We start from the raw sequence: 57,247 nt of genomic DNA, 5'->3' as shown, positions 1-57,247 counted from the left end.
CACCCTTGCGGCGCTTCTTGTCCGGGTAGCTGTAGCTGAAGAAGTAGCTGTGCGGCCCGACCTGCATGCGCAGGAACAGTGCATAAAGCAGAATCATCGCGCCGATGGTGAAAGCCGAATACAGCTTCCACTTCCCTTCGGGAATGAATTCAGGCACCACCATCGACACCGCCATGGCAGTCAGAATCATCACGCTGTAAGACCGCGCGGAGTCATCGTTGTAGGACTGTTCACCGTGCTTGAGGCCGCCCATCAATGCGGCGAGACCCAGAATCCCGTTGATGTCGAGCATCACAGCCGAGTAGATGGTGTCCCGCACTAGCGTGGGTGAAGGTTCGTTGCTCATCATGATCGCCAGAATCACGACCTCGACCAGCACCGCTGACAGCGTCAGAATCATCGTGCCGTAGGGATCACCGACCTTCTCCGCCAACAGTTCGGCGTGGTGAGCCACCCGCAGCGAGGCGCAGATGATGAAGCCCACCAGAGCGATACCCGCTATCAGCGCGACGGTGTTTCCGTTGCTGAGCAGTTGGTGTTCGTAGAAGTACGCGAAAAAGGTCGCAATGACCGCCAGTAGTAGAAACTTTTCCTGCTTGAGAATCGTGCCCATCGCTGCCTTTTAGCCCCTTGCGACCCTGGCCGCACATCCATGAAGTGAAATTTACTGAAGCGCTTGAGAGTATCGATGTAAACAAAGGTTTCAAGACAGGGTAGCAGCGGGTCGCGACACATCGTCGCGCCACCGCGACAAATTGCCATTTACCGGTCTGTGTTCCGGATATTCAGACGCCGAAAACGCCTGCGACTGCTGGGCCTCGCTGCCAGGACCGGTGGCAATGCAAGCCAAAGCAGCGTGTGAACCGTCCGGTCAGGTTTTATTCAGCCCGCGCGTCTGACTCTGTAGAATGCCCGCCATTGCACCTTACGAGACAAAGCCCATGTACGACTGGTTGAACGCCCTGCCCAAGGCAGAACTGCACCTGCATCTGGAGGGCTCGCTAGAGCCGGAACTGTTGTTCGCTCTGGCTGAGCGCAACAAGATCGCCCTGCCCTGGGCGGACGTCGAAACCCTGCGCAAGGCCTACGCGTTCAATAATCTGCAGGAGTTTCTCGACCTGTATTACCGCGGCGCCGACGTGCTGCGTACCGAGCAGGACTTTTACGACCTGACCTGGGCTTACCTGGAGCGCTGCAAGGCGCAGAACGTCATTCACACCGAACCGTTCTTCGACCCTCAGACCCACACCGACCGCGGTATTCCTTTTGAAGTCGTGCTTAACGGCATCGCCGGCGCCTTGAAAGACGGCAAGGAAAAACTCGGCATCGGCAGTGGCCTGATCCTGAGCTTCCTGCGCCATTTGAGCGAAGACGAAGCGCAGAAGACCCTCGACATGGCCCTGCCCTACCGCGACACCTTCGTCGCCGTCGGCCTGGACAGCTCGGAAATGGGCCATCCGCCGAGCAAGTTCAAGCGCGTCTTCGACCGTGCTCGCGGTGAGGGCTTCCTGACCGTTGCCCACGCAGGTGAAGAAGGTCCGCCGGAGTACATCTGGGAAGCACTGGATTTGCTGAAGATCCAGCGTATCGATCACGGCGTGCGCGCCATCGAGGACGAGCGCCTGATGCAGCGCATCATCGATGAGCAAATCCCCCTGACGGTCTGCCCGCTGTCCAACACCAAGCTCTGCGTTTTCGAGCACATGGGTCAGCACAACATTCTCGACATGCTTGAGCGTGGCGTGAAAGTGACCGTCAACTCCGATGACCCGGCGTACTTCGGTGGCTACGTGACCGAGAACTTCCACGCGCTGCACACCCATCTGGGCATGACCCAGGATCAGGCCAGACGTCTGGCGCAAAACAGCCTCGATGCCCGTCTGATCAAGCCCTGATCACACACGCCCCTTGATCAGCAACAGCGTGTGGATGCTCTGCTCCACACGCCGAGCTCCCTCTCGGAGCATCACGCCGCCGAGGCGATTTTGCTGATTTCTCGCTGACCATTGGATGAGACCTGCAACGTGGAGGCCTCCTCGGTCGTCCGCAGCCAACCCAGCTGCATAAACAACTGCAAAAGCCCGGCCCCCAATGCGCCGCCGAGGTGTGGGCTGCTTTCATGACAGTCAACACAGGCGCACACGGCTTCGCGTCGTCTGTGGGCCAGCGCGGGAATGAAAATCCCCCGTTCGGCAAAGCGCGAGATGCCGACGCTGGTGACTTCCAGCCGGTGTTCGGATTGTTCGATCCAGCCCGCGCCCAGCATCCTCAAATACAGCTCCGCACCCATTTCGCCGCCAAGATGATCCGCGCAGACACTGGCGCGACATAACGGCAGGGGCGGCAATGGTTGCGCCATGCTGCGGCTGATCAGATCCGCGCTGACCATGGACGCACTGACCAGCGCCTGGACCGCAGTCCGGACTTCCGGAGCGGCCAGCCTGAAATACCGTTTGCGGGCGCGGACTTCATGGCGCAGCAATCCGCCAGCGGCAAGGCGCGCCAGGTGTGCGCCGGCAGAAGAAGTGGAAAGACCCACTAGCGAAGCTACCTCATTGGCCGCCCGCGATGTTCCGTCCATCAGTGCCCACACGATCGCGCTGCGTTTGGGGTCGGCGAGCAATGCAGCGATCTGGCTGATGCAAGGTACATATTCCATGTCTTCACTCCCTGTTGAACATTATCTAAGCGGCCCGGCACCGGTGCGCAGGTCGAAGCGTTGGCTTGGCCTAGTGTGGCTTGGCGCGTAATCGCGGGCGTAATCAATTGAAAGCGCCGGGCCGTTGCTGTGGTGAACCATCATCGGTGTTTACGGCGAAAACAGACATTGATTTAAATCACGTCATACAAACTCTGATTACTGGAACTTGCAGGTCATACAGATAGTTTCGCCCGAGCAATACAGATAGATGACAAGAATTAAATCGGATCCATGACGGCGCTTAGTATAAGACCTGCGGCCGATTGGCGGATCAACTTGTCCATTGCTTAGCCCTTTGTTTGTGGGCCGTATTGGCAAATGTTCAGCACAATCCGGCAGACCCCATGCTGCGCAGACTCAGCCGGATAGCCGTAGCCCCTTGAAGGACGGGGATTTGCGCGGACAGGAGTCGTTCGTGAATTCGGCGCCAGGGCGATTGCCTACACTGAAAACTCCTGAGGACTTCAAGAAAATAAGCTGCTCAAGGGACGTGCCAGAAGTGAAGTTCTCTCGATCCAGCACGAGACCAAGTTAAGAGTTTTTAACCGCTGTAAGAAGTTTCCAATTCCGAAGTAGTAAACGGCTGTATATAACACGCTCTTTTCAACAGGCTGAACATGCTTGTACAGGTACGCCTTAAACCCGGTGAATATCGGCAACGCGTTAACGTTGCCGACGTCGATTAGATCCGCACATCCGCGTGGGGAGTAAGCGCATCTCGCTTCTGCTGCGCCCGGCGTGTAACAACCGAAAGCGTCACAGCCAGAACGCCGCACAGCGTAATAACGGTCGCCATTGGCACGGCCGTTCCGTCATGCAGTACGCCCACCAGCGCTGCCGCGCCCGCAGCGACACTGAACTGCAAGCACCCCAACAAGGCCGACGCGCTGCCCGCACGTTTGCCCTGCCCACTCATCGCGCACGCCGAAGCGTTGGGAATGATGCAGCCGAGGCTGGCGATATAGATGAACAGCGGAATCAGCAGCGGCCACAGCTTTTCGGTGTGCAGGGAGGCGATGGTCAGCAGCACAAGGGCGGCAGCGAGATAGATCCAGACAGTCCGCGACAGCAACCATGCCGGACCATAGCGCCCGACGAGTCGAGCGTTCACCTGGGCGATGAGGATGAACCCGGCAGCGTTGATGCCGAACAACCAGCCGTAGTGTTCCGCCGGGACGCCGTAGAGCTTGATGAAAACGAAGGGAGAACCTGCGATGTAGGAAAACATCCCGGCCATCGCGATGCCGCCAGTGAGCGCGTGGCCCAGAAAGATCCGGTCGCCCAGCAGGTTCCAGTACGACCCGAGCGCGCCCGAGAGGGGCAGTCGCGGATGGCCGGCCGGCATGCTTTCCGGCAAGCCCCTGAAAACCGCCACTGCAGTGAGTGCGCTGAACACCGTCAAGGTCAGGAAGATGGCCTGCCAACCCACGACGTTGACCAACAGCCCGCCGAGCATCGGGGCCAGAATCGGCGCCAGGCCCATGACCAGCATCAATTGCGAGAACACCTTGGCCGAGTCAACCGGTGAGCATTTGTCGCTGACGATCGCCCGCGACAGCACCATACCGGCACATCCCCCCAACGCCTGTACAAAGCGGGCAGCAATCAGCCATTCAAGAGAAGGCGCCAGGGCGCACGCCAGCGATGCGAGGGTGAACAAGCCGACGCCAAACAACAGCGGGATCCGACGGCCGAAGCGATCGGCAATCGGGCCGTAGGCGAGTTGGCCGATGCTCAGGCCGAGGAAATAAGAGGCCAGGGTCAGCTGAACGTGTTTCTCGTCCGTGCCGAATGCCAAAGCGATGGCCGGGAAACCTGGCAGGTAAAAGTCGATGGCCAACGGGCCAAAGGCGCTGAGTGCGCCGAGGATCAGAATCGTTCTGAGGTTCATCAATCTTCCTAAACGGTTTTGCGCAGCGCGACAGTTTAACAACCTTGAATCAGCGCGGCCCGCTCATAGAAAAATTACCGGAAGTTTTTTCAATACGTCGTCGCGGGGTGAAAAAGGGGGAACTTATTGCGCGTGACCGAGCATCGGTTAATGGATTTCCTACAGCGTTTTTACCAATAACTCACAGAAGCGCTTCTAAACTTTTCTCAAGCAGTGAGGAAATCAAAATGAATGCGCGATGGGTTGTGCTGTGGTGCGTTGTCGTTGTCGCCGGATGTCAGTCTACCCACGACCAGCTATTGGCCGAAGGTTACCCACCGGCATTCGCTGACGGTTTTCAGGATGGGTGCGGAAGCGGGCGGCAGTCCATCGACGTGATCAAAGGGCAATTCAAAAAGGACGTGCCTCGCTATCTGCGTGACACCTTGTACGCACAAGGCTGGTCAGACGGATTTCGTCAGTGCCAGGCCCAACTTGCCAACAGCAATGTTCAGGATCAGGGCCGCGACAGCATCTGGAATGACCGCGACCGCGACTGGGACCATCAAAGGACCCAGGACGCCGCCAAAGCCTACCGCTCTCATTGAACGCCAGTTGCGTCTGCATAACGGGTGAAACTATCGGGCACCCACCATGCCCCAATGTTACTAAGCCATGAACAGGAGCCCCGCCATGAGTCGCGCCTTCGTCAACGAAGACAACGCCGCCGCGCAAATCGACCCGCCGGTTGAACGGCAGATCAGCGTCCAGACCAATTACGTCACGCAGCGCGGCCTTGATCAATTGCACGATCAGGTTGAGCAACTGCAAGCGCAATACAGCGAACAGAACGCCCAAGGTGATGAGGCAGACAAACAGCGCATGGCCGAAATCGAACGCGACCTGCGTTATTTCAACCAGCGCCTGCAGAGCGCCCAAGTGGTCAGCAGCGCGTCAGATGACAAGGTTCAGATTGGCAGCTGGGTAACTTTTGCCGACGAGGACAATGTCGAACAACGCGTGCAGTTGGTCGGCGAGGATCAGGCCGATGCGGGCAGTCAATTGATCAACTGGGCGTCGCCGCTGGGCAAGGCATTGCTGGGCGCCAAGGTCGGAGACGAAGTCACCTGGCAGCGGCCGGTCGGCGATGCAGTCATTGAGGTCATACGCATTGAGGCCGGGGACTGACTCACTCGACTGACAATCGGCCAGACACAAAAAACGGAGCCCGAAGGCTCCGTTTTTTATGCCACCAACCCGAATCAGGCCAGTTTCTTGTGACGCACGCGGTGCGGCTGAGCGGCTGCATCGCCGAGGCGTTTCTTGCGATCGGCTTCGTATTCGGTGTAGTTGCCTTCGAAGAACACGGCTTGGGAATCGTCTTCGTACGCGAGGATGTGAGTCGCCACGCGGTCAAGGAACCACCGATCGTGAGAGATCACAATGGCGGCGCCCGGGAAGTCCAACAGGGCTTCTTCGAGGGAACGCAGGGTTTCAACGTCGAGATCGTTTGACGGTTCGTCGAGCAGCAGGACGTTGCCACCCTCCTTCAACGTCAGCGCCAGGTGCAGACGACCGCGCTCACCGCCAGACAGGTCCTTCACGAACTTCTGCTGATCGCCGCCCTTGAAGTTGAAACGGCCGACATAGGTGCGCGAAGGGATTTCGTAGTTGCCGATCTTGATCTGATCGGAACCGTCGGAAATCTGCGCGAACACGGTCTTGCTGCCGTCCAGATCGTCGCGGCTCTGATCGACGCACGCCAGTTGCACGGTCTCGCCGACTTCGATGGAGCCAGAGTCGGGTTGCTCCTTACCCATCAGCATGCGGAACAATGTCGACTTACCGGCGCCGTTACCGCCGATCACACCCACGATGGCGCCTTTAGGCATGGAGAACGACAGGTTGTCGATCAGCACGCGATTGCCATAGCCCTTGGTGACGTTTTTGAATTCGATGACCTTGTCGCCCAGACGCGGACCGGCCGGGATGTAGATCTCGTTGGTTTCGCTGCGCTTCTGGAATTCCTGAGACTGAAGCTCTTCGAAGCGTTGCAGACGGGCCTTGGATTTCGACTGGCGCGCCTTGGCACCTTTACGGACCCACTCGAGCTCTTCTTTCATGGCCTTTTCATGGGCCGACTGCTGCTTGGATTCGGCCGCCAGACGGTCGGACTTGGCTTCAAGCCAGCCGGAATAGTTGCCTTCGTACGGAATGCCGGCGCCGCGGTCGAGTTCCAGGATCCAGCCGGCGACGTTGTCGAGGAAGTACCGGTCGTGCGTGATCGCAACCACGGTGCCCGGGAAGTCGTGCAGGAAATGCTCGAGCCAGGCGACGGAATCGGCGTCCAGGTGGTTGGTCGGTTCGTCGAGCAGCAGCATGTCGGGGGCGGACAGCAACAGGCGGCACAGAGCCACGCGGCGTTTCTCACCACCGGACAGGTGTTCGACCTTGGCATCCCAGGCTGGCAGACGCAGCGCATCGGCGGCGACTTCCAGCTGGCGCTCAAGGTTGTGGCCATCGCTGGCCTGCAGGATCGACTCGAGCTTGGCCTGTTCGGCCGCCAGCTTGTCGAAATCAGCGTCCGGCTCGGCGTAAGCGGCATAGACTTCGTCCAGACGCGCTTGAGCGTCCTTGATGACGCTGACCGCTTCTTCGACCACTTCACGTACGGTCTTGGTCGGGTCGAGCTGCGGCTCTTGCGGCAAGTAGCCGATGTTCAGCTCAGGCATCGGGCGCGCTTCGCCGTCAAACTCGGTGTCGACGCCGGCCATGATTTTCAGCAGTGTGGATTTACCCGAACCGTTGAGGCCGAGGACGCCGATCTTGGCGCCGGGGAAAAACGAGAGGGAGATGTTTTTCAGGATTTCCCGCTTCGGCGGAACAACTTTGCTCAGCCGATGCATGGTAAAAACGTATTGAGCCATGGAATGAAAACCTGGAGTGAGACTGTGAATAAAGGCGCGAGCTTGGTGCTGCGTCGGAAAAAATGCGTTTATCTTCGCGCCGCAACTTGCCGTAGCGCGATTCCGGGCCTTGAATTGATCAGAGCCAGACCGGCGCGGCAGGGACAAACTTCCGAGGGCCGGTATTAAAGCTGGAGCAATGCTTGCAGGCCTTTTGAATCATGCAAGCATGCCGTGCAGAAACCGGCGCGTCGCGCGTGGCGCAAAGCTACCCGAATGCACGCAACAGGGCAAACCGTCCGGCCCATTAGCGCTGGCACTTAGCCACAGCTCGGTGGCATGCTAGCCGCCTTTTGCGCACCGGGCTTATAGTGCGTTTCGCACATGTTGATTCAGTCCAGTAGTCAGGATCACAGTTTGCTCAAACCGACCCCCATCTCACCCCTGCGCCCATCCGATAGCGCAACGACCGTGCCTTTGCGAGGCGTGCTCAGAGGTGCGCTCGCGGTCCTGGTCCTGATGATGTTGATGCTGTTGTTATGGCAGATGATCGAACAGTTCCAGCAGTCTCAGGAACGTCAGCACAAGCGCAGCATCGACTACAGCGTGCAGCTCGCCGACCGGTTGAGCCTGAACATGGCCCTCAACGCGCAGGTCGCGCTGAATGTGCTGGACGGAGCACGCGACCCTTCGCAATCCGCAGACGAATCAGCGGCAGTGCTGGCGAGTCTGCGTCAGTCCATGCCAGCAGTGAAAAGCCTGGTCTGGCTCGACAGCGATGGGAATGTCACCGCCGACAGCGATGGCGAGACCCGTGACGTAGGCTTTTTGACCCAGATGCATTCGGTCATTCAGGGCCAAACACACTTTTATGCCAACGACCCGGGCGCCGCGACGTTCTATCTGTTCATCCGTCAGCCCGGCGCCGGCAATGAACGCTACTGGGCGCTGCGGCTTAGGCCTGAACTACTGAAATCCCTGACCCGCCAGAGCGATCTGGATTACCAGCCCGTCTGGCTGTTGGAAGACATCAGCAATCGCCGCCCCCTCTACAAAAACCTGCTTGATGCCGATCAGTCCACCGAGCGTCAATTGCAGACAGTGCTGCTGCAACCCCTGGCCCACAGCGACTGGCAACTGCGCGGCTTGTTCGACCCGCAGAAAGCCCGCCAGACGCTGCTCTTCCCGCTGATCGGGAAATGCCTGCTCGCCCTGTTCTGTTCGATCATTCCGTTGTTTGCGCTGCGCAGCCTGCGCCGCCGCCAACTTCAGTTGCATCAAAGCCGTCGCCGCTACAAAGACATATTTGAAGGCACCGGCGTTGCGCTATGCGTACTGGACCTCTCCGGTCTGCCGGCTCATCTCAGGCACCTGCAAGTGAACAGCGGCGAAGAACTGAACGCGCGCCTGATCAGCCAGCCCGAGCAAATCAGCGGCCTGCTTCAGCAGTTGCGCATCACCGAGGTCAATCAGGTCGCCGCTCAACTGTTGCGCGCAGAATCGGCACAGCATGTCTGGCAGCAACTGATCGAAGGTTGCCCTCGCGCTCGAAACGGCATCGGTCTGCAGATACTCCAGGCCGTCCTCGACGGGCAACGTCAGCTGGAGCTCGAAATTCTGCTCCCTGGTGCGCAGGGCGGTGACCAACACGTGTGGCTGGTCATGCGCCTGCCCGAGCAGCTCGAAGACTTGAATGCCGTCATTCTCAGCATCAGCGATTTCACCAACCGCAAGCAGGCCGAGCTGTCGTTGCAGGAGCGGGAGCAGTTCTGGTCGGATGTCGTGCGTACCGTCCCGGATTATCTTTGCGTTCTGGATGCGGTGACGCGGCGGATCATTTACAGCAACCATAACCTGGGCGTCGCCCTGGGCTATGAGGCGGCCGAGCTGGATGAGATGGGCGAGCACTTCTGGGAAACGCTGCTGCACCCGGACGATATCGGTGCGTATGAACAGTTGCGCCTTGCACGCACTGAACACGGTCGCATAGACCTGATCCAGTGCCAGTTACGGTTTCGCGCCCGGCACGGCGACTGGCGTCGTTTCGAGATCCGTGAACAGGCGCTGGCGGCGGACAATGACGGCCAGATCCGACGCATTGTCGGCGTCGCCAAGGACATCACCGATCAAGTGGACGCCAGCCAGTCCCTGCGCGAAAGCGAGCAGCGTTACCGGATGCTGGCAGAGAGCATCAGCGACGTCATTTTCTCGACCGATCGCCTTTTGCTGGCCAACTACATCAGCCCCTCGGTCAATACGGTGCTGGGTTACAGCGCCGAGTGGATTCTGCAGAATGGCTGGAAGGCGATCATCGCCAACCCGCAGCAGCTCAGCGGCTTTTATGCACTGCTGCAGCGGATCAGTAAAGCGCTGAAAAAGCCCGAAGCGCTGGCGGACCTGCGCAGCGAGATCCCTACGCAATTGTTCCTGTTCGATTGCCTGCGCGCGGATGGCCGCAAGATTCCTGTGGAGCTGCGCCTGGTTCTGGTGTGGGATGAATCCGGAACTTTTGAAGGCGTTCTGGGCGTAGCACGTGATGTCAGTCAGCAGCGGCGCGCCGAAAAAGACCTGCGCATGGCGGCCACGGTATTCGAACACTCGACGTCGGCCATTCTGATCACTGACCCTGCGGGTTATATCGTGCAGGCCAACGACGCCTTTACGCGGGTCAGTGGCTACGCCGTGTCGCAGGTGCTGGATCAACTGCCGATGATGCTGACCGTCGAAAATCAGCAGGCAGCGCACCTGGGTTACATCCTCAAACAGCTGAGCCAGCGCGGCAGTTGGGAGGGTGAATTGTGGCTCAAGCGTCGCGACGGCGAGCACTACCCGGCATGGGTCGGGATTACCGCCGTGCTCGACGATGAAGGTGACCTGGCCAGCTATGTGTGCTTCTTCAGCGATATCAGCGAGCGCAAGGCGAGCGAGCAGCGCATCCATCGGCTGGCTTATTACGACGCACTGACGCATCTACCCAACCGCACGCTATTTCAGGACCGTTTGCACAGCGCGCTGCAACATGCCGAGCGTCAACACACGTGGGTGGTGTTGATGTTCCTCGACCTCGATCGCTTCAAGCCGATCAACGATTCGTTGGGCCACGCCGCCGGCGACCGCATGCTCAAGGAAATGGCCTTGCGCCTGCTTGGATGCGTTGACGAAGACGACACTGTTGCGCGCATGGGCGGCGACGAATTCACCCTACTGCTGCAACCTCGCCCCACCCAACAGGCCGCGCTGAACCGGGCGATTCATGTGGCCGAACAGATTCTTGCCAGCCTGGTGAAACCCTTCGTGCTGGAGGGCCGCGAGTTCTTCGTCACGGCCAGTATCGGCATCGCGCTGAGCCCGCAGGATGGTAACGAACTCAGCCAGTTGATGAAGAACGCCGACACGGCGATGTACCACGCCAAGGAACGCGGCAAGAACAACTTCCAGTTTTATCAGGCCGACATGAACGCCACCGCCCTTGAGCGTCTGGAGCTGGAAAGTGACCTGCGCCATGCCTTGGAGCAGGGCGAGTTCACGCTGTATTACCAACCGCAGTTCAGTGGCGACGGCAAACGTCTGACCGGCGCCGAGGCCTTGCTGCGATGGCGTCACCCGCGTCGCGGCCTGGTGCCACCGGTGGAATTCATCCCGGTGCTCGAGGAGCTCGGGCTGGTGGTCGAAGTCGGCGAGTGGGTGCTCAAGGAGGCGTGCCGCCAGTTGCGCGAGTGGCATCTGGCGCGGGTCCGCGTGCCGAAGGTGTCGGTCAACATTTCTGCACGGCAGTTTTCGGACGGCCAGTTGGGCACGCGCATCGCCAGTATTCTGCAGGAAATCGGCCTGCCGCCCGCCTGTCTCGAGCTGGAACTGACCGAGAGCATCCTGATGCGCGAGGTGAGCGAAGCCATGCAGATTCTGGCCGGGCTCAAGCGGCTGGGCCTGAGCATCGCAGTCGATGACTTCGGCACCGGCTACTCGTCGCTGAATTACCTGAAGCAGTTCCCCATCGACGTGTTGAAGATCGATCGCACGTTCGTCGATGGCCTGCCGTCCGGCGAACAGGACGCGCAAATCGCCCGGGCAATCATCGCCATGGCCCATAGCCTCAATCTGTCGGTGATTGCCGAGGGCGTGGAAACCCACGAGCAGCTGGAGTTTCTGCGTGAACATGGCTGCGACGAAGTTCAGGGCTACCTGTTCGGCCGCCCCATGCCGGCGACGCGGTTCGAAGCGCAGTTCAGCAACGACGCGCTGTTTATGCTTGATTAGCAGCGGCAAGCTACAAGCAAAGCCGCGGCGCATCCAGCTTGAAGCTTGCAGCCAGGCTTTAGCCTTGCACAGCGCTCATCACGCACATGACCCGCTTTCATATGCCAGATAAAACCTGATGGGTTAGAATGCCCCCCTTTTCTACTGCCCGATCCCCGAGGACCGCCATGTTCAGCCGCAATTTGACCATCGCCAAGTACGACGCCGACCTGTACGCCGCCATGGAACAGGAAGCCAAGCGTCAGGAAGATCACATCGAGCTGATCGCCTCGGAGAACTACACCAGCCCGGCGGTCATGGAAGCCCAGGGCTCGGTTCTCACCAACAAATACGCTGAAGGCTACCCAGGCAAGCGTTACTACGGTGGCTGCGAATACGTCGACATCGTCGAGCAACTGGCCATTGATCGCGCCAAACAACTGTTCGGCGCCGATTACGCCAACGTCCAGCCACACGCAGGCTCCCAAGCCAACAGCGCGGTATATCTGGCGCTGCTCAATGCTGGCGACACCATCCTTGGCATGAGCCTGGCCCACGGCGGTCACCTGACCCACGGCGCCAGCGTTTCTTCGTCGGGCAAGCTGTATAACGCCGTTCAGTACGGCATCGACGGCAACGGCCTGATCGATTACGACGAAGTCGAGCGTCTGGCCGTCGAGCACAAGCCGAAGATGATTGTCGCCGGTTTCTCTGCCTACTCGCAGATCCTCGACTTCCCGCGTTTCCGCGCTATCGCTGACAAAGTCGGCGCCTACCTGTTCGTCGACATGGCCCACGTAGCCGGTCTGGTCGCTGCAGGCGTTTACCCAAACCCGGTTCCGTTCGCTGACGTCGTTACCACCACCACCCACAAAACCCTGCGCGGCCCGCGCGGTGGCCTGATCCTGGCGCGCGCCAACGCCGACATCGAGAAGAAGCTGAACTCTGCTGTCTTCCCGGGTGGCCAGGGCGGTCCTCTGGAGCACGTCATCGCCGCCAAGGCGATCTGCTTCAAGGAAGCACTGCAGCCTGAGTTCAAGACCTACCAGGAACAAGTGGTGAAAAATGCCAAGGCCATGGCCGGCGTGTTCATCGAGCGCGGTTTCGACGTGGTCTCCGGCGGTACTGAAAACCACCTGTTCCTGCTGTCGCTGATCAAGCAGGACATCTCCGGCAAAGACGCCGATGCCGCATTGGGCAAAGCGTTTATCACCGTGAACAAGAACTCGGTGCCAAACGATCCACGCTCCCCGTTCGTCACCTCCGGCCTGCGCTTTGGCACTCCGGCCGTGACCACTCGCGGCTTCAAGGAAGCAGAGTGCAAGGAACTGGCCGGCTGGATCTGCGACATCCTGGCAGACCTGAACAACGAAGCGGTGATCAACGCCGTACGTGAGAAGGTCCAGGCCATCTGCGCCAAGCTGCCGGTTTACGGCGCTTGATAGCGGTTGCGTGATGTGAAAAGCCCGGCTTGTTAGCCGGGCTTTTTGTTGGGAGTTGGTCTTCCCATTTACTCCTCTACCGAAGCCTATGGGGTAAGAATCATCGGGAACAGACAGGATGAGGGTTTCGGTGATCTTCAAGAAAGCACTGTCTATGGCCGCCCCATTTTCAGACGCAAGCAAATCAGCCCGAGTGCACCGAAAAGAATTAACGCCGAATAAAAGAAAAACTTTATCCAAAACCGAAAGTGCCGTGGAAGCTTCTGAAGCTTGTACAGGGGAATGACTTCCTGCCTTTTAAAGGCTCCCGGCATAACCAAAATCATGGTTATAAACGACTCACGCATTCTTCGCCCCAGCCTTGTATCACCGTAATAGTCTGCATGCAGACCGATCATTTCGATATCAGAAAGATAATCTTCAATGCGCTCCATGTATTTCAGGAAAAAGATATAAGACGAGACCAGGTGAATTAAGGTCAAAACGAAATCAATGAACCCCAACCATACCGCTACGTTGTAAGAGATCAAGGCAGCCATTCGTAGACCACCTCCCCAAACGACTCATCGACTATTTCGCCCAAGGCGCCGCATCCGTAAGCTAAAGCCCCGCCGGCAATAATTCCGCAACCTAATGCAGCCGTATATCCCGGAGCGACATAGATTCGGATGTATGACTGTCAGATTGCGGACTCTTGTGACACTTTTATCAAGTAGCCCAACAGGGCGAGGCAGAAACCATTGATGTAGAGAAAAACATAGATCCCCCATATGCAGCGCTTCAGGCGAAGGGAAATGCGCTTGTGAGCGTCTTTAGTCGTATCGCCTCGCCGGTACATGGCGTTTGGGAAGGTAATAACCATCATTACCATATTGAATCTCATGTGCCTGCCTATAAACCCGCCTTGCCAGATATTTCGGAAGTCCCTGATGCACCTGCAGTCAGATAATTGGTGTTCGAGAGACTCTATGTTTCTGTAGGTAAACCACGCCATTAGTACGATGTTGATCCACATCGAAAAAAATAGAATAAGACTCGATATGCCCAAGGCTATGGAATGCATTACGGAATCCACTCGTAGATTAGCTCTCCCTGATATTTCCCGATGCTTTCACCTATCAGCCCCCCAGCGTATCCCCCTAGTGCGCTGGTTGCGATGCCGCACCCAAGCGCACCGACCCCTCCTGTCAAAGCTCCCATCACGACGATGCAGATTGGAGTGAGTGTTGAGGCTCCTAAGGAGCCACCCACAATCCCTCCGGCAACGCCATAAATAAATTTCCCGCTTTCTGTATATTTGGCTTTTGTGCACGTTTCCGTCCTGCCCACAGAGCAAGCTTCCTTTACCTCAAGGCCCGCTGAAATTGCGTTCAGCCCAATGCCCACTGGCGTCCCATGCTTCAACAACTTCGCCACTTTGGCGATCTTCGCAATTCGCGTGGCGTACCCCTGTATCTCCCCGGTGCGCAGATAACTCTTGGTCGATAGCCCCAGCATCTTTTTCAGTGGGCCTTTTTTAGTCAACCCGGTCCCCCAGCGGGCGATACCTTCCAGCTGAACATCCAGCCTGGCAAATAGCACTCGCCGTTGATTGATGAATTCCTGCCGGGCGATGGGCGTGCCGCGTGCCAGCGACAACTTGTACAGCCGCTCGATTTCTTCGAGGGTTTTCTGCACGCCGTTAAGGTGTTTACTCCAACTGCCTGTGGCGGCGCCGACGCCCAGCGATCCGTAACTGAGCATGTTCTGCATCAGGTCGTAGTTCTTGATCAGTTCGCTGCCCGAGCCTTTAACCTGTCGATGGACGTTCCGCGCCAGGTTCATCAGCTCGGTTTCTTCTGCCGTGAGGCTGCCCATCGAACCGTCGCTGACAATCACCAGCTGGCCCGGCATAACCACCACATTGCGAATGTGCGCATTCAGCACATCAAACTTTGCGCTGCCGCCGACCCGAGCTTTGAGCGTGAAGTAGGTTTGTATGCGGTCATTGATGAACACGTAGGGCTTGGACATGAGGCTGCCCGTCCTTGCTTGACTTCAGATCCAGCAAGGATAGGGACGGGATGTAGGGTTTAGAAGCGTAGGGAGGGGGGTTGAAAGTACGATTCGGAACGGTCCTACGCAGGCGGCATAGCACGTCTTACGGACCATTCCCGCACGCGATATCTAATCTGCAGCAACGCTTGCAAACCCCGCCCGGATCTTCTCTTCCGGCAGTTCATCGGCAATGAACACGATCACGCTTTCGCGCGTTTCGCCATCCGCCCACTCCACATCGAAATCAAACCCGTACAGCTTCAACACCCCCTGAAACACCAGCTTGCGGTCTTCGCCGGCGATATTCAGCACGCCTTTGTAGCGCAGCAGTTGTTTGCCGTGCTCTTCCAGCAGCTCGTTCATGAAGGTGCTGAGCTTGTCGATATCCAGCGGCTGGTCACTGCGCAGGACCAGGCTGCTGATGCGGTCGATGGAGCGGCCTGCCGGAGCCGCCGGGCGCAGTGTCATCCCCCCGATGTCAGCGTTCAGGTTGAAGCCGCGCACATCCAGCAGTTCGGCGAGGTCGATCTTGCCGTGCTCGACCACACGGATCGGCGCACGTCGGTTGATGCGGGTTAGTCGCTCGCTTAGTGCGTTGAAGGCCGCCTCATCCACCAGATCGGTCTTGCTCACCAGCAGACGATCTGCAAAGCCGATCTGCGCCTGGGCGATGGTCTGCTCCAGGTGCGTGTCGGCGTGGGCCGCGTCAACCAGCGTGATGATGCCGTCGAGGATGTAGCGCTCGCGCAGCTCCTCGTCGATGAAGAAGGTCTGCGCCACCGGTGCGGGGTCTGCCAGGCCGGTGCATTCGATGACCAGCCGATCGAAGGCAATCTCGCCACTGTCGAGGCGTTCCAGCAGCAGATACAGCGCTTTGGTGAGGTCGGTGTGAATGGTGCAGCAGACGCAGCCGTTGGACAGGGTCATCACCTGCACGGGCTCGTCGCCCAGCAACTGGGTGTCGACGCCGGCGTCACTGAATTCGTTCTCGATCACGGCGATCTTCAGGCCGTGCTCTTCTTTGAGCAGATGGCGCAGCAGAGTGGTTTTGCCGGCGCCGAGAAAGCCGCTGAGGATCGTGACGGGGATAGGTGTGAACAAAAAAAAGACCTCGATTCGCTGAAAAAAAACAGGAGTGAGGTTGCTGGCGATTCGAAATATCAGTCAGTACAGCGGCGACTGAATTAACGCATCGCGAGCAAGCTCACTCCTACATGACCCATGGGTCACATCATTAGCAACACTTGGGCCCGCCCTTCCCGCCGTAGCGTGCGTCCTGGCGTTCCCGAAAGAACGCTTCGTAGGACATCACCGGCTTGTCCGGGTGAGTCTTCTGCATATGCTCAACGTAGTTGTCGTAATCCGGCATGCCCACCATGAGGCGAGCGGCCTGACCGAGATACTTACCCAGGCGACTCAGATCGTTGAACATAGGCAGCTCCTCGCGTTACAGCGCACTCAATGGGTTTCCGGGAAAGCCTGGAACGGCGATTCCTTGTCGGTACGCTCTTTCTTGACCCACGCCGCCCGACCGACTTTCAACGCATAGAACAGAATGCTCAGGACCACGAACAGGAACAGCGTGGTCAGAGTGGCGTTGGTGTAGGCGTTGAAGATCACATGCTGCATTTGATCCATGGTCTTGGCCGGGGCCAGCACCTGACCGGCGTCTGCCGCCGCGCTGTATTTCTTCGCCAGCGCCAGGAAGCCTACCGCAGGGCTCGGGTCGAACAGTTTGATGAAGCCCGCGGTCACGGTGCAGATCAGCAGCCATGAAGCCGGCAGGATGGTGACCCAGACGTACTGCTGACGCTTCATTTTGATCAGCACGACCGTCGCCAGCATCAGCGCGATACCCGCGAGCATCTGGTTGGAGATACCGAACAGTGGCCACAACGTGTTGATCCCGCCCAGCGGATCGATCACGCCTTGATACAGCAGATACCCCCACAGCGCGACGCAACCACCGGTACCGATGGCGTTGGCGGTCCAGGACTCGGTGCGTTTCAGCGCAGGGACGAAACTGCCCAGCAGGTCCTGAAGCATGAAGCGGCCGGCACGGGTACCGGCATCGACTGCCGTCAGGATGAACAGCGCTTCAAACAGAATCGCGAAGTGGTACCAGAACGCCATAGTGTTCTGACCCGGGAAGGCCTGGTGCAGGATCTGCGCGATACCCACTGCCAGGGTCGGTGCACCACCGGCACGGGCCAGCACGGTGTTTTCGCCGATGTCCTTCGCCACAGCGGTCAATTGATCCGGTGTGATGAGGAAACCCCAACTGCTGACCATCTGCGCGACCGAAGCGACGTCGGAGCCGACGATGGCCGCCGGGCTGTTCATCGCGAAGTACACGCCTGGCTCAATGACCGAGGCCGCGACCATGGCCATGATCGCCACGAACGATTCCATGAGCATGCCGCCGTAACCGATGTAACGGGCGTTGACTTCGTTATCCAGCAGCTTCGGCGTGGTGCCCGACGAAATCAGCGCGTGGAAACCGGAGACGGCGCCACAGGCGATGGTGATGAACAGGAACGGGAACAGGGTGCCTTTCCAGACCGGACCGGTGCCGTCGGTGAACTGCGTCAGCGCAGGCATTTTCAGCTCAGGCGCAAGAATCAGGATGCCGATCGCCAGCGCGATGATGGTGCCGATTTTCAGGAATGTGGACAGGTAGTCGCGAGGCGCCAACACCAGCCAGACCGGCAGCATGGCTGCGACAAAACCGTAACCGACCAGCATCCAGGTGATCTGCACGCCAGTGAAGGTGAACATCGGCGCCCACTCAGGGCTCGCTGCCACAAGGCCACCGACCCAGATCGACAGCAGCAACAGCACGACGCCCACCACCGAGATTTCGCCGATACGGCCCGGGCGGATGAAGCGCATGTAGATGCCCATGAACATCGCGATCGGAATCGTCGCCATGACCGTGAACATGCCCCATGGGCTCTCGGCCAGCGCCTTGACGACGATCAGCGCCAGCACCGCGAGGATGATGATCATGATCAGGAAACAGCCGAACAACGCGATGGTGCCGGGAATCCGGCCCATCTCTTCGCGGACCATGTCGCCCAGGGAGCGACCGTTACGGCGCGTGGAAAGGAACAGGATCATGAAGTCCTGAACCGCACCCGCCAGCACGACGCCGGCGATCAGCCACAGCGTGCCGGGCAGATAGCCCATCTGCGCGGCGAGCACCGGACCGACCAGCGGACCGGCGCCGGCAATGGCAGCGAAGTGGTGACCGAAGAGAATGTGTTTATTGGTGGGAACGTAGTCGAGCCCGTCGTTCTTGAGCACCGCGGGGGTGGCCCGGGTCGGGTCGAGTTGCATGACCTTGGTTGCGATGAACAGGCTGTAGTAGCGATAAGCGACCAGATAAATGGCCACTGCGGCGACCACAATCCAGAGTGCATTGATCGCCTCCCCGCGACGCAATGCAACCACTCCCAGAGCCCAGGCCCCAAGGATCGCAACAATCAGCCAGGGCACGTGGCGCAGCAGACCATTATTGTTTTTCATTTTTTTTGTTTCCAACTGAGTGGACTTATTGTTGTTCAGCAAGCGGAGTTTAGCGCCGCCGGAGCGAAAGGCTACCCCCACGATGGTCTAGCGCGATATTTGTCCTATAGTCAACGCAGCGGGCGCTTCAGGCGCTGAAGGAGTAGTAGCGTAATGACCGAGAACCACAATGAACGTCGTCGCTTCAAACGTGTTGCATTCGACGCGAAAACGAGACTCACACAAGGCGGCAAGACCTGGACGGTTCAGCTGATCGACCTGTCGCTCAAGGGGCTGCTGATCGAAAAGCCGTCACCCTGGGAGGGCGATCCCGATGAACGCTTCATGGTCGACATTGAGTTGCAGGACGGTATTGATGTCGTGATGGAAGTGCTGCTGACCCACGATGATCACAATCACCTGGGGTTTGTCTGCAAGCACATCGAGCTCGATTCAGTGACGCACCTGCGCCGACTGATCGAACTCAATATTGCCGATCACGATGAACTGGAGCGTGAGCTGGGCGCACTCATACATCTATAGAACGCGCTGCCCTTACTCGAACAACGCGTCCAGTGCTTGATCCAGGCGAGTCACGCCAATCACCGTCAGGCCCGGCGGCGACTCTTTCGGGGCGTTGCCCTTGGGCACGATGGCGCGTTTGAAGCCGTGCTTGGCCGCTTCCTTGAGTCGCTCCTGACCGCTCGGCACAGGGCGCACTTCGCCGGACAAGCCTACTTCGCCAAACACCAGCAAGTCGCCCGGCAGCGCACGGTTGCGCAGGCTGGACATGACGGCGGCCATCAAGGCCAGGTCGGAAGCGGTTTCCAGCACTTTCACCCCGCCCACGACGTTGAGAAACACATCCTGGTCATGGGTGGGGATGCCGCCGTGGCGGTGCAGTACCGCCAGCAGCATGGCGAGGCGGTTTTGATCAAGACCCAAGGTCACGCGACGCGGGTTGGAAAGGTGGCTGTCATCGACCAGCGCCTGCACTTCGACCAGCATCGGCCGGGTGCCCTCCCACGTGGCCATGACTACGCTGCCCGCGACTTCTTCCTGCGCTCGTGTGAGAAAGATCGCCGAAGGGTTCGAGACCTCTTTCAGGCCCTTGTCGGTCATGCCGAAGACGCCCAATTCGTTGACGGCGCCGAAGCGATTTTTCACCGCGCGCAGCAGACGCAGGCGGCCATCGGACTCGCCTTCGAAATACAGCACGGTGTCGACCATGTGCTCCAGCACCCGAGGCCCGGCCAGCGCGCCTTCTTTGGTGACGTGGCCGACCAGAAAGATCGCGGTGCCGCTCTGCTTGGCGTATCGCACCAGCAACGCGGCACTCTCGCGAACCTGGGATACGCCGCCGGGCGCTGATTGCAGCTGTTCGGTGAAGATGGTCTGGATCGAGTCGATCACCATGACCTTCGGCTGCTCGATGCGCGCCGTGGCAATGATGGTTTCGATGCAGGTCTCGGTCATGACCCGCAGTTTGTCCTGGGGCAAGCCAAGCCGACGGGCACGCATCGCGACCTGCTGCTGCGACTCTTCGCCAGTGACGTACAGCGCCGGCATGCGCTCGGCGATGGCGCAGAGGGTCTGCAACAGAATGGTCGATTTGCCGATGCCGGGGTCGCCGCCAATCAACACCACAGAGCCATCCACCAGGCCGCCGCCGAGAACGCGGTCCAGCTCACTGGAGTTGGTGGAAAAACGCGGGATTTCTTCAACACTGACTTCCGCCAGGGTTTTAATCTGCGCCTGCTGGCCGGTCCAGCCGGAACGACCGCTGGGCGCAGCCGCCGTACTGTTGTCGATCACGGTTTCAACGAGGGTATTCCAGGCACCGCATTCGCTGCACTGGCCGGCCCATTTGGGAAACGTCGAACCGCACTCGGTGCAGCCGTACATGCGTTTGGCCTTGGCCATGACACCCCCGATGTAAAAAGAGGGCAATCATACCCGATGCGTCAAACCGCCGGTGGCAGCGCCATCGGGCACGCACGCTTTTGGAGGATTAAATAAAACTAACCGGGACGGACCCGGTCGATTGCATGGATTAAGCGAGATGCAGGTAGCTGACTTACACTGCATTTACCACTCTCATCTGTAACAAAGGAATACACCCATGAGCGTACTAAGCGAGTTCAAAGCCTTTGCCGTAAAAGGAAACGTCGTCGACATGGCCGTCGGTATCATCATCGGCGCGGCATTCGGCAAGATCGTTTCGTCGTTCGTCGGCGATGTAATCATGCCGCCCCTCGGGTTGCTGATCGGCGGCGTGGACTTCAGTGATCTGGCCATCATGCTGCGGCCTGCTGAAGGGACTGCACCTGCGGTGGTGCTGGCCTACGGCAAGTTCATTCAGACCGTGATCGACTTCATCATCGTCGCGTTCGCCATCTTCATGGGCGTCAAGGCGATCAACCGTCTGAAACGCGAAGAGGCCAAAGCACCGACCCTGCCGCCAACCCCGTCCAAGGAAGAGCTGCTGCTGGGCGAAATCCGCGACCTGCTGAAAGAGCAAAACAGCAAGCCGGCTGCGCCACTGCCAGTGACGCCTGACCGGTTCGTTTAAGGCCGGTCATAACATGTGGGAGTGAGCTTGCTCACGAAGGGGCCGGGGCATTCAGCCACTTTCTCTAGTGAATGAAAGTAAGCCTTCGCCAGCAAGCTCTCTCCCACAAAGGCTTTTCAGCAGCTACCGCAGCACACACCTACCAATAATTCTCCACCGCGATCTGTCCCGGCTTGCGCGTCAACGCGAGGCGCATGTCACGGGTTTTCAGTACTGCGCGGGTGTCCTCGATCATCTGCGGATTGCCGCAGATCATCACCCGTGAGTGCTCGGGTGTCAGCGCGACGCCGGCCGCCTTCTCCAACTCACCGTTTTCGATCAGCGTGGTAATCCGTCCGTTGAGCGCACCGGGATGCGGCTCCCGCGTCACCGTCGGGATGAATCTGAACTTGTGCGCGTACTCGACCAGGTATTCGCGCTGGGTCAGCTCGGCGATGAGCTGCTGGTAGGCCAGTTCCCGGGACTCGCGGACGCTGTACACCAGAATGATGCGCTCGAATTTTTCCCAGACCTCGAAGTCCTGCAGGATCGAAAGGAACGGCGCAACGCCTGTCCCTGTGGATAACATCCAGAGGTCGCGACCATCGGTGAAGCGATCAAGGGTCAGGTAACCCACCGCCTGTTTTTCCACCATCAGCGTGTCGCCCTGACGAAGCCGGCTCAGCTCGCTGGTGAACTCGCCGTTGGGCACCACAATGGAGAAGAACTCGAGGAATTCATCGAAGGGCGAAGACACCACCGAGTACGCCCGCCACACCGTGGTGCCGTCGGGCTTGGTCACGCCCAGACGGGCGAATTGTCCTGCCGTGAAGCGGAAACCGGGATCGCGGGTGGTGCGAAAGGTAAAGAGACTGGGAGTCAGCGGCGTAACGTCCAGCAGCGTTTGCCGGGTGAATTTATCTGCACTGGCAGTCATGGGGCGCTCCTGGCTCCTGTCTCACAAAAAGGGTGATCAGTGTCCCGCAAACCCGCCGTGATAAACACCACCGGTTTGTAGTGATATCCGCAACGACTGATGCGATTTTTAGAGCATTTCGCTATCGGCGTTATCGCCAGGTGATTCATGCAGACGCACACAATCGTCCTAACCTTCTGATTCCATTGGCTTTTCCAAATCATGTCTGCAGCTAATCGGGGCGGTACTTCGACGCGACCACGAACCGCGCTCCATCCCGGGCCGTAATTGTTTCCTAGACTTCGATCAGGACGATCAAGACTGAGCATGGAGGCACACGATGGGTATTCGGAAGCTGGGGGAAGACTGCACGGCGAACGCGCAGACGCTCGCCTACAAGGGCCTGACGATCAGAGAGGTAGAGGTATTGAAGTGGTCCGCGACTGGCAAGACGGCGGCAGAAGTCGCGTTGATCCTGGATGTCACAGCGCGCACCGTTAACTTCCACGTTGGCAAAGCCATCCAGAAGATCGGCGCCTGCAACAAGATGTCAGCAGTGGTCCAGGCAACGAAAGATGGGGTGATCTAGGCGCAAGGTGAGGCAGGGGAGAAAAGCCCGGTGCGCGCGGGCAAAAACACGTAAAATCGCCGGCTTTGCGAACCTGGACACGCCGGCGCAGGTGTAACTGCCGCCGATACGCCGGTCGCGCCATCAACGACTGGAACTGCTCCGCCCATGCCGCTGCTTACCACCCCGTTTGCCCAGCTCGACCTGATCCGCCAGCCGGAGCAGTCGGATGAGCCCTTGCAGGCCTTCGATGCTGCCGACGAGTACCTGCTCAACCATGTCGCTGAACAGGGCGTGACGCTGCAAACCCGGGTGCTGGTGCTCAACGACAGTTTCGGCGCGCTCGCAGCGAGCCTTGCGCCCCATGCCACGGTGGTCAGCAGCACGGATTCGTACCTCAGCGCTCAGGCCCTGGAAAAGAACCTGGTGCGCAATGGCCTGACCTACGACGCGGTGCCGGTGATCCCGGCGAGCGCGCCGTTGACCGGTCCCTTCGACTGGGTGCTGATTCGCGTACCCAAGACCCTCGCCTTGCTGGAAGAGCAGCTGATTCGTTTGCAGGGCCAACTGGCCCCGAACGCCAGAGTCGTCGCTGCCGGCATGATCAAGCACCTGCCACGCTCCGCCGGGGAGCTGATGGAAGAGTACATCGGCCCGGTGCAGGCATCGCTCGCGGTGAAAAAGGCCCGGCTGCTGTTTTGCACGCCTGAAGCCAAAACCGTGCAGCCCTCGCCCTACCCCACCCGTTACACGCTGGACGAGCCGAAGATCGAGTTGATCAACCACGCCAACGTGTTCTGCCGCGACAGTCTGGACATCGGCACCCGCGCCTTCCTGCCGTACTTGCCCAAGGGCCTGGGCTCAGCGCGGGTCGCAGATCTGGGTTGCGGCAATGGCGTGCTCGCCATCGCCAGCGCGCTGGAAAACCCCGACGCCCATTACACGCTGGTGGACGAGTCATTCATGGCGGTGCAGTCGGCGCAGGAGAACTGGGCGTTGGCCTTCGGCGAGCGTCCGGCGGTGATTCACGCAGGTGACGGGTTGGCGGCGCAGGAGCCCGATTCGCTGGACGTCATCCTGTGCAATCCGCCGTTCCACCAGCAGCAAGTGGTCGGCGATTTCCTCGCCTGGCGGATGTTCCAGCAGGCGCGCTCGGCACTGGTCACCGGCGGCGCGCTGTACATCGTCGGCAACCGGCATCTGGGCTATCACAGCAAACTGGCGCGGTTGTTCAGGGGCGTGGAACAAGTGGCGGCGACGCCGAAATTCGTGATTCTCAAGGCGCGTAAGTAGAAACCTCTTCGCGAGCAAGCTCGCACACACCGTGTTGCTGCAACGCCAACATGACCGCACAAAAAAACCCGCCGAAGCGGGTTTTTTATTGAGTGAGCATCACTCAGTGCGACTTCATGCCTGCCGCCGTCATGAACATGCGCAGCAGCATGGCGACCACGAACAGCGCCAGCACGCTGCCGGTCCAGATGACCACCAGCCAGCCGATGCGCTGCCACAGTGGCTTGCCCTGCGCTGGATCAACCTCGCGCCTGTGCTCATCCTGATTCCGGGCGTCGTGCTGAACAGATTCTTTAACCGACATCGCTAAACCCTCTTCTCCCGCAGTGGGGCCCCGAGGAGAAACCGGGGCCATTACCTGCTAGTGATAGCCGTGTTCGTGGGTGACTTTGCCGCGGAATACGTAGTAGCTCCAGAACGTGTAACCCAGGATCAGCGGAATGATGAACAGCGTACCGACCAGCATGAACCCCTGACTCTGTGGCGGCGATGCCGCTGCCCAGATCGACACAGTCGGCGGAATGATGTTCGGCCACAGGCTGATACCCAGCCCGCTGTAGCCGAGGAAGATCAACACCAGCGTCAGCAGGAACGGTGCGTAGTTGGCATTGCGCGCCACCGCTTTGAACAGGCCGTACATCGTCAGCATGACCAGCGCCGGCACCGGCATGAACCACAACAGGTTTGGCAGGCTGAACCAGCGATCGGCGATGGCTTGGTGGGCCAGCGGCGTCCACAGGCTGACGATCGCCATGACCACCAATGTGGCGAGGGCCAGGGGACGTGCCAGGTCATGCATGGCTTTCTGCAGCGGCCCCTCGGTTTTCATGATCAGCCAAGTGCAGCCGAGCAAGGCATAGGCCACGATCAGCGCCAGACCGCAGAAGATCGAGAACGGCGTCAGCCAGTCCAGCCCGCCTCCGGCATAGGCACGGTCGACCACGGGAATGCCGTCGATGTACGCGCCCAGTGCCACGCCCTGGAAGAACGTTGCCACCAGGGAACCGCCGATGAACGCCTTGTCCCACAGGTGCCGCTTGACGTCAGTGGCCTTGAAGCGGAACTCGAATGCAACGCCGCGGAAAATCAGCCCGAACAGCATGAAGATCAGCGGCAGATACAGCGCCTCAAGCACGACCGAGTAGGCCAGCGGGAAGGCGCCGAACAAGCCGGCCCCGCCCAGCACCAGCCAGGTCTCGTTGCCGTCCCAGACCGGCGCGACGGTGTTCATCATCACGTCGCGGTCGGTCTTGTCCTTCATGAACGGGAACAGTATCCCGATGCCCAGATCGAAGCCGTCCATGATGACGTACATCATGACGCCGAAGATGATGATCACGGCCCAGATCAGTGGAAGATCGATACCCATGGCTCAGTTCCCCTCAGTCAGGCTGTCTTTGCGGTGGTCCGTGCTGCTTTCATCGGCAGCAGAGAGAGGACGCGCCGGGGTGCGTTTCTGCCCAGGTCCGCCGTGTGCCGGAGTATCCCCTTCGTGGGTTTTGGGCCCTTTGCGTACCAGACGCATCATATAGCCGAAGCCTGTGCCGAACAGCAGGAAATACACCACGACGAACAACACCAGCGTGATGCTCAGCTGCTCAACGCTGTGGCGGGACGCCGCATTGGCAGTACGCATCAGGCCATAGACGACCCACGGCTGACGCCCGATTTCGGTGGTGAACCAGCCCGCCAGCATGGCGATCAGACCGGCCGGCCCCATGCACATGACCAGACGCAGGAACCAGCGATTGGTGTACAGCCCGCCGCGCCAGCGCAGCCAGGCGCTCCACAGACCGACCGCGATCATCAGCATGCCCAGCGCCACCATGACGCGGAACGACCAGAACACGATCAGCGAATTCGGACGGTCCTCCGGCGGGAAGGACTTCAGCGCCGGAATCTGCTTGTCCAGGCTGTGGGTCAGGATCAGGCTGCCCAGGTACGGAATCTCGACGGCGTACTTGGTGCGCTCCTCCTTCATGTCCGGGATGCCGAAGAGGATCAGCGGGGTCGGCTCGTCGCCGACGTTTTCCCAGTGACCTTCGATGGCTGCAATCTTGGCCGGCTGGTGCTCCAGGGTGTTCAGGCCGTGAGCGTCGCCCACCATTGCCTGAATCGGCGCAACGATCAACGCCATCCACATGGCCATGGACAGCATTCTGCGAATCGCCGGGTTGTCGCGGCCACGCAGCAGGTGCCAGGCCGCCGAGGCGCCGACGAAGAACGCCGTTGCGACAAAGGCAGCGATTGCCATGTGCGTCAGTCGATACGGGAACGACGGGTTGAAGATCACCGCGAACCAGTCCACCGGAATCACCCGGCCATCGACGATCTCGAAGCCCTGGGGGGTTTGCATCCAGCTGTTGGAAGCCAGAATCCAGAAGGTCGAAATCAGTGTGCCGACGGCCACCATTGACGTGGCGAAGAAGTGCAGGCCGCGACCGACGCGGTTCCAGCCGAACAGCATGACGCCGAGAAAACCCGCTTCGAGGAAGAATGCGGTGAGCACTTCATAGGTCAGCAGCGGCCCGGTGACCGCGCCGGCGAAATCGGAGAAGCGGCTCCAGTTGGTACCGAACTCATACGCCATGACCAGACCCGAAACCACACCCATGCCGAAGTTGACGGCAAAGATCTTCGACCAGAAGTGATAAAGGTCGCGGTAGGTGTTGTCATGGGTTTTCAGCCACAAGCCTTCAAGCACCGCAAGGAAGCTCGCCAGACCAATGGTGATGGCAGGGAAAAGAATGTGAAATGAAACGGTGAACGCAAACTGGATTCGGGCGAGATCGAGCGCCTCTAAGCCGAACATAGGTCTTCCTCTATCAGGTGGAACTGGCTTCAGACTCAGGGCCTTCAGCGACTGCCCCCGGTGTATTGAGTACGAGGTGTGGCGTTTGTTCTCTTGGATTCGTGCTCAGGTCGGCGACCGGGGGATGCGTCAGGCGGCCAGTTCGATCAATACAGTTCAGAGCATTGATCCAGGTCAGCTGACAGTGAAAGAGTAGTCCCATTTCGGCACTTGCTCTGCGTGGTCTTTTGTCGCGTGGCGAGTTGACTCACCCGCCAGGGCGGTGCAGTTGGCGGGAAACAGAACAGGGTGCGTGGAATTGCAGCGCAGCACTGACAAAGCGCTAGTAGAAGGTCCTACAACGGATCGCGAATAAAGCCCATCAGCGCAGAAATCAGTCGCTGATAAAGCGCGTCGACTTCCGGCACTTGGCCTTTGGCCCTGAGGCTACCGTGAAGCAGCCCGAGGCCGGGATCGAACTCGGTGCGCACGCCCGCTTCACGCAGCGCGCGCTCGTAGGCAACACCGTCGTCACGCAACGGGTCGAACTGCGCGACGGCAATGAACGCAGGCGCCAGGTCATGGAAATCAGCTGCGCGGAGCGGACGGGCATAGGCCGATTGTTCGTCCGGCGCCATGTACATCTGCCGGTAGAAACCCAGCTCATCGGTGGAAAGAAGCGGTGCGTCGGCGCACTCACGGCGTGAGGGCAGATCGGTGTCGCCCCCGAGCTCGGGGTAGATCAGCGCCTGCCCCACTGGCTGACGCTCACCGGAATCGCGCAGCGCCAGACACACCGCAGCGGCGAGATTGCCACCGGCGCTGTCCCCGGCAATGGCGATGCGACGCGGGTCGATGTCCAGCCGCTGCGCCTGAATCTGCAAGGCGTGCCAGACCGCCAGACAGTCACCGAATCCTGCGGGGAATGGGTGTTCGGGCGCCAACCGGTAATCCACGGCGACGACCACGGCGTTGAGGTCGGCCGCCAGGGCTGCGGTCAGAAAGTCATGGGAATCGAGATCGCCGACCATCCAGCCGCCGCCGTGGATATACATCACGCACGGCGCCGGGTGTTCGAGGGACAGCCGCCGAGGTCGGTAACTGCGCACCGCCACCCCGCCGAGGGCGAAATCCCTGACGTCGAGGTTCGCCGGACGGGTCGGAGTGAACGCTTCACTCATCCGGGAATACGCGCGGCGCTGCTCGTTGATGTCCTCGGACGCGGCGCTGAAGCTCAGCGTTTTGTTCACGAACGCCGACATCTCGGGGGACAGCAGGTACGACGTGGGCATTGGCTGCTCCAGCCCGAGCCCTTGGCCAGGCTTGCTTGTTTATTTATTCACCGCCACTTGCACGGCGGTCGCTGCGTCTTTGCCATCGAAGGTCGTCACGCCATCCAACCAGCGCTTCATGTCTTCAGGATGATCCTTGAGCCACTGGCGGGCAACGTCGTTCGGCGCCTTGCGGTCCATGATCGGCACCATCATCTGGCTTTCCTGAGCGGCGGTGAACTTCAGGTTGCTCATCAGCTTGCTGACGTTCGGGCAACGAGCCGCGTAATCGGGCGCCGTCACCACTGAAACGGTCGCCGCGCCTTCGCCCGGGCCGAACACGTCTTCGCTGCCGGTCAGGTAGGCGATCTTCATATTGATGTTCATCGGGTGCGGGGTCCAGCCGACGAATACCACCCATTCGTTACGCTTGATCGCGCGCTGCACCGCCGCGAGCATGCCGGCTTCGCCCGACTCGACCAACTGGAAGCCGCCGAGGCCGAACTGGTTCTTCTCGATCATGCCCTTGATGTTGGCGTTGGCACCGGTGCCGGGCTCGATGCCGTAGATCTTGCCGCCGAGCTTGTCCTTGAGTCTGGCGATATCGCCGAAGGTTTTCAGCCCGCCTGACGCCACGTAATCCGGCACCGCCAGCGTGGCTTGGGCATCACTCATGCTCGGCACGTCGAGCACCTTGACCTGATTGGCCGCCACAAAGGGCGCGATGTTCTTGTCCATCGCCGGTTTCCAGTAACCCATGAAGACGTCGAGTCGATCGTCACGCAGACCGCCGAAGACGATTTGCTGGGCGGCGCTGGTCTGTTTCACGTCGTACCCCATGTTCTGCAGCAGCACTTCGGCGACAGCGCTGGTGGCGACGACGTCTGTCCAGTTGACCACACCCATGCGCACGTTCTGGCATTTGGCGGGTTCCGCCGCCAGCAGGACGGTGCTGCTCAGCATCAACACAGCGCAACTGAAATGACGAATAAATGACTTCATGGGTGCTCCTCGGGTCGGCTCGTTATTTTATTCAGCTCTTTTCGGCAGTTTTTCAAGGCTTGAAGACCCGCGGCAATTCGATGGCTGCCGCGTCGATGCAAGGTACGCAGCAGGCCTGAGCATCAAGCGCACCAGCGCGACCTGTGCTTGCACTGGGGCGACATTGAATGAAGGGGGTTCAGTAGCAGATGATCGTTCCCACGCAGAGCGTGAGAACGATCAGGTCCGGCGTGGGTTACAGCACTTTATCCAGCGTAATCGGGAATTCCCGAACACGCTTGCCCGTGGCGTGGAAGATGGCATTGGCGATGGCAGAAGCCACGCCGACGATGCCGATCTCGCCTACACCCTTGGAGCCCAGATCATTGACGATGTCGTCGTTCTCTTCCACGAACAACACGTCGATCTCGCCGATGTCGGCGTTCACCGGGATGTGGTACTCGGCCAGGCTGTGGTTCATGAAGCGCCCGAGATTGTGGTCGGTCTGGCTCTCTTCCTGCAGCGCCTGACCAATGCCCCAGACCACGCCGCCGAGAATCTGGCTGCGCGCGGTTTTCGGGTTGACCACGCGGCCCGCCGCGACTGCGTCCACCACACGATTAACGCGAATGGTGCCCAGGTCTTCGTCCACCAACACTTCGACGAACACCGCCGAGTGAGTCGCCGTCGAATAGCCTTCGCGCTTGTCGTCAGGCTTGGCGTCGATCTGTACTTCCAGCGTCTCGTGGGACGACTCGCGGACGATGTCGGCATAGGCAAAACGCTGATCGTCGATGAGCAGATAACCGTCGCCGTAACCGACATCGGCCATGTCCACCACCGCGTATTGCGGATGCGCCATGCGCACGGCGTCGAGCAGCTTGGCGCGCAAAGCACGGCAGGCCTGCTGCACGGCAGTACCCACGGACGACACGGTGAACGAGCCACCCTGCAACGGCGACGTCGGCAGCGAAGAATCACCCAGCACGAAGGTAACGTCGTCCGGATTCACACCGGCGGCTTCGGCGGCGATCTGAGTCATGACCGTATACGTGCCGGTGCCAATGTCAGTGGTGGCACTGCTGACGGTGATCTTGCCGCTGCTGTCGATACTGGCCTTGGCGCTGGCCGGCATTTGCATGGCTTCCCACACACCGCCGGCCATGCCCCAACCCACCAGTTGACGGCCCTGACGCATGCTGCGCGGCTCGGGGTTGCGCTTGCTCCAGCCGAAGCGCTCGGCGCCTTGCTCGTAACAGGCCAGCAGTTCCTTGCTGGAATAAGGCTTGCCTTCGTTGCCGTTGCTGTCGGCAAAGTTGACGATCCGCAGTTGCACCGGGTCGATGCCGGCCGCAATGGCCAGCTCGTCCATGGCGCATTCCAGCGCGACCATGCCGGAAGCGGCGCCCGGTGCGCGCATGTCCAGCGGCGTGTAAACGTCAAGCGGCGCCAGCTTGTAGCTCAACTGCACGTTGTCGCACTGATAGAGCATGCCGCTCCATTCAACGACGTGCTCGGTGAAGTCTTCAAAACGCGAGGTCTGGCCGATCGCGTCGTGGGCAATCGCTGTCAGCTTGCCGTCTTTGGCAGCGCCCAGGCGCATGTGCTGAAGGGTCTGGGGGCGATAGCCGAACGTGAACATCTGCTGGCGGGTCAGCGTCAGGCGTACCGAGCGCTGAAGTTTCAGCGCTGCCATCACGGCCAGTGGCAGCTGGTATTGCGGGCGCAGGCCGGAACCGAAGGCGCCACCGACGAAGGCGGCGAGGACACGAATCTTTTCTTTCTCCAGGCCGAATACGCTGTGCAGGTAGTCCTGGCAGTTCTGCGTGCCTTGGGTTTTATCGTGAATCTCCAGGCTGCCGTCGGCCTTGTAAAACACCGTCGACGCGTGGGGCTCCATCGGGTTGTGGTGCTCGTTGGGCGTGCTGTAGTGGGTGTCGACAGTCACTGCGGACTGGGCGAATGCGCCTGAAAAATCCCCGCGCGGCTTTGGCGTTTCCGCCGGCGCGGTGTGGGCGTCACTCTGGCCGACGCTGAGGTCGGTCTGGTGCGAATCGGTTTCGTATTCGATTCGCACGAGGGAACCGGCATGCCGCGCCAGCTCAAGGGTGTCCGCCACCACCAGCGCCAGAGGCTGGCCGCTGTAGAGCACGCGGTCGTTGTAGAACGGCCGGAACGGCGAGCCTTCCGCAGAGTCGGCGTCCTGATAGTCCTCGTCATAACTGGCGATGTGCGGGCGGTTGGTGTGATCGATGACCGCCACCACGCCGGGCACCGCCAGCGCCTGGGAGGCATCAATGCTGACAACCCGGCCGGAGGCGATAGTGCTGGAAACCACGCTGCCGTGCAGCAACCCGGCCTCTGGGTACTCACCGGCATAGCGGGCCTGGCCGGTGACTTTCAGGCGTCCGTCGACGCGGTCCATCGGTTGGCCCAGCGCGGAGCTTCCCGGGATTGGTGTGTTGGCGTTCATTAAACAGTCCCTCCCAAGGTGGCGTCGCTCAAGGCGCGAACGATCGCGCGGCGGGCCAGCTTGATCTTGAAAGCGTTGTGCGCCAGCGGCTGAGCGTCGCGCAGCATCGCGTCGGCAGCAGCAACGAAGTTTTCCCGCGAGACCGGCTGGCCCTTGAGCGACTGTTCGACGGCCGTGTCGCGCCAAGGCTTGTGTGCCACGCCACCCAAGGCGATGCGCACATCACGAATGACGTCGCCATCGAGTTCGACGGCAGCGGCCACCGAGATCAGGGCAAAGGCGTAAGACGCGCGGTCACGGATCTTCAAATAGTGGCTGTGCTGCTGGAAACGCGGCGCAGGCAGTTCGACAGCCGTAATCAGTTCATCGTCGGCCAGCTGGTTGTCGCGCTGGGGCGCATGCCCCGGCAAGCGGTGGAAGTCGGCAAACTCGATGACGCGCGCACCGGCACGCCCTTGAACGTGCACGCGGGCTTCGAGCGCAGCCAAGGCCACGCACATGTCCGACGGGTGCGTCGCGACGCAGGCATCACTGGCACCAAGGATCGCGTGGATGCGGTTCAGACCGTCTTTAGCCGGGCAACCCGTGCCAGGCTCGCGCTTGTTGCACGGCACGGTTGAGTCGTAGAAGTAGTAGCAGCGGGTGCGCTGCAACAGGTTGCCGCCGGTGCTCGCCATGTTGCGCAATTGGGGCGAGGCGCCCGCCAGAATGGCTTGGGACAACAATGGATAATCACGTTCGATCAGCGGGTGCCACGCCAGGTCAGCGTTGCTCACCAGCGCGCCGATCATCAGGCCGCCGCTGTCGGTTGCGCGAACGTCCTTGAGCGGCAGGCCAGTGATGTCGATCAAGTGCTCGGGGCGGGCGATGTTTTCTTTCATCAAATCCAGCAGGTTCGTACCGCCAGCGATGAAACGGCTGGCAGGGCCTGCGAGGTTGACCGCCTGGGTGATGTCGGACGGCTTGCTGTAGCTGAAGGGATTCACTGGCCGCGCCCTCCCTGATCCGGTGCGGCATTCATCGATGGCAAGACTTCAACCACCGCCGCACGGATGTTGCTGTAGGCGCCGCAACGGCACAGGTTGCCGCTCATCAGTTCTTTCACTTCGTCATCGGTGCTGGCGCGGCCTTCGTTGGCCAGGCCCACTGCCGAGCATATCTGCCCGGGCGTGCAGTAGCCGCACTGAAAGGCGTCGTGCTTGATGAACGCTTGTTGCATCGGGTGCAGGGTGTCGCCGTTGGCCAGCCCTTCGATCGTGGTCAGCTCGGCGCCGTCACACATGATCGCCAGGGTCAGGCACGCATTGATGCGTTTGCCGTCACGCAGCACGGTGCATGCACCGCATTGGCCGTGGTCACAGCCCTTTTTGGTGCCGACCAGATCGAGCTGCTCGCGCAGCAGATCCAGCAGCGTGGTCCAGGGCTGTACGTCCACTTGTCGGGTCTGGCCGTTCAACGTCAGGGCGATGGAATGCCCTGCGAACGCCTGTTCATTGGTTGCACTCATGGGAAGCCTCACGGTAGGTACTCGATCAGCGCAGTGATCTGCGTCTTAAGGGGTACGACTTGTGTGGTTTCGGAAACGTTCAGGGTTTATGACGGGCGTTTTGACGCAGCGTAGCGCCGGCCTGGCGCAAGGCCGATCCGGACATTTGCAATCCGGCGACAAGCGCCAGGCCCCATCGCCCGGAGCTGCTGGTATGATGCGCGGCTTTTTGCAACTGGCAGAATTTGTGCAAGCCGTTTCGGTGAGCAGTGCTTTGCTGTTTCAGTCGACTACATAAATGACGCGGAGCGTCACCGGGGAGCCTTAAATGCTGGAGCGGTTGTTTCAACTCAGGGCACATAACACCAATGTGCGCACCGAAATTCTGGCCGGGGTCACGACCTTTCTGGCCATGGCCTACATCCTGTTCGTGAACCCGAGCATCCTTGGCGAAACCGGCATGGACAAGGGCGCGATCTTCGTCGCCACCTGTCTGGCCGCGGCCATCGGTTCCACCGTGATGGGCCTGATCGCCAACTACCCGATTGCGCTCGCGCCGGGCATGGGCCTGAACGCCTTCTTCACCTACACCGTTGTGCTGCACATGGGCCACACCTGGCAGGTGGCGCTGGGCGCGGTGTTCATTTCCGCGGTCATGTTTTTCGTGCTGTCGATCTTCCGCATCCGCGAATGGATCATCAACAGCATCCCGCTGCCGTTGCGCTCAGCCATCGCGGCCGGCATCGGCCTGTTCCTGGCGCTGATTGCGCTGCACAACGCTGAAATCGTCGTGAGCAACCCGGCCACCATGGTCGGCCTGGGTGATCTGGCCAAACCGGCACCGATCCTTGCCGCCCTGGGCTTCGCGCTGATCGTGGCGCTGGAGGCTTTGAAAGTGCGGGGCGCCGTGCTGATCGGCATTCTGGCCGTGACCATCATCTCGATCGTAATGGGCTTCTCGCCGTTTGGCGGCGTGGTGTCGATGCCGCCTTCACTGGCGCCGACCTTCCTGCAGCTGGACATTCCCGGCGCACTGAACATCGGTCTGGTCAGCGTGATTTTCTCCTTCCTGTTCGTCGACCTGTTCGACAACTCCGGCACCCTGATCGGCGTCGCCAAGCGCGCGGGGCTGATGGGCAAGGACGGCCACATGCCGAAAATGGGCCGTGCGCTGATCGCCGACAGCACCGCCGCGATGGCGGGCTCTCTGCTGGGCACGTCGACCACCACCAGTTACATCGAATCGGCGGCGGGCGTCAGCGCCGGTGGCCGGACCGGTCTGACGGCCGTTGTGGTTGCCGTGCTGTTTCTGCTGGCGCTGTTTTTCGCACCGCTGGCCGGCAGCGTTCCGGCATTCGCCACCGCCCCGGCCCTGCTGTTCGTGGCCGTGTTGATGACCTCCGGCCTTGCCGAAATCAACTGGGATGACATCACTGAAGCGGCACCGGTGGTGATCACCGCGCTGGCCATGCCGTTCACCTATTCGATCGCCAACGGCATCGCCTTTGGCTTCATTTCCTGGACCGTGATCAAGCTGTTGTCGGGCCGGGGCCGTGAGCTGAATTCGGCACTGGTCGTGCTGTCGATTCTGTTCGTGATCAAGCTGGGCTTTTATCCATGAGTTCTACGTTCGACCCTGCAAACTACACCGCTCAGCTCGATGAAAAGGCCGCGCGCCTGCGCGAGCTGCTGGCGCCTTTCGAGGCGCCGGAACCTCAGGTTTTCGACTCGCCGCGCGAGCACTATCGCCTGCGCGCCGAGTTCCGCCTGTGGCGCGACGATGGCAAGCGTCACTACGCCATGTTCGCGCCGGGCGACAAGCACACGCCGATTCTGATCAACGATTTCCCCATCGCCAGCCAGCAGATCAACGCGCTGATGCCGGTGCTGCGGGATCGCTGGGAAGCCAGCAAGACGCTCAATCACAAGCTGTTTCAGGTGGACTTTCTGACCACGCTGGCCGGCGACGGCATGATCACGCTGTGCTATCACCGCCCGCTGGATGAAGCCTGGCAAGTCGAGGCCGAGCAATTGGCGGCTGATCTGAAGGTGAGCGTGATCGGCCGTTCGAAGGGGCAGCGTCTGGTGATCGGTCGCGATTACGTGACCGAACAGCTGGAAGTCGCCGGCCGGACCTTCAGTTATCGCCAGCCGGAGGGCGCGTTCACCCAGCCCAACGGCACGGTGAACCAGAAAATGCTGAGCTGGGCGTATGACGCGCTGGGCGACCGCGACGATGATTTGCTGGAGCTGTATTGCGGCAACGGCAACTTTACGCTGCCGTTGGCGACCCGCGTGCGCAAGGTGCTGGCGACCGAGATCAGCAAGACCTCGGTCAACGCGGCGCTGAGTAACCTGGCGGACAACTGTGTGGATAATGTGTCGCTGGTGCGCCTTTCGGCGGAAGAGCTGACCGAAGCGCTGAATGAGGTGCGCCCGTTCCGTCGTCTGGCCGGCGTCGATCTGAAGAGCTACGACTTCGGCAGCGTGTTCGTCGACCCACCCCGCGCCGGCATGGACCCGGACACCTGCGAGCTGACGCGGCGTTTCGAGCGCATTCTGTACATCTCGTGCAACCCGGAGACCCTGGCCGCGAACATCGCCCAGCTGCACGACACCCACCGGGTCGAGCGCTGCGCGCTGTTTGATCAGTTCCCGTATACCCATCACATGGAGTCGGGGGTTTTGCTGGTTCGCCGGTAAACCTTAGGTACTTTAGGATATCCCCCGGTCTTCCAGATCCCGCGATATCGGGCGTTTAATAAAGTCCCAGTGGGAGTGAGCTTGCTCACGAAGACCGCGTGCGGTCCGCTGAAGATTTGGCGGATGTACCGACCTATTCGCGAGCAAGCTCGCTCCCACAGTTCATTTGGCAGTGGTTAAGAATGGGCCGGATGAACAAAAGTGATCTTCCCAATGGGGCTTGGGCCCAGCGCACTCCTACTCGATCCGCCGCCGCTTTCTCATGCGCACGCAGCATATCCCTAACCACCCATCATTAAATTCCTGACAGCTAGCGGCGAACTGCGCCAGACCGGTGTATAACTCTCGGCCGTCTCTCGCTTCGATGGATGCCTAGCCTTGAGCTCCGAATCGCCCGCCCCGTCTTCTGAATCCTCCGCTAAAAGCGCCCTGCGGCTGCCCGGCTTTTTCGCCTTCCTGACCGCGCGTCTCGCTGCCGTTTTCGCCATGCAAATTCAGGCGGTCGTGGTCGCCTGGCAGGTCTACGACATGACCCGCAGCCCGATCTCCCTGGCGTATGTGGGCCTGGCGCAGTTCATTCCCATGCTGCTGTTGTTGATGCCGGCCGGCGATCTGATCGACCGCTATGATCGCAAGATGATCCTGACCATCAGTTGGTCGGTGCAAGCGGTGTGCAGCCTGATGCTGATGCTGTTCTCGGTCACCCACCATCAGGACACGCGGCTGATTTACGCCACCCTCGCCCTGTTCGGCTGCGCCCGCGCCTTTACCGGGCCGGCGTTGCAGAGCCTGCTGCCGCAAGTCGTCCCCCGCGAAAAACTCGCCTCGGCTATCGCCACCAACAGCATGATCATGCGCATTGCCACCATCGCCGGGCCTCTGGTCGGCGGCGGTTTATATGCAGCGGGCGGCGGCGGATTGACCTACTCGGTGTGCATGGCCAGCTTCATCGCTGGCGTGCTGTTGCTGATCCGCGTGCCGGTGCTCTATGCCGGGAAGAAGCAGATCCTCGAGTCCACGGCCTGGAAGCGCTTCACCGCCGGCATCGCGTTCATTCGATCGCGGCCGATCATCCTTGGCACCATTTCCCTCGACCTGTTCGCCGTGCTGCTCGGTGGCGTCGTGGCGCTGCTGCCGATTTATGCCCACGAAGTGCTGCACCTGGGGCCACAAGGGCTGGGCGCGCTGCGCAGTGCGATGAGTCTGGGGGAGGTCAGCACCGGCCTGTACCTGAGCTTCCGGCCTTTTGATCGACACGTCGGTCTGGTCATGTTCATCGCCGTCGCGGTGTTCGGTATCGCCAATCTGGTGTTCGCCCTGTCGACGCTGTTCTGGCTGTCGCTGCTGGCGTTGATGATCGCCGGTGCGGCGGACATGGTCAGCGTCTACATTCGCTCCACACTGGTGCAATTCTCAACGCCGGACGACATGCGCGGGCGGGTAAACGCCGTGAATATGTTGTTCATTGGCTCGTCCAACGAACTGGGCGAATTCCGCGCCGGCAGCAGCGCAGCGCTTTGGGGGGCCGTGCCCGCCGCGATCATCGGCGGGCTTTGCACGCTGGGTGTTGTGGGCGCCTGGATGGTGGGTTTCAAGGCCTTGCGCCAGGTCAACCACTTTGCCGACGCCTCGCCGATCGAAACCACCGAGAAGCAGACAGCGCGGGTTTGATGTAAGCCCTCTCGGGTATTTGCTGTCGGCGCGTACCCTCTGCGCGCCACGCGAATACGGCCACTTCCCCATCACTTTTAAACGACTACTGCGGCGAATATTACCCGTTACGGAATCTTCCGTAGGACGGCCTATGGCGCCTGCGTAGGACCGATCCGAATCGTACTTTTGCCCCCCCTCTTGGCGCTTCAAAGCCACGAATATGCTCCCTATCCTTGCTGGACCAGAACTCAGCAAGGACGAAACATATGGCGTTTGACGGATTCATCAAGCTGGACGGGATCGACGGCGAGTCGCTGGATGAGCGCAACAAGGGCTGGATCGAAATTGTGGCCTACGACTTCGGCGTCAGCCAAAGCACCTCCGCCACCGCCAGCTCGAACGGCGGCGCAGGCTCAGGACGGGCCAGCCTCAGCGACTTCAGCTTCAGCAAACGCCTGGACAAATCCAGCGCTGCGTTGTTTGAGGCCAGCTGCGCGGGCACGCACATCAAGGACCTGACCTTGTGTCTGTACCGGGCCGGTGGAGACAAGTTGAAGTACTACGAAGTGCGCCTCGAAGAAGTGATCATTTCTGACTTCAGCCAAAGCGGTGAAAGCGGCGAGCCCCTGGAACACGTGCAAATCAACTTCGGCCGCGTTCGCATTCTGTACACCCAGCAGAAACGCAGCGACGGGGCGGCAGCCGGCAACGTCACCGGCGGCTGGGACCGCATCGCCAACAAGCGCTTTAGTTGAGGACAGCACATGTCCAAGCCATATGTGTTTATCAATGACCGCATACAGACCTATTTCACACTCAAGGCACGGGTGAGCGGGCGTGCGAAGTTCGATGTGCTTAACGCGCACATTCGAAACGTTGTGGTGATGCCGGGCCAACTGGTGATTGTCAGCGACGGTTCGACCGGCATTCTGACGGCGGAAGAGACAGAGCTAATGAACCTCGCTCGGAACGTCCATCGGCAAGTGAAAGGCGCGGGCAGCCAGCTCATCGAGAACTATGACCTGCTGCAGAACATGCTCAGTTATGGATCGCTGGATATTGGCGCTGCCACCGGGAGTTGGGGCAAGCACCTGGAGGGGGTGAAGAAAACTCTGGAAGAGATCGAGCGGCTTTACAAACTGTCGCTGGCGCGCGGAACACCCATTGCCCGGCAGGAATTCATCAACCAACGACGAGCGCTGTTTGCCACGCTTGATAAGCAACTGGAAGGCATTGCTCGCTGGGGTACCGGGCTACGGAAAAAGGGCCCGCTTAAGAAGATGCTGGGGTTGTCGACCAAGAGTTATCTGCACACAGGTGAGATCCAGGGATATGCGGCGCGGGTCGGGAAGATCGCCAAGGTGGCGAAGTTGTTGAAGCATGGGACAGCAATTGGGATCGGGCTGAACTTAGCATCTACCGCGCTTGAGATTAAGGAAGCCTGCTCGACCGGAAGGGAGGATATTTGCACGCGAGCGAAATTCGTCGAAGGCGTGAAACTGGTGGGCAATGTCAGCGGCGGCTCCTTAGGCGGAACGCTAGGTGGCACAGCGGCGGCTACTGCATGCTTCGCGGTATTGGGTCCAACAAGCGGCCCGGTGGCACTTGCCTGTTTGATCGTGGGCGCAGTTGCTGGAGGGTATGGAGGTGGGTTGGCAGGTGAGAAAAGCGGAGAGTTCATAGGAACCAAACTTTATGAATGGAGCCCGCACACTAATGATGATTGAGAAAGTCTGGTGGGTGATGGCGGTGTTTGGAAGCATATTCGTCAATATCATCATAATGATTTACTTCCAGCTAAATAAGTTAACCGCCATGGAGGAACTGCTATCAGACGTAAAACTCGTGCAGTGGAACAAAAGCGTGTGGGGCGGGGGCCTCATTGGCAGGCAGATGAGGCTGAATGGATTAGCGATGATTATCATCATGCATAAGCTTATGTGCAGGCGGGGTGAGATACCTCCCGATGCAGATAAGCGGTTGTCTTCGGCGCTCAGGCTTCAACTTCAGGCGCTCTATTTTTTCTCGTATGCAAACGGCGCCGCTTTAGCTTGGGTTTATTTCTCCCTAGACTGAACAAGCTTGACAGTGCTCTGCGAGACCTTTTGACCCTCATTAGGGAAGAAATTTGGAGCTGCTTCACCAATGCACTACTTAATCGGCCTACTTTCACTGGCAATGTCCTTTTGGATGTTTGCGACCATCTTGACGATGACAATTTTTTGCTGCAGAAAGATAGTAATAATTGAAAGCTATCTGAATGACTGCAGATGCATATCTGATGCTCGAAGGATGTGGGGCGACGGCATTATCGGAAGACAGATGCGTATGAACATGGTGACTGTCGTCCTTACTTTTCCGAATTTGATGTACCTCCGTGGAGATATTTCAAAAGATGCAAACTTAAGAGTGCCACCAGATTTAAGGGTCTGGATACTCTGGCTCTACATCAATCTAAATACAGTATTTGCATGCATGATCGGGCTTTATGCCTTTATCACAGCACAGTGAGAGAAGTGAAAGAAATGACCGACGAATATCTCTATGAATGGGCGCAGTAATGGTAGATATCCCTACCGGACTACTGGCACTCATTTTGACAGTGATCACGGCCTTGCATCTCGCCGGCTACTACATCTTCTTCTACATCAACTTGGAAAAAATCGAAAACTACCTATGCGATATTGAAATGTTTTCATTGAACAGAGATTTCTACGGAGACAGCCTTTTCGGACGAAGAATGAGGGAAACCTTTGTAATGCTGGTCGCAGTCGCACCTGAAATCTTCTGGAGGCAGGAGCGCATTCCCAGGCAAAAACTTCTCAAACTGCCTCCCCGACTGCTGTGGGGAGTGCGGATAATTTATGGCTCGATGATTCTCATCGGCGTGAGTAGCGGACTGCTCTACTATTTTCGCGCGCCTCATTAACGCACTCAAAGGGCGCTGCCCTGACATGGGTCTACTTCTCCGCAGGTTGAAAAACACAAATAAGGTTCCAAGCTGCCACGCCCCACCAAGCAGCTCTGCAGGTGAGCAATACGTCTGAAGAACCGATTCGCGAACTATTCCCCCTCCCCTCCTCTCTTAGTCCAGCAGACCAGACGTCGTACGCCCGCCGTCTACACTTCCCACACGACCAAAAGAGGATTCCCCCATGCTATGGAAAAAAGGACGTCGCAGTGACAACGTCGTGGACGCACGCGGCGATTCCGGGGGTGGCGGTGGCGGCGGGATGCGCATTGGCGGCAAGGGTCTGGGGCTTGGCGGGATCGTGATCATTGTCGCGATCGGTCTGCTGACCGGGCAGGACCCGATGCGAATTCTGGGCGAGATTACCGGCCAGATGGGTTCGGAGCAGACCGCAGCGGTCAATCCGCAAACGCGCCAGGCGCCACCGGCCAATGACGAGCAGGCCGACTTCGTGCGCGCGATCCTGGGCGACACCGAGGACACGTGGCAGCAGGTGTTCCAGCAAATGGGGAGCCAGTACAAGGCGCCGACCCTGATTCTGTTCAGTGGCCGGGTGCAATCGGCGTGCGGCTCGGCGTCTTCGGCGAGCGGCCCGTTCTATTGCCCGGCTGACCAGCGCGTGTACCTGGACATGGAGTTTTTCCGTGAGATGAGTCAGCGTTTCAAGGCGGCGGGAGATTTCGCTCAGGCGTACGTGATTGCTCACGAAGTTGGCCATCATGTGCAGACCTTATTGGGGGTTTCGGCTAAAGTTGACGCCGCCCGCCAACGCGGCATGAAAATGGAAGGTGACAACGGTTTGCTGGTGCGTCAGGAGCTGCAAGCTGACTGCCTGGCAGGCGTTTGGGCCAACAACGCACAAAAGCGTTTGAACTGGCTGGAGCCGGGTGATATTGAAGAGGCGCTGAACGCCGCCAACGCCATTGGCGACGACCGCTTGCAGCAACAGGGTCAGGGCCGGGTCGTGCCGGACTCGTTTACCCACGGCACTTCTGCCCAGCGGGTCCGCTGGTTCAAGACAGGTTTTGCCCAGGGACAAATCAACCAATGCGATACGTTCGCCGCCAAGAGCCTCTGATCACATGATGAAACCGCTTTCGATCCTGTTGTTGGGCACCCTGATGAGCCTCAATGCTCATGCGGCGGATCAGGCGGTTAAAGCCATCAGCCCCGACCGGCTGCAGATCAACGGAACGACCCAGGCCACCCTCGGCCTGAGTCAGAACTGGGTTCGTCCCAGCCCGCAGGTCCAGCGGGTGGTCATTGTTTTCCACGGTCGGCTGCGTAACGCGCAAACCTACCTGCGCAGTGTCGAGCGCGCAGCCAACCAGTCCAGGCAGCGATCGAAAACCCTGCTGATTGCGCCGCAGTTTCTCGACGAAAAGGACATCGCAGAACACCGCCTGCCTGAGTCGGTACTTCGCTGGCACACCAATGACTGGATGGCGGGCGAGAAGTCACTGGGCCCCAAGCCGGTCAGCTCCTTTGTGGTCATCGATCACATCCTCAAGCGTCTGAGCGACAGTAAGCTGTTCCCCAACCTGAAGGAAATCGTGATCGCGGGCCATTCCGGCGGTGCGCAGGTTGTGCAGCGCTACGCGATGATTGGTGGCAAGGAAGATGCCTTGCTGAAGAAGGAAGGCATCAAGCTGCGCTACGTGATCGCCAATCCGTCTTCGTATGCGTATTTCGACGCGACGCGGCCTGTGCCGGTCGACGCGGCAAGCTGCCCGACTTTCGACACCTGGAAGTACGGTCTGAACAAGCTACCCGCCTATGCCGGCAAGGAAACACCGGCCGAGCTTGAGGCCGCATACGTGAAGCGGGACATTACTTATCTGTTGGGCGAGCTGGACACCGATCCGGAGCACCCGGCGCTGGACAAGGATTGTGGCGCGGAAGCTCAGGGGCCTCAGCGTCTTGCCCGTGGTCACAACTATTTCGATTACCTGACCAAGCGCCACCCGGAAGGCTTGAATCAGCGTCTGGTGGAAGTGAAAAACGTCGGGCACAACGGCGACGCGATCTTCACTTCGCCTGAAGGGCAGACGGCGTTGTTCAAGGCCAATTGATATCCGCGCGTTTGGTAGGACTGGTTTCGGCCGGGAAGAGGCCAGCATGTGCAGCGTCAATGTTGCGGTGTAGCGCCAGACGCCTTCCCGGCTGAAGCCGGTCCTACAAATGAACGCAGCCGCCGGTCCTACTGTCTAGACGCGGCATTATGTAGGACCTGCTTTAGCCGGGAAGAGGCCAGCATGTGCAGCGTCAATGTTGCGGTGTAGCGCCAGACGCCTTCCCGGCTGAAGCCGGTCCTACAAATGAACACAGCCGCCGGTCCTACTGTCTAGACGCGGCACTACGTAGGACCGGCTTTAGCCGGGAACAGGCCGGTCTGTACACCATCAATTTTGTGGTGAATTGCCGGACGCGTTCCCGGCTGAAGCCGGTCCTGCCAGAAGGGTGGAATCAGCTCTTTGCGCCAATCATCGCCCGTAACGCCACACAATCCTCCGCATGCCAGTCGGTCAATTCCGGCCACGGGTTTTCCGGGAGATTGACCAGCACCGTCCGGGCCCCGGCCGCTCGACCACAGGCCAGGTCGAACTGATAGTCACCCACCATCACCATTTCCGACGGCTGCACGTTCCAGGCGCTCGCGAGCTTCAGCAGGCCACCCGGATCGGGTTTGGGCGCGGCCTCGTCACGGCCGAGCACATCGTCCACCGCAAAGCAGTCCGCGATGCCGATGGCCTCCAGCGTCACGTGGGCAAGCTCGCGGGCGTTGCGGGTCAGAATGCCTAGGCGATAACCCCGCCCTGCCAGCTCCCTCACCAACTCAACAGCACCTGTCGCGGGTTTGGATTCAATCGCCAACGCGCGCTCGTGCTCCAGCAGCCAGGCATGTTTAGCCGCCGCAACATCCGCCGGCAATGCCGCAAGGTGCCCGAGAATGTCGTCCTCCTGCGGGATATCCAGCGCACGCTTGATCGCCGGAAAATCATGGGCAGCAACGGTCAGCGTACCGTCCATGTCGAATACCCAGTGGCGTACTTGATTGAGGCTCATGACCAATCCTTACGGTGGCGAATCAAACCTTCCTGACTGACCGACGCCACAAGCTTGCCCTCGCGATTGAATACGCTACCTCGGGAGAACCCGCGCGAATTACCGGCCCATGGGCTGTCCATGGCGTAAAGCAGCCAGTCGTCAGCGCGCAGTTCACCGTGGAACCACAGCGAGTGATCCAGGCTGGCGATCTGCATGTCTTTCTGCCAGACCGTCTTGCCGTGGGGCAGCAACGACGTGGTCAGCAGGTTGAAGTCCGACGCGTAAGCGAGCATGTAGCGGTGCAGGGCGGGGATGTCGGGCAGGGTGCCGTCGGCGCGAAACCAGATGTATTTCACCGGGTCAGCAGGCTTCGGGTTGTAGGGATCAGACTCGGTGACTGGCCGGAATTCGATGGGCTTGGGGCACAGCAGTTTGTCCTTCATGTGCTCGGGAATCAGGTGCTCGCGCTGACGCATCAATTCAAGCTCCGACGGCAGGTTTTCCGGGCCGACCACGTGCGGCATCTGGGTCTGGTGCTCGAAGCCTTCTTCGTCGTACTGAAACGAGGCGCTGCAGGTGAAAATCGGATGGCCTTTCTGAATGGCCGTCACCCGGCGCGTGCTGAAACTGCCGCCGTCGCGGACCCGGTCCACCTGATACACCACGGGCAAGTGCGCGTCGCCGGGGCGCAGGAAATAGCCATGCAGCGAATGCACATGGCGCGCGTCTTCAACCGTCTTGCTCGCCGCCGACAGCGACTGACCCAGTACCTGACCGCCAAACAGCTGGCGAAATCCAAGGTCCTGGCTGCGTCCGCGGAAGAGGTTTTCTTCGATCGGCTCCAGACTCAACAGCGACACCAGATCATCCAGCACGTGACTCATTCAGGGTTCCTCACACGGTCGTCTCGCCAACCGTCATCGCATCAATCAGGCCATGGGCGCCGTAGGCCGGCGCATATGGAAGTGGGACGAAATGATACAGAGGTTTGTAGCCCGATTCCCGCAGCTGTTTAAAGCGTCGCCAACCAGCCCGCCCGGTTGATGCGATACAACACGTGGGGCCTGAGTGGATGGCCGTTGGGCAATTTCGGATGATCGAAGTTGTCAGCCGGATCGGTGCGCATGCCGATGGCCTGCATGACCTTCTGCGAGGGCAGATTATTGACCGCCGCAAATGCCACGATTTCGTCCATGTCCAGGTGCTCGAATCCGCAGCCAAGGACCGTCCAGGCGGCTTCGCTGGCATAACCCAGGCCCCAATGCTCGCGGGCCAGGCGCCAGCCGATCTCTACCGCTGGCGTAAATCCTGCTTCGAAGCCCACCACGGCCAGGCCGGTGAAGCCGATGAATTCACCGGTGTCCCTGCGTTCAAGGGCCCAGAAGCCGAAACCATACTCGGCAAAATGCCCGCGCACTCGGCCGATCAGCTTGGCGCTTTCCATGCGGCTCAAGGGCTGCGGAAAGTAGCGCATCACTTGTGGATCGGCGCACATCTTCGCGAAGGCTGGCAAATCATCATCTCGCCATTGACGCATCAACAAGCGTGCGCTGTTGAGCTCAAGAATCGGCTCCATCGATCGTCTCCCTGTTGCCTCGCCTCTCAAAATGCCCGCCGGCTGGCGATCTCCCCGCCCAGGCAAATCGCTGTGCGGTGATCGTCAGAACTGGCAAGATTCCCCTTCGAACCAGACGCGTGCTCACCATGCCCCTGCCCCTCATTTACCACGAAGACTACAGCCCGGACTTTCCGCCCGACCATCGCTTCCCGATGGACAAGTTCCGGCTTCTGCGCGACCACCTTATCGACACCGGCCTGACCACAGATGCTCAATTGTTTCGTCCGCAGGTCTGCCCAACGGACATCCTCGCGCTGGCCCATGACCCCGGTTACATCAGCCGTTATATGGAAGGCGCGCTGGCGCGGGAAGATCAACGTCGCCTTGGCCTGCCCTGGACCGAGGATCTGGCCCGACGTACGGTACGCGCGGTAGGTGGCTCTTTGCTGACAGCGGAACTCGCCCTGCAACACGGACTGGCCTGTCACCTTGCCGGCGGCACTCACCATGCCCATTACGATTACCCGGCCGGGTTTTGCATCTTCAACGACCTGGCGATCATCAGTCAGTACCTGCTGCAAAGCGGACGCGTCGACCGGGTGCTGATTTTTGACTGCGACGTGCACCAGGGTGACGGCACTGCGCGGATTCTCGAACACACCGATGACGCGATCACGGTCTCGCTGCACTGCGAAAAGAACTTCCCTGCGCGCAAGGCCCAAAGTGACTGGGACATTCCGCTGCCGATGGGCATGGGTGACGACGACTACCTGAAGGTGGTCGACGACACGCTCAATTATCTGCTGCCGCTGTATCAGCCCGATCTGGTGCTATACGACGCCGGCGTGGATGTGCACAAGGACGATGCGCTGGGGTATTTGCAGCTGACCGATGCGGGGGTTGCCCGCCGCGACGAGGCGGTGATGCGTCATTGCCTGGGCCGGGACATTCCGGTGATGGGCGTGATTGGCGGTGGCTACAGCAAGGACCGGCAAGCACTTGCTCGACGGCACGGGATTCTGCACCACAGTGCGCAGCGGGTGTGGATAGAGCGCGGGCTTTGAGTGATGACATCACTTACCCACATCCCCTGTGGAACCGCCTGTGGATAACCTGAGTGCAAGGGCGTGATCCCCTGATATCACTGGGGCACGCGCGCACTGTACGTTTTTTGATCGATAAGTTTTCCACAGGCTGGCCGCGTTTCACGAAGCTCGCGTAGAATGCGCGCCCCCTACCCAACCGGTGTCCGCTTAGCCATGACGTCAACCGCCACCTCAAGCTCCCAGACAGTCGCCATCATCGGCGGCGGCCCTGCCGGCCTGATGGCCGCTGAAGTGCTGGGCCACGCCGGTTTCAAGGTGGATCTCTACGACGCCATGCCCTCGGTCGGGCGCAAGTTTCTGCTGGCGGGCGTCGGCGGCATGAACATCACCCACTCCGAGCCGTCCCCTGCGTTCGTTGCCCGCTACGCCGAACGCGCTGCGGTAATCGCGCCCTTGCTGCGCAGCTTCGGCGCCCAGGCGCTGTGCGAGTGGATTCACGGCCTGGGCATCCAGACGTTCGTCGGCAGTTCCGGGCGTGTGTTCCCCACCGATATGAAGGCCGCGCCGCTGCTGCGCGCCTGGCTCAAGCGACTGCGCGAGTCCGGCGTCGTTATCCACACCCGTCATCGGTGGCTGGGGTGGAATGCCGACAATACGTTGCGAGTCGACGGTCCCGAAGGTGAAGTCGCCCTGAACCCTGCCGCCACGCTGCTGGCGTTGGGCGGAGCAAGCTGGTCGCGGCTGGGTTCGGACGGTGCGTGGGTACCGCTGCTTGAACAACGCGGGGTCAACGTCGCGCCGCTGCAAGCCGCCAATTGCGGGTTCGAAGTCTCGGCCTGGAGCGAACTGCTGCGCAGCAAATTCGCCGGCGCGCCGCTGAAGAACATCGCGATGGGCCTGCAGGGGCAAACCCTGCGGCTGGGGGAATGCGTGGTCACTCAGGGCGGTGTCGAGGGCAGCCTCGTTTACGCTTTGTCCGCGCAGATCCGTGAGGCGATCAATCAGTCGGGGTCGGCCACGGTCGAGATTGATCTGCTGCCCGGCAAAAGCGTTGCCGAGGTGCAAAAGGCCCTGAGCAAACCCCGCGGTTCCCGCTCGATGTCCAAGCATCTGCACAGCCAGCTGGGCCTCGACGGGGTGAAAGCGGCGCTGTTACGTGAGCTTACCCCCGCTGCGACATTCGCTGATCCGGCCCTGCTTGCGCGTGCGATCAAGGCCTTGCCGCTGACACTGATCACGCTGCGACCGCTGGATGAGGCCATCAGCACGGCAGGCGGAGTGAAATTCCAAGCACTGAACGAGCACCTGATGATCCCGTCGCTGCCCGGCGTCTTCTGCGCCGGCGAGATGCTCGACTGGGAAGCGCCCACCGGCGGCTATCTGCTGACCGCCTGCTTCGCCAGCGGCCGCGCGGCAGGGCTGGGAATGGTTGACTGGTTGCGCCGCAGTTAAGGCTCAGCGCAACCAAAGGGGATTCACGCCGCGCGATCAACCTGCGGCTCCAGGCCACCGCCAATACCCCGCTTGACCGGCGCTTTGCCGTTCGAGGCTCCGGTAACCCACTTGCCCAACTCGACGCCCTTCAGCTCGATGTACTTATGAGCCAGAGCAGCCAGGCCGATCGCTGCGAGGGTGACGGCAACCACCAGCGCGTTGTTGCCCAGCTCGGAACCTGTGTCCATGAAACGCTGGCCGTTGATCATCGGCGACAGATCGCGGCCGGTGAGCTTCTGCGCCACGATGAACATCGTCGACAGGCAAAACAGCAGCGCAGCGTGGGTCATGTAGATGGAGTACGACAACTTGCCCAACAGCCTGAACACGGCGGTTTTCAGGAACGTCGATACCAGCCCGGCTTCGAATGCGAACACCAGCACCAACACGCAGAACGTCAGACTGGCAATAGGCGAGCGGTCGCTGTAGTCGTTCATCACCATCCAGTACGTTGTGCACGTGAGCGCCACTTCGAGCACCGTCATCAGCCAGCGCACCGGCAGGAATCGGTCGCGAACCAACAGGTAGGCGAGGTACGTGATATTGCCCGCGAAGAAGCAGGACAAACCCAGCATCGCGCGCCAGACCAGCGGTTCGTTTTCGGTGAAGATCATCGTGAATGCGACGACGGCCACGCAGGCAAACATCAGAAAGCGGCTTCTCAGTGAGAGCAGGCACAGCCCGCCGAAGAGCATGTAGATATAGAACTCGATGCTGATGCTCCACGACGGGTAGTTGAATGACATGGTTTCGGTGAGCGTCGTCCAGGCTTGCACCAGCAGCAGATTGGGCAGGATCTCCGACGGGGCGAAGAGCCCGGTGAACGGCACGTTGTTCAAGGTGAAGCCTTTCTTCCAGGCCGCCCAGCGCACCCCTTCGAAGAGGATAAACACCAGCAGCATCACGACGTGCAGCGGGTACAGGCGGAACAGGCGCGAGATGACGAAACGCTTGAAGCCGAATTGCGGCTTCAGCCCATAGGAGTGGGCCAGGACAAAACCGCTGAGCACGAAGAAGAAGTTGAGCAGGATGTCCGCTCTGCGAAAAAACGGCAGCTCGATGAAAGCGCCCACCACGTGCAGGTGATAGAAGACCACCAACAACGCGAAAACGCCCCTGAAACTATCTAGCGTGGTGAATCGCTGAACTGATCCCATGGCCCAACGTCCCGTCCTGAGTGAGAAAACGCCCGCGGCGGCAGCGAGGTCTCGCGGCCTTTACACGGTAGGGGGATGGTGGACTTATCAACAGTTGAAATATTTCATGTCCGGTACAAAGGACAGCGCAAAGATTGACGCCAGCGTTTGACGAGCAGCGGGGCAAGCCATCGGTGAATCAACTATCAACGCCGACAATGTTCGCTACCAATCGTATTGAGTTCTGATTAATTTTGCGGCGAGTAACATCAGCTCCATACCGAGTCACCCACTCATCAAACGTACTGGAGCAACTCCCATGAAAACCAACACACTGATTCTTAGCCTGGCCTTCTCTGTACTGGCAACCAGCGCGTTCGCCCTCACCGCTGTTGATGCCAGCCCATTTGTAAACGCGCCAATCGTTGCTGAAAACGGCTCTTCCCACACCAACATCAATCGTGTTGCTGCTGACGGCGCTAACCGCGTTGGTGCAAATCGCGTTGCTGCTGACGGCGCTGACCGCGTTGGTGCAAACCGTGTTGCTGCTGACGGTGCCGACCGCGTCGGTGCAAACCGCGTTGCTGCCGATGGCGCTGATCGCGTTGGTGCAAACCGTGTTGCTGCCGATGGCGCTGATCGCGTTGGTGCAAATCGCGTTGCTGAAAACGGTTCGTCGCACACCCAGCTGGGTCGTATTGCCGCTGACGGTGCAGACCACGTCGGTGCCAGCCGCCTGAGCTGATCGACACCCTGCTTCTCCCCCAGCCCGGCCTATGCCGGGCTTGATTGTTTCTGGGCCCCGCGTTTTTTCTCCTGCCTATACCTCCGCTCGCACACGACTGTCGGACAATTCCGACATCGGTTTCAGATTCTCGCGAATCTGCCGATACATTCGTACACATGAATGTTTTGCTGGCTCCATAACAAAAACCCTCCAGCTGACGATTTCAAATATTTACGGATCTGGAGAAATGGAATGAACAGCTGGTTCGCGAACATTAGCGTCAACATGAAGCTGGCCCTCGGTTTCGGTGTCGTGCTTGTACTGACTGCCCTGCTGGCCCTGGTGGGCTGGAACAGCCTGGGCAATATGACCTATCGCAGCGACCGCGTTGCCGACATCACCAAACTCAGCCAGAAGCTGACCGACCTTCGGATTACGCGGCTGCAGTACATGCTCAGCAATGGCGACGAAGCCGCTGCGCAGACCGTGCAGACTGCGCTCGAAAGCTTCAAGGCGCAGCAGCAATTTCTGCAGAAAACCTTCAGCAATCCACTGAACGTCGCGCCCATCAAGGCGTTGGGCGAGCAGATCGCCGCTTATGAGACCTCACTGAGCAAAATGCGCGAGGCCTATCAGGCGAGCGCCAAGGTTCGCGCCGACATGGGCGTTGACGCCATGAAGGCGGCCGACCTGATCGCCGCGATCAACGACGACGTAATGAAACTCGACCCGACGGACGAACGCCGTTTCGAGCAGTACCAGGCCGTCATCAAAGCCCGCGAAGACGTGATGCTGGTGCGCTATGAAGTGCGCGGCTACACCGCCAGTGTCTCGGCAAAAACCGAAGACACGGCCATGCGCCAACTGACCAGCGCCATTGACGGCCTCGCTCCGCTCAACGCCATGTTTGGCGGCACTCAGGGCGAACGTCTGAAGCAGCTGGAAGCGGCTCTGAACGGCTATCGCCAATCGGTGCAGGGATTCAAGGTCGCCACGGACACGATCAACACGACGCGCGCCGAGATGACCGAGGAAGGAAGCGCCATTGTCAAATTGGCCCAGCAACTGAATGACTTGCAGATCACCCTCGGCCAGGCCGACAGCCAGCAAGCCCGCACCCTGCAATTGGCCGGCACGCTCCTGGCGCTGATCCTCGGTACGCTGGCGGCGATCATCATTACCCGTCAGATCACCCGTCCGCTTCAACAGACACTGGCCGTGGTAGACCGCATTGCGTCGGGCGATTTGTCCCACGACATGGTCGTGACCCGCAAAGATGAACTGGGCGTTCTGCAAATGGGCATCCAGCGCATGGGCGCCACGCTGCGCGAATTGATCGGCGGCATCCGTGACAGCGTCACGCAGATTGCCAGCGCTGCCGAGGAGCTGTCGGCCGTGACCGAACAGACCAGCGCCGGGGTCAACAGCCAGAAAGTGGAAACCGACCAGGTCGCCACCGCGATGCACGAAATGTCGGCCACTGTTCATGAGGTGGCGCGCAACGCCGAGCAAGCATCGGTCGCCGCTTCCGCCGCTGACAAGCAGGCACGGGAAGGCGACAAAGTGGTGGGTGAAGCGATCGTCCAGATCGAGAAGCTGGCCACTGAGGTGGTTCGCTCCACCGACGCGATGACCGTGCTGGAACAGGAAAGCGACAAGATCGGCAAGGTCATGGACGTGATCAAGGCCGTCGCCGAGCAGACCAACCTGCTGGCCCTCAACGCTGCCATCGAGGCCGCACGGGCCGGTGAAGCCGGTCGCGGTTTTGCCGTGGTCGCCGACGAGGTCCGTGGCCTGGCGCAACGCACCCAGCAATCCACTGAAGAGATCGAAGGCCTCGTCGCCGCGCTGCAAAACGGAACGCGCCAGGTCTCTGAGATCATGCTCAGCAGCCGCAACCTGACTGACAGCTCCGTTGCCCTGACCCGCAAGGCCGGTACCTCGCTGGAAAGCATTACCCAGACGGTGTCGAACATCCAGGCCATGAACCAGCAGATCGCCGCCGCTGCCGAGCAGCAAAGCTCGGTGGCCGAAGAGATCAGCCGCAGCATCGTCAACGTGCGCGACGTGTCAGAACAGACCGCCGCCGCCAGCGAAGAAACCGCCGCGTCCAGCGTCGAACTCGCCCGCCTGGGCAACCAGCTGCAGATGTTGGTCAGCCACTTCAAGGTGTAAACCGGCTTTATCCGCGTCGGGCGAAAAGCCGCCCGGCGCAGGCACTGCAAGGGGTTGAAGACGAAACGCGCAGGCGTATCGGCAAGAAAGGGATTTACTGATCTCACAATTGCCACATACTGCCCGCGCTGTTTTATTTCGTCATATTCATCTCCAACGCCGGGTTTATCTCCATGAAAAGAATGTTGCCTTACCTCCTCAGTGCCGCCCTCTCCCTCGTTCCAGTCGCTTTTTCCCACGCCGCCACGGCACCTGCCCCCGTTCAACTGATCGTCCTGAGTTCCGGTGGGATCATGGGTGCGTTCAAGGCTGTTGCCCCCGACTACGAACAGCGCGCCGGCGTAAAGCTGCAAGGCGAGGTAGCCCCATCGATGGGCGCGACGCCCCAGGCGATTCCAAACCGACTGGCCCGCCACGAGCCGGCGGACGTGGTGTTGATGGTGGGTGCGGCGCTGGACAAGTTGATCAAGGACGGCAAGGTTGATCCGAAAACCCGAGTCGATCTGGGCAAATCCTACATCGCCATGGCCGTACGTCATGGTGCGCCGCACCCTGACATCAGCACCATGGAAGCCTTCAAGCAGACCCTGCTGGACACAAAAAGCATCGCCTATTCGGACAGCGCCAGCGGCGTTTACCTGTCCCGCGTGTTGTTTAGCCAGATGCACATCGCCGATCGCATTCAGAGCAAAAGCCGCATGATTCCCGCCGAGCCCGTCGGTGAAGTCGTTGCGCGTGGAGACGCTGAAATTGGGTTTCAACAGCTGAGCGAGCTCAAGCCGGTGGACGGCATCGACATCATCGGCCTGATCCCCGACCAGGCGCAGCAGATGACCCTCTACTCCGCCGGCGTCGTAACCCAGAGCAAACACCCTGAACAGGCCAAACAATTTCTGGAGTTTCTGAGTTCTTCGGCAGCCGCGCCGGCCATTAAAGCCAGCGGCCTGGACCCGATCGCGAAGTAACGAGGATGCCGCAGATCCTTCAGTTGGCGGATGACCTGTGGGAGCGGGCTTGCTAGCGAAGAGGCCATTACATCCGCTAGATATTTGGTGGAGGGAAGATCGTCTTCGTAAGCAACCTCACTCTCACACTGGACTGCGTCGTAAGCGCAGTGGATGGGCTTATGTGAGCGCCAGCTCGATCAACTCACCGCGCACGTCATCACCCTCAATGTGCAGCACGCCAACCGTGATCGGCAGTTTGAACCGTCGCGGTCCGGCGCTGCCCGGGTTGATGAACAGCACGCCATCGCGCATCTGCTGCAAGGGCCGGTGGGAGTGGCCGGTGACCACGACGCGCACCTCATCTGGCAATGATTTCGGCACATCGGCCAGGATGTGGGTGGTGTAAATCGCTACATCACCGACACGCAAAACTGCTTCATAAGGCACGTCGCACGCCCAGGCGTCATCGGTGTCGTTGTTGCCTCGCACCACCGTCAGTGACGCGATGGCCTTCAACGCTTCGAGAATTTCCGGCTTGCCGATATCGCCGCCGTGGATCAGGTAATCGCAGCCCTGCAACGCCTCCAGTGCCTGAGGGCGCAACAGGCCGTGGGTGTCCGAGATCAAGCCGACCTTTACGCTCATTGTTTAGCTCCCGGATGCCGACAGGGCAGCCTGTTTCGATTGCACGCGCTTCATGCTGATCATCGCCAGCAACGCAACCACGGCCACCAGTCCGGCGAAGAACTCGCCCACATGCTCCAGACCAAACACCCGCACGCTGAAACCCACCGCCACCACCGGCACGGAAATCGACACGTAAAGCACCACAAAGAATGCGGACGTCACCGCTGCCTTCTGATCAGGCGGGCTGCTGGCGGTGACCGCGCCCATGCCGGCGCGCAGGATCATGCCCTGGCCGATGCCTGCCACCAGGCCCGCCGCGATCAACAGACCCAGCTGCGAGGTGGCAATGCTCAGCCCCAGGCAGATCATGCCGGCGATCAATCCCATGCAGCCCAGCGTCATATGCCGTTCCTTCGGCAGCACCTGCAGCAACGCCTGGCCGATGATCGAAGCGACGAAAAACAACCCGATGACGGCGCCGATCAACAACCCGCCCTGCTCGTGCATGACGTGAATCATCACCGACGGCACCATGCTGGTGAACAGACCTGCCACGCTAAAACCCGCCAACCCGGCGATGGACGCGGAAATAAACACGCTGCGCACTAAGGCTGGAACCGATGGCTTCTGAATACCCAGTTTCAGAATGGCCGGACGCTGCACGGTCTCCCGAATCAGCGCGATACCGACCGTCGCCAGCACGAGCATTACCAAGTGCACGTAAAACACCAGATGCAACGCATCCGGCAGAAATTGCGAAGTAAAGCCGGCCAGCAAAGGCCCGATGCCAAGGCCGAACATATTGGCGGCCGTGGCCACCAGCGTGGCGTTCTTCCAGGTCTTGGGGGCCAGTTCAATGACGGCGACAGTTGCCGTGCCGGTCATGATGCCCGCGCTGAAACCGGAAAAAAGCCGTCCGATCAGCAAACCGCCGATCGAATCGCTGAACAGAAAGATCACCGCGCTAATAGCTCCCATCGCCAGCCCTGCCAGCAACAATGGCTTGCGTCCCAACTGATCGGACCAACTGCCGACCGCCAGCAATGCTGCGATGACGCCCGCCGCGTAGATCGAGAAGATGATCGTCAGCCAGCTCGCGTCAAAGCCGAGCCGTTGTTGATAAAGGGCATAGAGCGGCGTGGGCAGCGTGGTGCCGACCATGGCGATGAGTAACGCGCAGGCGGCAAAGATGAAGTCGCGCGTAGAAGAAGAGGAAGCAGGCAAGGACATGAGCGCTCCGGGCACCGGTATAAACAAGACTGGCAGTGTCGCTGATACAGACCAGGCAAGGTAGACCTGAGAGCGTTACCGAGGTTCATGCTGAGGCAATTTTGAAGTATGCGTGAACATATTCATCATCATGTTAAACACTTTGACTTTGCATGCGTCACGCCCATCAGCGCGGATCAGAGGCCCGATTGAGCCATACTGACGAGATAACCAAGACGAAATCGCAGATTTGGAAAACTGCAATACCGATTATCACAAAAGACTTTTACTGAGTGGAAGAAGAACTAAAAGAATGAACTCGTCCGCTGTTTGGCTAACCCGGGAAAGTTCTTTAGAGTCCCGCCCTTAATACCCGCTCAACAGTGAAAAACTTGTGAATAACGATCTACAACTTGTTAAATCAGCATTAACGCGATTCGTCGTCATGCTGGCACTTACGCTCTTCAGTATCGGCATGGTGTTCATCGACATCTTTATCGCTAAAACGAACATTCTCGAAACCTCGTTTACCGAGGTCAGTCAGGAAGTGATGCTGGCAATCATCGCCGGTCTGTTCTGGCTCTCGGCGCGCCAGCCGGGCCAACGTGGCGTTGGCATCCTGATTGGCGGCTTCTTCGCCTGCATGCTGATTCGTGAGCTGGACGGGTTGTTTGACCCCATCAGTCACAGCTTCTGGCTGTGGCCCGCGCTGCTCACCGCTGGCACTTGCCTCTACAAGGCCTTGGGTTACAGGAACGCGTGGCGCGACGTCGTCTCGGGGCTCGCCCGTTTTTCCCTGCGTCCGGCGTTCGGCTTCATCATGGCCGGCCTGCTGGTGCTGATCTTCTCGCGACTCTTCGGCATGGGCTCGCTCTGGCACGGCATCCTTCAGGGCGGCTACGCGCGGCTGGCGAAAACCACCGTCGAAGAAGGCGTCGAACTGCTGGCCTACAGCATTTGCCTGGGCGGCGCCCTGGACTATTTTCTGGAGCTGCGCCGCGATCTTTCGCGCTTTGATGAGCTCACCGAACTGCAGATTTCCGTGCCCGTCAAAGCCAGACGTCGCGCTGTCGCCGAGGCAATGGAAACCAGCGTATGACCCTGGCGTCGGCGCATCGGCGGAGGGTCTTCAGGCACTCAGCCAGCGCCCGATAATTTAGCTGTCGGTTCGCCGACGCGCGCCGACATCGGCATCCCTCTCGCGCCCTCCATCGTGCTAGCCTTGGCACTCTTTGGAGGGATGCGACTGCCCCGCAGGTTGTCCCGGATTTCAGGCAGCCAATCGCCCATGAGCAAGAAAACCCCCGTCACCATTTCCGACATCGCACGCCGCGTGAACATGACGCCTGTCACTGTTTCCCGGGCGCTGAACAAACCCGATCTGGTCAAGCCCGCCACCCTGGCGCGCATCCTGGAAGTGGCGCAAGAACTCGATTACGTCCCCAACGCCTTTGCCCGCAGCCTCAAGCGCAGCGAGAGCATGATCATCGGGGTCATTACCGCGTCGGTGGACAACCCGTTCTACAGCGAGATGATCAAGGCGATCTCCCGCGAGGCGAAGACCCGTGGCTACACCATCATGCTGGTGGACACTGACGGCTCCGAAGAACTCGAAGCCAAAGCGGTGGATACGCTGCTCAGTTATCGCGTGGCGGGCATAGTGCTGTCGCCGGTGTCGGACGAGCCGGCGTACCAACCGGTCTATCTGAGCCGGCTGAGCAATGGCGACATCCCGGTGGTGCAGCTGGACCGCGCGCTGCCTGCCAGCCCGTTCAGCCATGTGGTGCTCGACAACTATCACAGCGGTCTGAAAGGCGCGCGTTACCTGCTGGTGCAGAGCCCGGCGATGCGTCGCATGCTGGTGCTGACCGGTCCTGCGCATTCGCGGATCTCCGAGGAACGCCTGAAGGGCGTGAAGGCGGCGATTGCCGAGAGCGGCAAGCCGGTGCAACTGGATGTGTTTGCCGGTGACTACACCCTGGAACCGTCGCACCAAAGCACGCTGGATTACCTGCGCGACCATCCAGTACCAGACGCCATTTTCGGCTTCAATCAGCTCATAACGCTGGGCGCCATGAAAGCCCTGCGCGACCGCGATATCGCCCACCACAGCGTGGCCATCTGCGGTATCGACCGGCTGCCGTTCGCCGACATCTTTGGCATCCCCATCGCCTGCATCGCCCACGATGCCTCGCTGGCCGGAAGCAGTGCGGTGAAAATGCTGATGGAGCGAATCGAGGATCGGCATTTGCCGAAGGCGCAGGTGGTGATTGTCGGCGAGCTGGAGAATGGCGTTGGCCGGGGGCAGTCGTCCTGACACCGCGCTATCGCGAAGCGAACGGTGCTCATGTGGGAGCCGTCCCGCCGCAAATGCGCCGCGATGTCGCGCAGCAAACACGGTCCATGTGGGAGTGAGCTTGCTCGCGAAAGCGTCAGTCCAGCCATTGCACCTCTAGCGGCTGGAAGTCAGCCTTCGCGAGCAAGCTCGCTCCCACAATTCATCGGCCGGCAGATACACCTGCGTTGTGATCCGACCAACCGATTCCGGACGCGCTTGATGAAAGCCAATCGCCCTGCCGCCGCGCTATAGCAAAGCAAACGGTACTCATGTGGGAGTGAGCTTGCTCACGAAGAAGGCATTCCAGGCGAAGGTGATTTAGCGGTTTCACCGATGCCTTCGCGAGCAAGCTCGCTCCCACAATTCATCGGGCGGCAGATACACCTGCGCTGTGATCTGGCCAACCGATTCCGGACGCGCTTGATGAAAGCCAATCGCCCTGCCGCCGCGCTATAGCAAAGCAAACGGTACTCATGTGGGAGTGAGCTTGCTCACGATATAGGTGTTCCGTTCTTTTCTAGCCGATACTGATTTCGCTGGATGTCTGTTTTCGGCAAGAAGGAACATGCACCCGCAGACTACGAAT

At 59.9% G+C, this 57,247-nt stretch carries 50 protein-coding genes and 1 pseudogene (1 of these 51 cut by a window edge); 26 read left to right on the top strand and 25 right to left on the bottom strand.

All coding sequences use genetic code 11. From position 1 onward, the window contains the following. Positions 1-613: the 5' portion of a calcium:cation antiporter gene (locus tag ACYASU_RS14125; RefSeq protein WP_192173244.1), read on the bottom strand. Its footprint begins 479 nt before the window's first position; 613 of the gene's 1,092 nt are visible here — the first part of the coding sequence; it begins with the start codon at positions 611-613; its stop codon lies off the left edge, out of view. A 328-nt stretch (positions 614-941) separates the two neighbouring features. On the opposite strand from ACYASU_RS14125, the gene ACYASU_RS14120 reads away from it, so the two are divergent. After that, the gene (locus ACYASU_RS14120; protein WP_192173245.1) at positions 942-1,895 is read left to right on the top strand and encodes an adenosine deaminase; all 954 of its coding nucleotides are present in this window, start codon (positions 942-944) and stop codon (positions 1,893-1,895) included. A gap of 71 nt (positions 1,896-1,966) precedes the next feature. On the opposite strand, the gene ACYASU_RS14115 is transcribed toward ACYASU_RS14120, so the two are convergent. Together ACYASU_RS14115 and ACYASU_RS14110 are read right to left on the bottom strand one after the other, a co-directional pair. Further along, positions 1,967-2,659 carry an ArsR/SmtB family transcription factor gene (locus tag ACYASU_RS14115; RefSeq protein WP_192173246.1) on the bottom strand — a complete coding sequence of 231 codons (693 nt, stop codon included), beginning with the start codon at positions 2,657-2,659 and terminating at the stop codon, positions 1,967-1,969. 724 nt (positions 2,660-3,383) lie between these two features. Beyond that, a complete protein-coding gene (locus ACYASU_RS14110) occupies positions 3,384-4,592 on the bottom strand; it encodes a Bcr/CflA family multidrug efflux MFS transporter (RefSeq protein WP_282369668.1) in 1,209 nt (402 codons plus the stop codon). A 227-nt stretch (positions 4,593-4,819) separates the two neighbouring features. On the opposite strand from ACYASU_RS14110, the gene ACYASU_RS14105 reads away from it, so the two are divergent. Continuing rightward, positions 4,820-5,179 (top strand): hypothetical protein, encoded by a 360-nt coding sequence (locus tag ACYASU_RS14105; RefSeq protein WP_282369669.1) that lies wholly within the window; start codon positions 4,820-4,822, stop codon positions 5,177-5,179. Between the two features lie 85 nt (positions 5,180-5,264). Next, positions 5,265-5,759, top strand: a complete 495-nt coding sequence (locus ACYASU_RS14100; RefSeq protein ID WP_463583151.1) for a GreA/GreB family elongation factor — start codon at positions 5,265-5,267, stop codon at positions 5,757-5,759. 74 nt (positions 5,760-5,833) lie between these two features. Here the strand turns inward: ACYASU_RS14100 and ettA are convergent, their stop codons facing one another. Next, positions 5,834-7,498 (bottom strand): energy-dependent translational throttle protein EttA, encoded by a 1,665-nt coding sequence (gene ettA, locus ACYASU_RS14095; RefSeq protein WP_463583150.1) that lies wholly within the window; start codon positions 7,496-7,498, stop codon positions 5,834-5,836. 414 nt (positions 7,499-7,912) lie between these two features. Between ettA and ACYASU_RS14090 the strand changes: the two genes are divergently transcribed. Further along, entirely contained in the window at positions 7,913-11,734 is a 3,822-nt protein-coding gene (locus tag ACYASU_RS14090) for a sensor domain-containing protein (protein WP_463583158.1), read from the top strand. 167 nt (positions 11,735-11,901) lie between these two features. Then, positions 11,902-13,155, top strand: a complete 1,254-nt coding sequence (glyA, locus tag ACYASU_RS14085) for a serine hydroxymethyltransferase (protein WP_192173251.1) — start codon at positions 11,902-11,904, stop codon at positions 13,153-13,155. 152 nt (positions 13,156-13,307) lie between these two features. Here the strand turns inward: glyA and ACYASU_RS14080 are convergent, their stop codons facing one another. The 5 genes from ACYASU_RS14080 to ACYASU_RS14060 form a co-directional block, all read right to left on the bottom strand. Next, on the bottom strand, positions 13,308-13,694 hold the full coding sequence (locus tag ACYASU_RS14080; RefSeq protein WP_463583149.1) for a hypothetical protein: 387 nt from the start codon (positions 13,692-13,694) through the stop codon (positions 13,308-13,310). A 523-nt stretch (positions 13,695-14,217) separates the two neighbouring features. Further along, on the bottom strand, positions 14,218-15,168 hold the full coding sequence (locus ACYASU_RS14075) for a hypothetical protein (RefSeq protein ID WP_463583148.1): 951 nt from the start codon (positions 15,166-15,168) through the stop codon (positions 14,218-14,220). Between the two features lie 153 nt (positions 15,169-15,321). Then, positions 15,322-16,293, bottom strand: coding sequence for a GTPase (gene yjiA, locus ACYASU_RS14070; protein WP_463583147.1), 972 nt, complete (start codon positions 16,291-16,293; stop codon positions 15,322-15,324). Between the two features lie 133 nt (positions 16,294-16,426). Further along, complete coding sequence (locus ACYASU_RS14065; protein ID WP_065987541.1) at positions 16,427-16,624, bottom strand: YbdD/YjiX family protein; 198 nt, start codon at positions 16,622-16,624, stop codon at positions 16,427-16,429. Between the two features lie 26 nt (positions 16,625-16,650). Next, on the bottom strand, positions 16,651-18,720 hold the full coding sequence (locus ACYASU_RS14060; RefSeq protein WP_192173254.1) for a carbon starvation CstA family protein: 2,070 nt from the start codon (positions 18,718-18,720) through the stop codon (positions 16,651-16,653). A 153-nt stretch (positions 18,721-18,873) separates the two neighbouring features. Here ACYASU_RS14060 and ACYASU_RS14055 point away from each other — a divergent pair, with 153 nt between their 5' ends. Then, on the top strand, positions 18,874-19,242 hold the full coding sequence (locus tag ACYASU_RS14055; protein ID WP_463583146.1) for a PilZ domain-containing protein: 369 nt from the start codon (positions 18,874-18,876) through the stop codon (positions 19,240-19,242). A 12-nt stretch (positions 19,243-19,254) separates the two neighbouring features. Here the strand turns inward: ACYASU_RS14055 and radA are convergent, their stop codons facing one another. Next, the gene (gene radA, locus ACYASU_RS14050; RefSeq protein ID WP_463583145.1) at positions 19,255-20,622 is read right to left on the bottom strand and encodes a DNA repair protein RadA; all 1,368 of its coding nucleotides are present in this window, start codon (positions 20,620-20,622) and stop codon (positions 19,255-19,257) included. 199 nt (positions 20,623-20,821) lie between these two features. Here radA and mscL point away from each other — a divergent pair, with 199 nt between their 5' ends. After that, complete coding sequence (mscL, locus tag ACYASU_RS14045) at positions 20,822-21,271, top strand: large-conductance mechanosensitive channel protein MscL (protein WP_192173257.1); 450 nt, start codon at positions 20,822-20,824, stop codon at positions 21,269-21,271. A gap of 139 nt (positions 21,272-21,410) precedes the next feature. Here the strand turns inward: mscL and ACYASU_RS14040 are convergent, their stop codons facing one another. Further along, the gene (locus ACYASU_RS14040) at positions 21,411-22,187 is read right to left on the bottom strand and encodes a ferredoxin--NADP reductase (RefSeq protein ID WP_463583144.1); all 777 of its coding nucleotides are present in this window, start codon (positions 22,185-22,187) and stop codon (positions 21,411-21,413) included. 319 nt (positions 22,188-22,506) lie between these two features. Here ACYASU_RS14040 and ACYASU_RS14035 point away from each other — a divergent pair, with 319 nt between their 5' ends. Together ACYASU_RS14035 and ACYASU_RS14030 are read left to right on the top strand one after the other, a co-directional pair. Further along, positions 22,507-22,755: a helix-turn-helix transcriptional regulator gene (locus ACYASU_RS14035; RefSeq protein ID WP_192173259.1), complete on the top strand. Its 249-nt coding sequence runs from the start codon at positions 22,507-22,509 to the stop codon at positions 22,753-22,755. Positions 22,756-22,902: 147 nt separating this feature from the next. Beyond that, positions 22,903-24,027, top strand: a complete 1,125-nt coding sequence (locus tag ACYASU_RS14030; RefSeq protein WP_463583143.1) for a methyltransferase — start codon at positions 22,903-22,905, stop codon at positions 24,025-24,027. 103 nt (positions 24,028-24,130) lie between these two features. On the opposite strand, the gene ACYASU_RS14025 is transcribed toward ACYASU_RS14030, so the two are convergent. The 8 genes from ACYASU_RS14025 to ACYASU_RS13990 all read right to left on the bottom strand — a co-directional run bounded on the left by ACYASU_RS14025 (position 24,131) and on the right by ACYASU_RS13990 (position 33,050). Beyond that, entirely contained in the window at positions 24,131-24,331 is a 201-nt protein-coding gene (locus ACYASU_RS14025; RefSeq protein ID WP_122536681.1) for a DUF2474 domain-containing protein, read from the bottom strand. Between the two features lie 57 nt (positions 24,332-24,388). Further along, positions 24,389-25,396 (bottom strand): cytochrome d ubiquinol oxidase subunit II, encoded by a 1,008-nt coding sequence (gene cydB / locus ACYASU_RS14020; protein ID WP_282369700.1) that lies wholly within the window; start codon positions 25,394-25,396, stop codon positions 24,389-24,391. A gap of 3 nt (positions 25,397-25,399) precedes the next feature. Then, on the bottom strand, positions 25,400-26,839 hold the full coding sequence (locus tag ACYASU_RS14015; RefSeq protein ID WP_192173262.1) for a cytochrome ubiquinol oxidase subunit I: 1,440 nt from the start codon (positions 26,837-26,839) through the stop codon (positions 25,400-25,402). 335 nt (positions 26,840-27,174) lie between these two features. Then, positions 27,175-28,110 carry an alpha/beta hydrolase gene (locus ACYASU_RS14010; protein WP_463583142.1) on the bottom strand — a complete coding sequence of 312 codons (936 nt, stop codon included), beginning with the start codon at positions 28,108-28,110 and terminating at the stop codon, positions 27,175-27,177. Positions 28,111-28,149: 39 nt separating this feature from the next. Next, positions 28,150-29,091 (bottom strand): choline ABC transporter substrate-binding protein, encoded by a 942-nt coding sequence (gene choX, locus ACYASU_RS14005; RefSeq protein ID WP_463583141.1) that lies wholly within the window; start codon positions 29,089-29,091, stop codon positions 28,150-28,152. A gap of 235 nt (positions 29,092-29,326) precedes the next feature. Beyond that, on the bottom strand, positions 29,327-31,495 hold the full coding sequence (locus tag ACYASU_RS14000; protein ID WP_463583157.1) for a xanthine dehydrogenase family protein molybdopterin-binding subunit: 2,169 nt from the start codon (positions 31,493-31,495) through the stop codon (positions 29,327-29,329). A gap of 47 nt (positions 31,496-31,542) precedes the next feature. Continuing rightward, positions 31,543-32,529 carry an FAD binding domain-containing protein gene (locus ACYASU_RS13995; protein ID WP_463583140.1) on the bottom strand — a complete coding sequence of 329 codons (987 nt, stop codon included), beginning with the start codon at positions 32,527-32,529 and terminating at the stop codon, positions 31,543-31,545. After that, complete coding sequence (locus ACYASU_RS13990) at positions 32,526-33,050, bottom strand: (2Fe-2S)-binding protein (RefSeq protein WP_122536674.1); 525 nt, start codon at positions 33,048-33,050, stop codon at positions 32,526-32,528. Before ACYASU_RS13990 ends, ACYASU_RS13995 begins: the two co-directional genes overlap by 4 nt. Before the next feature lie 307 nt (positions 33,051-33,357). Here ACYASU_RS13990 and ACYASU_RS13985 point away from each other — a divergent pair, with 307 nt between their 5' ends. The 9 genes from ACYASU_RS13985 to ACYASU_RS13945 all read left to right on the top strand — a co-directional run bounded on the left by ACYASU_RS13985 (position 33,358) and on the right by ACYASU_RS13945 (position 42,428). Beyond that, entirely contained in the window at positions 33,358-34,650 is a 1,293-nt protein-coding gene (locus ACYASU_RS13985) for an NCS2 family permease (RefSeq protein ID WP_463583139.1), read from the top strand. Continuing rightward, positions 34,647-35,732: a tRNA (uridine(54)-C5)-methyltransferase TrmA gene (gene trmA, locus ACYASU_RS13980; protein ID WP_463583138.1), complete on the top strand. Its 1,086-nt coding sequence runs from the start codon at positions 34,647-34,649 to the stop codon at positions 35,730-35,732. The genes ACYASU_RS13985 and trmA overlap by 4 nt, the downstream gene beginning before the upstream one ends. Positions 35,733-36,110: 378 nt before the next feature. After that, the gene (locus ACYASU_RS13975) at positions 36,111-37,403 is read left to right on the top strand and encodes an MFS transporter (protein ID WP_282369720.1); all 1,293 of its coding nucleotides are present in this window, start codon (positions 36,111-36,113) and stop codon (positions 37,401-37,403) included. A gap of 248 nt (positions 37,404-37,651) precedes the next feature. Continuing rightward, positions 37,652-38,140: an Hcp family type VI secretion system effector gene (locus tag ACYASU_RS13970; protein WP_463583137.1), complete on the top strand. Its 489-nt coding sequence runs from the start codon at positions 37,652-37,654 to the stop codon at positions 38,138-38,140. 9 nt (positions 38,141-38,149) lie between these two features. Further along, positions 38,150-39,112 carry a hypothetical protein gene (locus ACYASU_RS13965; protein ID WP_463583136.1) on the top strand — a complete coding sequence of 321 codons (963 nt, stop codon included), beginning with the start codon at positions 38,150-38,152 and terminating at the stop codon, positions 39,110-39,112. After that, positions 39,102-39,461, top strand: a complete 360-nt coding sequence (locus tag ACYASU_RS13960; protein WP_192173273.1) for a hypothetical protein — start codon at positions 39,102-39,104, stop codon at positions 39,459-39,461. Before ACYASU_RS13965 ends, ACYASU_RS13960 begins: the two co-directional genes overlap by 11 nt. 472 nt (positions 39,462-39,933) lie before the next feature. After that, on the top strand, positions 39,934-40,314 hold the full coding sequence (locus ACYASU_RS13955; RefSeq protein WP_463583135.1) for a hypothetical protein: 381 nt from the start codon (positions 39,934-39,936) through the stop codon (positions 40,312-40,314). A gap of 226 nt (positions 40,315-40,540) precedes the next feature. After that, positions 40,541-41,434 carry a KPN_02809 family neutral zinc metallopeptidase gene (ypfJ, locus tag ACYASU_RS13950; protein WP_282369729.1) on the top strand — a complete coding sequence of 298 codons (894 nt, stop codon included), beginning with the start codon at positions 40,541-40,543 and terminating at the stop codon, positions 41,432-41,434. Between the two features lie 4 nt (positions 41,435-41,438). Further along, complete coding sequence (locus ACYASU_RS13945; RefSeq protein WP_282369731.1) at positions 41,439-42,428, top strand: alpha/beta hydrolase; 990 nt, start codon at positions 41,439-41,441, stop codon at positions 42,426-42,428. Positions 42,429-42,822: 394 nt separating this feature from the next. Here the strand turns inward: ACYASU_RS13945 and ACYASU_RS13940 are convergent, their stop codons facing one another. The 3 genes from ACYASU_RS13940 to ACYASU_RS13930 form a co-directional block, all read right to left on the bottom strand. Beyond that, positions 42,823-43,422: an HAD family hydrolase gene (locus ACYASU_RS13940; RefSeq protein WP_282369733.1), complete on the bottom strand. Its 600-nt coding sequence runs from the start codon at positions 43,420-43,422 to the stop codon at positions 42,823-42,825. Beyond that, complete coding sequence (gene tesB / locus ACYASU_RS13935; protein WP_282369735.1) at positions 43,419-44,288, bottom strand: acyl-CoA thioesterase II; 870 nt, start codon at positions 44,286-44,288, stop codon at positions 43,419-43,421. The genes ACYASU_RS13940 and tesB overlap by 4 nt, the downstream gene beginning before the upstream one ends. Before the next feature lie 128 nt (positions 44,289-44,416). Next, positions 44,417-44,980 (bottom strand): GNAT family N-acetyltransferase, encoded by a 564-nt coding sequence (locus ACYASU_RS13930; RefSeq protein WP_463583134.1) that lies wholly within the window; start codon positions 44,978-44,980, stop codon positions 44,417-44,419. A 128-nt stretch (positions 44,981-45,108) separates the two neighbouring features. Here ACYASU_RS13930 and ACYASU_RS13925 point away from each other — a divergent pair, with 128 nt between their 5' ends. Both ACYASU_RS13925 and ACYASU_RS13920 read left to right on the top strand, forming a co-directional pair. Beyond that, positions 45,109-46,026: a histone deacetylase family protein gene (locus ACYASU_RS13925; RefSeq protein WP_463583133.1), complete on the top strand. Its 918-nt coding sequence runs from the start codon at positions 45,109-45,111 to the stop codon at positions 46,024-46,026. A gap of 195 nt (positions 46,027-46,221) precedes the next feature. Next, positions 46,222-47,460: a TIGR03862 family flavoprotein gene (locus ACYASU_RS13920; RefSeq protein ID WP_463583132.1), complete on the top strand. Its 1,239-nt coding sequence runs from the start codon at positions 46,222-46,224 to the stop codon at positions 47,458-47,460. A gap of 23 nt (positions 47,461-47,483) precedes the next feature. On the opposite strand, the gene ACYASU_RS13915 is transcribed toward ACYASU_RS13920, so the two are convergent. After that, the gene (locus ACYASU_RS13915; protein ID WP_463583131.1) at positions 47,484-48,659 is read right to left on the bottom strand and encodes an acyltransferase family protein; all 1,176 of its coding nucleotides are present in this window, start codon (positions 48,657-48,659) and stop codon (positions 47,484-47,486) included. Positions 48,660-48,957: 298 nt separating this feature from the next. On the opposite strand from ACYASU_RS13915, the gene ACYASU_RS13910 reads away from it, so the two are divergent. The 4 genes and pseudogenes from ACYASU_RS13910 to ACYASU_RS13895 all read left to right on the top strand — a co-directional run bounded on the left by ACYASU_RS13910 (position 48,958) and on the right by ACYASU_RS13895 (position 52,505). After that, entirely contained in the window at positions 48,958-49,383 is a 426-nt protein-coding gene (locus tag ACYASU_RS13910) for a hypothetical protein (protein WP_463583130.1), read from the top strand. Positions 49,384-49,545: 162 nt separating this feature from the next. Then, positions 49,546-50,637, top strand: a pseudogene (locus ACYASU_RS13905) (methyl-accepting chemotaxis protein); the annotation flags it as partial. Next, positions 50,623-51,540 carry a methyl-accepting chemotaxis protein gene (locus ACYASU_RS13900; protein ID WP_446731163.1) on the top strand — a complete coding sequence of 306 codons (918 nt, stop codon included), beginning with the start codon at positions 50,623-50,625 and terminating at the stop codon, positions 51,538-51,540. The pseudogene ACYASU_RS13905 and the gene ACYASU_RS13900, both read left to right, overlap by 15 nt. 173 nt (positions 51,541-51,713) lie before the next feature. After that, on the top strand, positions 51,714-52,505 hold the full coding sequence (locus ACYASU_RS13895; protein WP_065987573.1) for a substrate-binding domain-containing protein: 792 nt from the start codon (positions 51,714-51,716) through the stop codon (positions 52,503-52,505). A 159-nt stretch (positions 52,506-52,664) separates the two neighbouring features. Here ACYASU_RS13895 and ACYASU_RS13890 read toward each other — a convergent pair whose 3' ends face one another. Next, positions 52,665-53,132: a metallophosphoesterase family protein gene (locus tag ACYASU_RS13890; protein WP_463583129.1), complete on the bottom strand. Its 468-nt coding sequence runs from the start codon at positions 53,130-53,132 to the stop codon at positions 52,665-52,667. 3 nt (positions 53,133-53,135) lie between these two features. Continuing rightward, positions 53,136-54,344: an MFS transporter gene (locus ACYASU_RS13885; protein ID WP_463583128.1), complete on the bottom strand. Its 1,209-nt coding sequence runs from the start codon at positions 54,342-54,344 to the stop codon at positions 53,136-53,138. A 424-nt stretch (positions 54,345-54,768) separates the two neighbouring features. Between ACYASU_RS13885 and ACYASU_RS13880 the strand changes: the two genes are divergently transcribed. Continuing rightward, positions 54,769-55,422: a hypothetical protein gene (locus tag ACYASU_RS13880; protein WP_463583127.1), complete on the top strand. Its 654-nt coding sequence runs from the start codon at positions 54,769-54,771 to the stop codon at positions 55,420-55,422. Between the two features lie 189 nt (positions 55,423-55,611). Then, positions 55,612-56,640: a LacI family DNA-binding transcriptional regulator gene (locus ACYASU_RS13875; protein WP_463583126.1), complete on the top strand. Its 1,029-nt coding sequence runs from the start codon at positions 55,612-55,614 to the stop codon at positions 56,638-56,640. Positions 56,641-57,247: the final 607 nt, after the last annotated feature.

Source organism: Pseudomonas sp. HP_12, assembly GCF_055283955.1.
This window is presented reverse-complemented; position numbering and strand designations above follow the sequence as displayed.

What these genes read in the sequence shown, in the direction of transcription:
- ACYASU_RS14120 (WP_192173245.1), top strand. Translation starts at nt 942, where the DNA reads ATGTACGACTGGTTGAACGCCCTGCCCAAGGCAGAACTGCACCTGCAT.
- ACYASU_RS14115 (WP_192173246.1), bottom strand. Translation starts at nt 2,659, where the DNA reads ATGGAATATGTACCTTGCATCAGCCAGATCGCTGCATTGCTCGCCGAC.
- ACYASU_RS14110 (WP_282369668.1), bottom strand. Translation starts at nt 4,592, where the DNA reads ATGAACCTCAGAACGATTCTGATCCTCGGCGCACTCAGCGCCTTTGGC.
- ACYASU_RS14105 (WP_282369669.1), top strand. Translation starts at nt 4,820, where the DNA reads ATGAATGCGCGATGGGTTGTGCTGTGGTGCGTTGTCGTTGTCGCCGGA.
- ACYASU_RS14100 (WP_463583151.1), top strand. Translation starts at nt 5,265, where the DNA reads ATGAGTCGCGCCTTCGTCAACGAAGACAACGCCGCCGCGCAAATCGAC.
- ettA (WP_463583150.1), bottom strand. Translation starts at nt 7,498, where the DNA reads ATGGCTCAATACGTTTTTACCATGCATCGGCTGAGCAAAGTTGTTCCG.
- glyA (WP_192173251.1), top strand. Translation starts at nt 11,902, where the DNA reads ATGTTCAGCCGCAATTTGACCATCGCCAAGTACGACGCCGACCTGTAC.
- ACYASU_RS14080 (WP_463583149.1), bottom strand. Translation starts at nt 13,694, where the DNA reads ATGGCTGCCTTGATCTCTTACAACGTAGCGGTATGGTTGGGGTTCATT.
- ACYASU_RS14075 (WP_463583148.1), bottom strand. Translation starts at nt 15,168, where the DNA reads ATGTCCAAGCCCTACGTGTTCATCAATGACCGCATACAAACCTACTTC.
- ACYASU_RS14065 (WP_065987541.1), bottom strand. Translation starts at nt 16,624, where the DNA reads ATGTTCAACGATCTGAGTCGCCTGGGTAAGTATCTCGGTCAGGCCGCT.
- ACYASU_RS14060 (WP_192173254.1), bottom strand. Translation starts at nt 18,720, where the DNA reads ATGAAAAACAATAATGGTCTGCTGCGCCACGTGCCCTGGCTGATTGTT.
- ACYASU_RS14055 (WP_463583146.1), top strand. Translation starts at nt 18,874, where the DNA reads ATGACCGAGAACCACAATGAACGTCGTCGCTTCAAACGTGTTGCATTC.
- radA (WP_463583145.1), bottom strand. Translation starts at nt 20,622, where the DNA reads ATGGCCAAGGCCAAACGCATGTACGGCTGCACCGAGTGCGGTTCGACG.
- mscL (WP_192173257.1), top strand. Translation starts at nt 20,822, where the DNA reads ATGAGCGTACTAAGCGAGTTCAAAGCCTTTGCCGTAAAAGGAAACGTC.
- ACYASU_RS14040 (WP_463583144.1), bottom strand. Translation starts at nt 22,187, where the DNA reads ATGACTGCCAGTGCAGATAAATTCACCCGGCAAACGCTGCTGGACGTT.
- ACYASU_RS14035 (WP_192173259.1), top strand. Translation starts at nt 22,507, where the DNA reads ATGGGTATTCGGAAGCTGGGGGAAGACTGCACGGCGAACGCGCAGACG.
- ACYASU_RS14030 (WP_463583143.1), top strand. Translation starts at nt 22,903, where the DNA reads ATGCCGCTGCTTACCACCCCGTTTGCCCAGCTCGACCTGATCCGCCAG.
- ACYASU_RS14025 (WP_122536681.1), bottom strand. Translation starts at nt 24,331, where the DNA reads ATGTCGGTTAAAGAATCTGTTCAGCACGACGCCCGGAATCAGGATGAG.
- cydB (WP_282369700.1), bottom strand. Translation starts at nt 25,396, where the DNA reads ATGGGTATCGATCTTCCACTGATCTGGGCCGTGATCATCATCTTCGGC.
- ACYASU_RS14015 (WP_192173262.1), bottom strand. Translation starts at nt 26,839, where the DNA reads ATGTTCGGCTTAGAGGCGCTCGATCTCGCCCGAATCCAGTTTGCGTTC.
- ACYASU_RS14010 (WP_463583142.1), bottom strand. Translation starts at nt 28,110, where the DNA reads ATGCCCACGTCGTACCTGCTGTCCCCCGAGATGTCGGCGTTCGTGAAC.
- choX (WP_463583141.1), bottom strand. Translation starts at nt 29,091, where the DNA reads ATGAAGTCATTTATTCGTCATTTCAGTTGCGCTGTGTTGATGCTGAGC.
- ACYASU_RS14000 (WP_463583157.1), bottom strand. Translation starts at nt 31,495, where the DNA reads ATGGACCGCGTCGACGGACGCCTGAAAGTCACCGGCCAGGCCCGCTAT.
- ACYASU_RS13990 (WP_122536674.1), bottom strand. Translation starts at nt 33,050, where the DNA reads ATGAGTGCAACCAATGAACAGGCGTTCGCAGGGCATTCCATCGCCCTG.
- ACYASU_RS13985 (WP_463583139.1), top strand. Translation starts at nt 33,358, where the DNA reads ATGCTGGAGCGGTTGTTTCAACTCAGGGCACATAACACCAATGTGCGC.
- trmA (WP_463583138.1), top strand. Translation starts at nt 34,647, where the DNA reads ATGAGTTCTACGTTCGACCCTGCAAACTACACCGCTCAGCTCGATGAA.
- ACYASU_RS13970 (WP_463583137.1), top strand. Translation starts at nt 37,652, where the DNA reads ATGGCGTTTGACGGATTCATCAAGCTGGACGGGATCGACGGCGAGTCG.
- ACYASU_RS13965 (WP_463583136.1), top strand. Translation starts at nt 38,150, where the DNA reads ATGTCCAAGCCATATGTGTTTATCAATGACCGCATACAGACCTATTTC.
- ACYASU_RS13960 (WP_192173273.1), top strand. Translation starts at nt 39,102, where the DNA reads ATGATGATTGAGAAAGTCTGGTGGGTGATGGCGGTGTTTGGAAGCATA.
- ACYASU_RS13955 (WP_463583135.1), top strand. Translation starts at nt 39,934, where the DNA reads ATGGGCGCAGTAATGGTAGATATCCCTACCGGACTACTGGCACTCATT.
- ypfJ (WP_282369729.1), top strand. Translation starts at nt 40,541, where the DNA reads ATGCTATGGAAAAAAGGACGTCGCAGTGACAACGTCGTGGACGCACGC.
- ACYASU_RS13945 (WP_282369731.1), top strand. Translation starts at nt 41,439, where the DNA reads ATGATGAAACCGCTTTCGATCCTGTTGTTGGGCACCCTGATGAGCCTC.
- ACYASU_RS13940 (WP_282369733.1), bottom strand. Translation starts at nt 43,422, where the DNA reads ATGAGCCTCAATCAAGTACGCCACTGGGTATTCGACATGGACGGTACG.
- tesB (WP_282369735.1), bottom strand. Translation starts at nt 44,288, where the DNA reads ATGAGTCACGTGCTGGATGATCTGGTGTCGCTGTTGAGTCTGGAGCCG.
- ACYASU_RS13930 (WP_463583134.1), bottom strand. Translation starts at nt 44,980, where the DNA reads ATGGAGCCGATTCTTGAGCTCAACAGCGCACGCTTGTTGATGCGTCAA.
- ACYASU_RS13925 (WP_463583133.1), top strand. Translation starts at nt 45,109, where the DNA reads ATGCCCCTGCCCCTCATTTACCACGAAGACTACAGCCCGGACTTTCCG.
- ACYASU_RS13920 (WP_463583132.1), top strand. Translation starts at nt 46,222, where the DNA reads ATGACGTCAACCGCCACCTCAAGCTCCCAGACAGTCGCCATCATCGGC.
- ACYASU_RS13915 (WP_463583131.1), bottom strand. Translation starts at nt 48,659, where the DNA reads ATGGGATCAGTTCAGCGATTCACCACGCTAGATAGTTTCAGGGGCGTT.
- ACYASU_RS13910 (WP_463583130.1), top strand. Translation starts at nt 48,958, where the DNA reads ATGAAAACCAACACACTGATTCTTAGCCTGGCCTTCTCTGTACTGGCA.
- ACYASU_RS13900 (WP_446731163.1), top strand. Translation starts at nt 50,623, where the DNA reads ATGGTCGTGACCCGCAAAGATGAACTGGGCGTTCTGCAAATGGGCATC.
- ACYASU_RS13895 (WP_065987573.1), top strand. Translation starts at nt 51,714, where the DNA reads ATGAAAAGAATGTTGCCTTACCTCCTCAGTGCCGCCCTCTCCCTCGTT.
- ACYASU_RS13890 (WP_463583129.1), bottom strand. Translation starts at nt 53,132, where the DNA reads ATGAGCGTAAAGGTCGGCTTGATCTCGGACACCCACGGCCTGTTGCGC.
- ACYASU_RS13885 (WP_463583128.1), bottom strand. Translation starts at nt 54,344, where the DNA reads ATGTCCTTGCCTGCTTCCTCTTCTTCTACGCGCGACTTCATCTTTGCC.
- ACYASU_RS13880 (WP_463583127.1), top strand. Translation starts at nt 54,769, where the DNA reads ATGCTGGCACTTACGCTCTTCAGTATCGGCATGGTGTTCATCGACATC.
- ACYASU_RS13875 (WP_463583126.1), top strand. Translation starts at nt 55,612, where the DNA reads ATGAGCAAGAAAACCCCCGTCACCATTTCCGACATCGCACGCCGCGTG.